This is a genomic window from Methanococcoides alaskense (genome assembly GCF_027594145.1).
Lineage (GTDB): Archaea > Halobacteriota > Methanosarcinia > Methanosarcinales > Methanosarcinaceae > Methanococcoides > Methanococcoides alaskense.
The window spans coordinates 57,672-115,342 of sequence record NZ_JAQFFK010000005.1; the positions used below are offsets into that span (position 1 = coordinate 57,672).

Genomic DNA, 57,671 nt, shown 5'->3' on the forward strand with positions numbered 1-57,671 from the left:
CCATTATGCAACAGAGAACCCTGCAATGGAAACTCTCTGTGAACGTTTGAAGGACTTATTAAAGATCGATGTTGAATTCATTGCGAACGATCCTTTCATCAAGGTGAGATGATGGCAGAAAAGGAACATGAAGAACTTTCGGATGAAGAACTGGACGAACTGATGATGGAGCAGTCAAAAGCACCTGGCTGCAAAAAACACCGTGGGTATGGGAAGTTCGATAAACCACCGGTCAATAGGGGGGTTGCGGTCGCTTCTTCTGAAAAAGATGATGATGAGTGCAATGAAAAAGTAAAGTAAAGTAAGGTTAAAATGGAAGGCTGAATACAAAATATTGAATGAATGCCAGCAGCCCTTTTGAACTAGAAATATCAAAAAGAGTGGACCAAATTGGTCTCACTCTTCTTTCACATTGTTAATAACTCGTTTTCCGCGTTCCATTGGAACGATGGTGAGTTCCGCATTTCCAAATTCACGTTTGAGCGGCTCTTCCTGTGCTATCCTGTCCATTGTGAGGGCGACAGCGGCAACTTCGGAATGTGGCTGATTCCCAATGGCAACATTCCAGTCGGCTAGGTTATATATCTCCGTGGGTACCTTTTCAGCACCGACCACTATCATGAGCTTATCGCACAACTTGATCTCTCCGGCAGCATCAGGAAGATTGATCCCGTACATGGAAAGGTGGCATACTTTCCCGCCTTCCTCTTTCCATTTTTCGATCTCGCTCTTCCAGTTGACATCATTTTCAACATAAAAATCGCCACCCCAGCGCTCGGCTACATCTTCGATAACATTCTTAATTCCTTTATCATTGGATGCCAGGAGCATGCCTTCAGCACCGAGGGCTCGGGCTGTAAGGCCTACGTGGGTGGTTATTCTCTTATCCCTCTCTGGACGATGTCCGAGTCGGAGGATCACTATTTTTTGCATTGTAATTATATCTCCTTGAAACTCTGGATGCGCTCCAGCATCATTCCCTCTACAATGAATGGAGTTCGTTCCTTTGCGCTCTTGGCCGCGGTTTCAAGTTTTGATTTCTTCTCTGCATAAATGGTCATCATAGTTTCTCCTTCTTTCAAAGGCTCTCCATGTTTCTTATGCAAAAGCAGTCCTGCACCTTTATCGTTAGGTGCTCCTGCAAGCCTGGCGATCTGAACAAGGCGCTTGTTGTCCATCTCAAGTATATATCCGTTATTAGGGGCAATGATATCTTCAGTGAACTCTCCTACAGAAATGTCCTTGTGGGTCACATCCGGATTTCCGCCCTGTATCTTGATGATCTCTTTGAACTTCGCCAGTGCCTTTCCGTTCTTGAGGGTCTCAATGGCAAGGTCATATCCCTTGTCTTTGCCAGCCACATTTCCCATCTCAAGAAGCATTCCTGCAAGTGACGCGCTCTTCTCTATCAGACTGTTCGGCCCCTCAAAGCTCTCAAGGACCTTCAATGCCTCGATCACTTCAAGTGCAGGTCCGATAGTGCGTCCCACGGGGGATGCACCATAGGTCAGAGCACAATCCACATCCATACCAAGCCTGTCTCCGAGATTGATCAGGTCCCTTGCAAGCTTTCTTCCTTCCTGTACGTTTTTTATCTTAGTACCGGGGCCTGTGGGTATGTCCATTACGACATGGTCTGCACCAATGGCACCTTTCTTTGCCATGATGGATGCGAGCATCTGGCAATGCGGGTCAATTGAAAGCGGGTACTCGACCTTTATGAGCTTATCATCCGCAGGTGCAATATTGGTAGCACCGCCCCAGACAAGTACGCCACCAACCTCTTCGGTCATCCTCTTAATTTCAGCAGCATCGAACTCAACAGGTGCAAGTATCTCCATCAGGTCTGCAGTCCCTCCTGCACCAGTGATTGCCCTTGAGCTGGTCTTTGGGATGAGTAATCCGTTTGCAGCTACTATGGGGACGATGAGCAATGAGATCTTATTTCCGGGAACTCCTCCGATGGAATGCTTGTCCATTATTGGATGGGTCTCGAAATCCAGTGTGTCACCAGAAGCGATCATGGCACGTGTAAGCCATTCGGTTTCATCATCGGTCATGTCGTTTATATATGTGGCAGTAAGGAATGCAGCAATTTCTATCTCGGCAAGGTTTTCTTCGACAATATCCTTCACAAGTATGTCAATCTCTTCCTTTGTGAGCTTCTGTCCATCCATAGTCTTTCTTATAATATAGGTTGACTTTGGTTTTTCAGCAGGGAATACCTCGACCGTCTCGGTCCATTCCTTATTCAGTGCCTCTTTTACTTCATGGTATAACCCTATCATGCCGGGTGATATCATATCTTCTGTGAAATCCACGATGGCTGTTAGGGTCTCGTGGTCCCTTATACGTACCCTATCTCCTTCATTGACACCTAGCTCCTTAGCATCAATTGTGTTCAGGATCACTTTATATTTGCCTACTTTGACATCAATGGGTTGTACTTTTAGTTGCATTGTCTCACCTCTATCTCTTTAGTACTTTCATTTTTCTGGATATATAGGTTTACATTGGCTGACCTTTCTGAGTCGTGTTGATGCTAGTTTTACCTATTGTATAACCAATAATCTTTTATAAAACGGTACTATAATAATTATAATGATGATAATGCTATGCAACTTGCAGTAAGCGAATGTACTCGATCTGCACAATAATGAAGGCATATCATGGGGGAGTCCCTCTATTTTGGTCCATATAGCATATCGATCACAAAAGGTTTGGTAGAATGATAGAAAGTTCTGATAATGAGTTCGATGCAAAAAAGACGAAAATATGTCTGCGGAGAATATTACAATGAATACAATAGATGTGGTAGAGGATGACTTGTCATCAAGTTCATCTTTAGGGGAAGTGGGTACGAGTAAATCCTCGGAAGATCAATTGTCAAATATTGTAGAGGTCGTTGAAGATGATTCTCAGACCGAGCTCCTTTCTAAAGAAGAGCTGGAGAGCGATATTGAGGTGTTGCTTGATCTTGCCGATGAAAATGTTGACGATTCCTCAAAGTTACCGGATGAGATCAATTCAGCATGGGAAAAGACCCTGAGAGGACTTGGTGCAGAGAAAAGAATTCCAGAGGTTATTCCACTTGAGATCAAACCGGATTCGTTTTTCAAGAAGTTCTTGAATATGATTAACCCAAAAGCTTTTGAGCTGGAAGATTATGATCTCGCAAAACACGGTCCTCTTGTAGAAATAACCCTTCCGGCAAATTCTGCCTATAAAGAAATGGAATTCTATAATGTGAATCCACCATATTCTTACATTAGAGTAGCTTATAATCCTGAAATTCATGAATACCTATACCAGGTACTTGAACCTGAACTTTCCAAAGAGGAAACAAGGCTTTTCAAGATGATAAAAGAACGTCTTGGTGAAGTTATGGATGCTCATCTGAAAAGTATGAACAGGCTTGATTCCGAAGAATATCTGAGGTCAAATGTTAATTCATTCCTGATCGATTACAGGATCAGGATCACCACCATAACTCGCGAGAAGATCAATTATTACATTATTCGTGATTATCTTGGCTATGGTGAAGTAGATGCCATTATGCGTGATCTGGAGATCGAGGATATTTCAGGTGATGGTCCGAACACTCCTGTCTATGTTTATCATAAAAAGTATGAATCCATACCTTCCAATATAATTTTTGATGATGAAGACGTATTAAATGCTTTGATCATAAGGCTAGCTCAAATTTGTGGCAAACATATTTCCATTGCGAATCCGATCTTGGATGCAACATTGCCTGATGGTTCCCGTATACAGATGACTCTTGGAAGGGAGATCACCACAAGGGGAAGTACTTTTACTATTCGTAGATTCAATGAGAATCCAATTATGCCTGGTGATCTTGTAGGCTATCATACATTTTCTACTGCAATGCTGGCATATCTCTGGCTTGCTGTTGATTCAAGTAGGAGTCTTATTTTCGCAGGCGGCACTGCTTCAGGCAAGACCACTGCGATGAATGCTATTTCCACTTTTATTCAGCCTGAAATGAAAATTGTTTCCATTGAAGATACAAGGGAATTGAACCTTGCTCACCCAAATTGGATACCTGGTGTTACGCGTGAAGCTTTTGGAGGTGAAAATAGAGGTTCCATTGAGATGTATGAACTTTTGAAGGCTGCACTTCGTCAGCGTCCGGAATTTATCCTTGTGGGTGAAGTTAGGGGTGCCGAAGCATATGTGCTTTTCCAGGCAATGTCCACAGGGCACACAACATTTTCCACTATGCATGCAGATTCCGTATCATCGATCGTACACAGGCTTGAGAATCCTCCCATCAATGTGCCCAGGATCATGATCCAAGCCCTTGATATTGTAGCAATTCAGGCACAGGTGAAAATTGGGGATGAGAGGGTAAGGAGATGTAAATCACTTACCGAGATCATAGGGGTTGATCCAAGGTCTGGTGAACTTCTGACTAACGAGGTATTTGTATGGAATGCAGCAAAAGACCTGTTCCAATATTCCGGTCGTTCCTACGTCCTTGATGATCTAATGGAATCAAGAGGCTGGGATGATGCTAAGGTCAAGGAAGAATTGCAGGAGCGTCAAGACGTTCTCGAATGGTCACGCTTGAAGAATATCACATACTTCAGGGATTTCTCCAAGATAGTGGTTGCGCACAGGCGTGAGCCTGAAACATTAATGAAAGTTGTAAGGCAGGATCTGAATGGATAAATATCTCAATATAGCTTTTGCTCTTTTTGGTAAATACTATATGGACAAACGTTCAAAGTATTTTTCCTTAAGACAAAATCTCCTCAGGTCCAGGATGAATCTGGGGTATGATCGATATCTTTCTGGTGCCCTCCTGATATCGATTCTCACCACATTAGGTATACTTCTCCTATTCTTTTTTGTTATAGCACTTATTGGTGTGCCAGTGATAGAGGCAAATAGGTTTGGTTTTCCAGCATGGACTGCTGCTTATCGTCCTTACCAGCCTATACTGATAGCGGTATTTGGAGGACTTACTTTTGCAGCTTTATGTTTTGGCAGTATTTATTCATTACTGAAATATTATCCCGCTATGATCGCAGGTGATAGAAAACGCAGGATCGAACAGATGTTGCCTTATGCTATCAACTATATGTCTGCAATGTCTGGTGCAGGAGTTCTTCCAGTCGATCTCTTCCGTGCTCTTTCAAACAATGAGATCTATGGTGAAATGTGCGTTGAAGCAAAATATCTCGTACGTGATCTGGAAGTTCTTGGCAGTAACCTTGTGTCTGCAATGAAGAACCTTGCATCTGCAACACCATCTCCGATGTTACAGGAATTCCTTCAGGGTGCTATCACCGTTGTAACTTCTGGTGGTGAGCTTGAGCCATATTTCAAGATAAAGGCTGAACAGTATATCATTGATAACAGGCAGAGACAGAAAGAGTTTCTGGAAACTCTCGGTCTTCTTGGTGAGACATATGTTACTGCATTTGTCGCTGGTCCTTTGTTCCTTATTATCACAATAGCTATCGTATCACTCATGGGTGGTGCAGATGATATGTTCCTATACATTCTTGTTTATGGCCTGATCCCAGTTGGAAGTGCGATGTTTCTTGTGATAATAAGTTTATTAACTCCGGAGGAATGATCATGAAGTTCAATAAAAAAACCGGAAAAAATATTGTTGAAATTGATGAACTTGATGAGGATCAGCTCAGTGCCTATGAAGAACAGGTCATCCTAATGAAGCTTGATGATGTCAAGAAAGATGATCGTTTAAGAGATTTCATGAAGGATCCCAAAGGTTCCTTTTCAACATATCCTTATTATGCCATGATCTTCAGTGTACCTGCAGCAATTCTATTCATGATCGCTGGTTTGTACTTGACCTGGGGTACACCCGGCATTGATAATGTTCTAATTATTTCAAGCTGGATATTTATGCTCCCTCCTGCATTGACATACTATCGTAAAGCAAGTTACATCAACAAGGTAGAGGAATATCTTCCGAATTTTCTTCGTGATATTGCAGAGATGAGCAGAGCAGGTCTCACCCTTCCGTCTGCTGTAGGAACTGTTGCAAAAGGTGAATACGGTGAAATGACCGCGGAGATCCGTAAGATGGATGCTTCTCTTTCATGGGGTATCTCTTTTGAGGACACGCTTGAAACTTTCGGAAAAAGGATGAACACCAGTCTTATTACTCGGTCAGTAGCACTTATCACACAGGCAAATCGTGCAGGAGGTCGTGTTTCTTTTGTCCTCGAGGCTGCTGCAAGGGATGCAAGTGAGATCAAGACCCTTGAACGGGAGCGCCGTGGTAACATGGCTGTTTATGTTGTGATCAGTTACATGTCATTCTTTGTATTCATTTTTGTTATATTGATGCTGGCTACAAAGTTCGTTCCTACTATGCACATGGCAAGTGTAGCTTCATCTTCTGCACCTGCCGGTGGTTCTTTCATAGGTAGTTTCGATGCTGATAATTTTGTACGTGTACTTTTCCATGCCACCATCATCCAGGGTTACATGAGTGGCCTTGTTGCAGGGCAGATGGGGGAAGGGAAGTTGAGTGCCGGGCTGAAACACTCTTTCGCCCTGACGTTAATTGCATGGCTTTCATTCATAGTGCTTTAAACTATGCTGGACTATGAATGTTGGCTTCTCGAATAGTTGAACTATCGGTTGAACGAATGGTCAGTCAAATAAATGAATTAAAAAAAGAATATCAGAAGCTCAAAGTTTTAAAAATGAGCTTCTTGCCTTTTCTTTTATCGATGTGAAAAGGTCTTCTCCTTTTGTGTCTATTCCCACTATAAGAGGTCCGAATTCATTAACTTCAAGTTCCCACACGGCTTCCGGCATTCCAAGGTCGGGCCAGTGGACTGCAGGTACGTTCTTTATGGATCCTGATGCAAGGGCGGCACATCCGCCGGTATAGGCAAGATATACGCATTTTTCTTTCATGGCATCAGCCACATTGTTCATTCCGCCTTTTCCAATAAGGACGCGAACATTGAAGTTCTCAAGAAGTGCAGGCGTCATCTTTGACATTCTGTCACTTGTTGTAGGGCCTGCAGCAACAACTCTCCATTTTCCATCTGTCTGTTGCATAAGTGGGCCACAATGGTAAATGGCTGCACCTTCAAGGCTGAATGGAAGTTCTTTACCTTCTTCTTTTAGTTCGAGGATCCTCGCATGCGCTTCATCACGGGCTGTCAGTACTGTTCCGGAGATATAGACAATGTCGCCTGCACTGAGTTCTTTGATATCTTCTTTTTTCAGGGGTGTGCTAAGGTGATATTCCATCATTCGTCACCTCCGAGAACAACGGATGCGTGTCTGTTTGCCCAGCACTGGATATTAATGGCTACCGGAAGCGAGGCAGTGTGGCAGTAGGAAGTAGCAAGATGCACAGCAAGGGCTGTGTTATCCCCTCCTAGTCCCATGGGCCCGATGCCAAGGGAATTTATGTCTTTGAGGATGCCCTTTTCCTCATCGTTCATGTCCGTTACTTTGCGCAGGAGGGCAGCTTTTGCAAGACGAGCGGCTTTATCAAAGGACCCGCCGATACCAACTCCTACGATTATTGGAGGGCAGGGTCTTCCGCCAGCGTTGAGAACGGTCTCAAGGATGAATTTTCTTATATCTTTCAGTTCTGTGGGATTCATCATCTTAAGGGCACTCATGTTCTCCGAGCCTGCACCTTTTGGTGCGACCATTATCTTTAGCTGATCGCCTTCGACAAAGTCGTATTTGATATCAGGGAGGCCGTCTCCTGTGTTATCACTACTATTGCTTCTTGTTATGGGGTGTACTGCATTTGGCCTGAGGGGAACTTCCTGTGTGGCTATCCTGGAGGCTTCAAGGATAGCTCCTTTAAGGTCAATATCAAGCTTCAGTTCCCTTCCTATCTCTACATAAAATATAAGAATACCTGTGTCCTGGCAGAGGGGTATATTGTTGTTGCTTGCGATTTCAATGTTCTTCAGTATAGCATCGATCTGTGATTTAGCAACGTCACTTGATTCATTTTGTCTTGCGCTTTTAAGTGCGTCTATAACATCATCAGGGAGTTGTGTCTCTGCCTCTCTGATTATATCTACAGTGGCCTCAACTACATTTTTGTATGTCACCATGCTTGTTACCATGCTTGTCACCATGACCATCGTCATGCCTGTCAAAAAAGATCAATTTAATAATTAAAATGGTGCGGGAGAAGGGACTCGAACCCCCGAACGTCTACACGAGCAGATCTTGAGTCTGCCACCGTTGGCCACTTGGTTACTCCCGCATTTGAGAAATACGTTGCTATTAATAGCAGTATTTGTTATAAACATATCCATTCAAATTATTTGCATCTGTTGTTATAAGATGCGTTTATTGAGGTTCTTTAATGTGTCTTTGATATGTTCTTATCATGAATTCATTAATTTTTGATCGAATGCTGATCATGTCCTTATAAACATTCTGTTATTTTTGGAATTATATTTATTAGTGAGTAAGTAATTATATTATTCTGATGACAACCGTTCGATCTGAGAGTAATCTATCTTCTGGTCCATGCAGTGACAATGAGAGCAACAAAGAGCTTGTTCTGAGTGTAGCCAGTCGCGGCTGGCATCCGGAAATGCTGACCAAGAAGTGCAGCCATGGTTATCAGATGCATTTCGGGGGTTCTACCCTTGACCTTGAAGGATTGATCGAGTTCATGGGAGCTATCCATTATGCCCTTCCAAACCTTGTGTTCGAGATATATGATGTCATTGCAGAAGGCGACAAGGTAGTTACACGCTGGAATGCAAGTGGCACCCATCTTGGTAAGTTTCAGGGAGTTATACCCACAAAAAAACCTGTGCATTTCACGGGAATAACGATCAGTCGCATTGAAAATGGGGAAATAGTTGAAGACTGGGAAGAGGTGGATCAGCTTAATTTTGCACAGCAGTTCGGTTCCTTCTCTGATATGTTCTGATACTGTCCTTTCTTATCCTTATGAAATATCTTTTATAGAAACAGATGACTCTACAAATGACAATAATATATAAATTAAAAACGTGATCTTAATTTCAGTACCACTAACAAAGGAGAGTTCATTTGGTCAGCACTACCACCTTGTTTGCCCTTTTCCTTGTATATTGGGCAATCATATCGATACTTGACAAGAAAGGAATACTTGAGCGATACAACATATCTACCTATGGTCCTGTCCTTATGATAAGGACGGTCAAAGGTCAAGCCCTGTTGGATACCCTTGCACGCCCGAAGAGAAGTTGGAGGACCTTTGCGAACATTGGCATTGTCCTTATGTTCGTTGGCATGTTCGCCATGTTCTTCATAATCATACTTTCAGATGTTGCAATGCTGGCCTCTATAGGCCAAAGCACATTGCCGGAGCCCGGGAAGTTCAATGAGGCAAGGAATATTTTTCTGATACCAGGTGTCAATGAATTCATACCTCTGACGTGGGGTGTTATAGCCTTGCTTGTTACTCTTGTAGTCCATGAGTTCTCACATGCTATCCTCTGTAGGGTCGAGGGCATAAGGGTAAAATCCATGGGAATTCTCCTTGCCATCGTTCCAATAGGTGGTTTTGCCGAGCCTGACGAGGAGGAGCTATTCGGTGTTATAAAGGAAAATGCAGAAGACCTAAGTGCTGATACTACTGATGGACTCATCGAAAGACGTATTCTGGGCACCGTTAAAAAAGTGGTGCCTAAAAAAGTTGCTTCAAGGGAGCAGAGGGCAAGGATACTTGCTGCAGGTGTAATGTCTAATTTCGTTGTTGCTTTAATTGCATTCCTCCTTTTCTTCGGTCCTGTTCTTGGTGCTATAGCTCCAATGAGCGATACCATGATCATCAATGTGACCTCTGATTCGCCAGCCGATATTGCAGGGCTTCAGGACGGCATGGTCATAACACGGATAGATGATACTTCTATACAGAAGGCCAATGACATCATTCTTTACATGAACAATATAGAAGCAGGGACAGTTGTTCAGGTGCATGCTTCAAAGGATCAGAACTTGTTGGTCTATGATGTTGAGGTAGTAAATGATACGGATGATGGCATAAAGGGTATCTATGTCAATAATATCGTTACGGATTCTCCGGCTGAAGCAATGGGTCTTGAAAGCGGTATGCTGATAATAAAGATCGATGATACTCCAATAGGTTCATCGGAAGATTTTGTTACCTTTATGAATTCCACCAAGGTTGGTCAGGTCTTATCCGTGGAAACTGTGATCGCTGACAAAGCTACAGAAGGGAATGTCTCATCTGAGATATTTGAGATCGAATTGGCTTCCCACCCGGACGGCGGGTCTGAAAAAGGGTTCCTTGGTATCTATTATGGATCAAATGGAATTGAAATTGTGCCTCTTGGTATGTCCATAGGCGAATTCCCTGCAAAGGACTACCTTGCGGCTCTGAAAGCTATTCCTTCGATGCTTGGCGGATTCACTGGCTGGATAATTATTCTGGGCCTTCCTATATTTGGATTTGCAGGGGAGGGCTTCCCCGGATTTAGTGGTCAGCTTGCACAGTTCTATTCTCCGATAGGATGGGGTGAGCCATTAGGAATAGGTTTATTCTGGATCGCGAACACATTGTTGTGGGTAGGTTGGCTCAATTTTTATGTTGGCCTTTTCAATTGTCTGCCGGCAGTACCACTTGATGGTGGTCATGTGTTCAGGGACTATCTGCACGCTTTGATCAGCAGGTTCATTTCTGATGAAACCAAAGCAAAAGAGGTATCTTCCGCCATTGCAGCATCCTTTACAATGCTAATCCTGGCTTCGTTCCTCTTTATGATATTCGGTCCTTATATTGTACACGGATTCTAAGTGTACAATACATTTACATAGATCTGATCTTAGTAGTAAAATATAGATATAAGAGGTAAATTTGATGAAGTACCCAAATTTCTTACGCACGCATATGGCAGGGTATATTGGCATGTCCATAGCTGTCGTTGTTATCTATATTTTTATTTTTATTAAGATCATGCAGTTTGAGCAGCAGCTCGAACACATCAACTTTCACGATGCCTTCTACTGGGTGGTCTCAACTATCACAACGGTTGGTTATGGTGATATCGTATTCGGTTCTGTCATAGGAAAGTTATTCTCCATAGTTGTGCAGGTTTCTGGCATTTCCATGTTCTTTGGTATTCTGATAACACTTGTTGTAACTCCCTGGTTCGAGAAGACAATGAAACTTCCTTTACCTGCAAGGGTTCCTAAGAACATGTCCGACCATATCATAATCTGTGGGTATAACCAGCTCGTAGAGACCTTGATAGAAGAGTTTCAGGAGCAGAAGCTGGACTTTGTCATTCTTTCGGATGATGAGGAAGTCCTTCGTTCCATAAATAAAAAACATATTCCTTGCTTGTATGGTATAGCCAGTGAAGAGTCTTCTCTTGAGAATGCGAATATCCATTCTGCAAGGTTTCTCATTGCCAATATGTCGGACAGGGAGAATGCGAATATCACTCTGACCGCACGCAAGCTCAGTGATGTCCGGGTAATAGCGGTGGCTGAGGATGCTTCTAATGTGAAGTACCTGAAATATGCAGGTGCTGACAGGGTAATTTCACCAAAGCTCGTGCTTGGCAGGTTCATTGCAAAAAAGGCGGTCGATCCTATCCTTGGAATGGTTTCCGGTGCAACCGAGTTCTTTGATGGTTTTCGAATTGTAGAACTTCCGATACAGTCAAAAAGCAGTCTTGTTGGAATGACACTTTTTCAGGCATCGATAGAAGATAGGACGGGTGCCAAGGTCATAGCTCTGCGTAAAAGCGGGAATTTAACATTCGATGTTGATCAAAGTGATCGAATTAAACATAATACTGTAATCCTTGCAGCTGGTACAGTGGAACAACTTGCAAAACTTGAAAATTTAGCTGGGTGAAGCATTGCTATGAGAACAGATGAACATTTGATAGTACTTGGTTATGGTGATGTGGGTAAACGCATTGTAGAGGTGCTTCAGGACCATCAGCTCAATTTTATGGTAGTTGATACAAATGAGCAGAATTTTTCAAATGCTGATTTCCCTTATGTTGTGGGCGATGGTATGGATGAAGATGTCCTTAAAAAAGCCGGTATCGATAAAGCATCAACTTTGATAATCACTTTGAACGATGACAATGATGTTATTTTTGCAACCCTTATTTCACGTGGCATGAAACCAGATTCCCTCATATTCTCGCGTGCAAATTCTGTAAGGTCCATCGATAAGATATACAAGGCAGGTGCTGATTATGTGGGTTCACTTTCCATTGTTGCAGGGCAGATGCTTGCCAAGATAACTTCCACATGTACAAAATATGAATGTGACCATCTTTTCGAAGATATTGTTCTCTATGAGGGAATAGGGATCGAGAAGTTCCAGTTACATGAAAGTTCTTCGATGGTCAATGTTGCTATAGCCGATCTGAACCTTATCAAAAAGTTCGGTTGCAGGATACTGGGCGTTGAACGCAATAAGGAAGTTACTATCGATCCGCATGATCTGTTCGTCCTTGAACTTGGGGATGTGGTTGCAGTGGTAGGTGGCAGGGAACAGATGGAACTGTTCCACAATGCACATGTGACAAAGAATTGATATATTCCTGGGAAAACGATATTATGGATCCTCTCATTCTGGTTGCATTGGTGCTATTGCTTTCTATCCTCTTCTCATTTCTCGGAATGGGTGGTGCTGTTATCTATGTGCCACTGTTCTATTGGCTAGGGATCGACCTGATTACTGCCATTGCAATGGCTCTCATGCTCAATGTGGTCACAACTGCTTCTGCATCCATTACTTATCTAAGGAAAAAGGCAGTTGATCTCCCCACAGCAGCACCATTCATCTTATCCTCTGCAATAGCTGCACCCTTGGGTGCTTATGTCTCCACATCTGTTCCGGAAGAGTTCGTCCTTCATACTTTCAGTGTGGTCGTAGCTGCTGCCGGTGTATTTATGATACTCTCAAAAGATATCGGGGGGAATGATACTGCTTCTAACCTGAATGTAAAGGAACGTTTTGCTATCGGGATAATATCCGGTTTGTTCATAGGTTCCATTGCAGGACTGCTGGGCATAGGTGGCGGTATTTTCCTTGTACCAATACTCCTGTTCCTGGGATTTGGTGTCAGACGTGCTCCTGCAACATCTGCTTTGGTGGTGCTGTTCTCTTCCCTTTCCGGTTTCCTTTCCCACATCAGCAATGCCCAAATAGAACTTCGTACACTGGCAATCCTTGGGATCGTGGCTTTTATCGGAGGTCAGCTAGGTTCTCATCTAATGTACTTTAGAGTTTCATCCCTTCGTGGTTTCTTTGAGAAATATTTTAAAAAGATATTCGGTCTGCTATTGATATTGATATCCATGATGCTACAGTTATCCCTTCTTTAATGATGGCATAATGCGCTGTATGATTCTGCTTTCATGATGGAAAGCTTTAATAGTAAACATTAGGTTAGATTTGCATATTTCACATTTCTTCCAAAATATTTATATCTATTAAATTAATATTTAATACTAAAGATATAATAATGGTGATTTTATGAAGAGAGAATTCAAGATTAGTGAAAATTTAAAAACGCTTTATAATGATATGAAAGTAAGACTCTGGCTTCTCAACGTTGCAAAATCTGATGCTACAACTAAAACACACTTAGGTATTATGCACTCTTATGTGCGATTCACTGAGAAGTCACCAACCGAATTAATCATAGAAGCAGGTGATGAAGAAAAATGTGTTCCAATGCGGGATAGGTCGATTAAATTACATTTGCTATTATTTCAGGAATTTTTATCAAAGGGTGGTACATATCCCGATGGTTCTAAACAAAAATCATTAGCACAATCATCTGTGAAACAACAAGTTTCTGTTATCAATGGGTTCTATAAATCACATGATATTACAATTCCAACATCAATCAAGCCAATAACAGCATCTGGAAAGGCTGGAAATATTGGAATTCCTGAAAAGGAAGAATTGGAAATTGCATTGGCAAATGCTAATCTAACACAAAAAACTGTAATATATATTGGAACATCCAGTGGATTAGCTATCAGTGACATTCTTAAATTAAGTGTGGGGCAAGTAACAAAAGATATTGATGAAAATAATATCACTACTTTGACCCTTAACAGAAAGAAAACCGATATACCTTTTGAAACATTCTTATCACCTGAAGCAACAAGGACTATAAGACAATATCTGAATTATCGCAATGGTTACGGAACATCAAGTAAAAAACATATTCAACAGGATTGGCACAATAAACGGAAAGTCAATAGTGATGATGATTTTCTTTTTGTAAATGAACAAATTAGTAGTAAATATTTAGAAACTCTCGATGATAGTATCAGAGCATTGGATGAAAATGCCTTCATGAAGTCCGTGAAAAGCCTTTCAATAAAATGTGGATTCAATCCTGAAAAGAACACATATTGTAAATTCCATAGTCATTCATTTAGAAAATATTTTTCTACTAAATTACTATCGGCAGGCTGTAATGAAATCTTTAAGGACTATATATGTGGCAAAAAAATTGATATGAGTAAGAAAACATACTTTTTTCCTACTACAGCAGCTGCCAAAAAGCTTTACATGACCTATCTTAATGAGTTCACCTTTGAGAATACACAGACCATTACAATCAAAGATGATAATTACACGGCTTTGGAAAAGCAAATTGAAGAAATAGAAAAGGTCAAAGATGATAATGAACTATTGTTAAGACAAGAGATAGACAAAGTAAACTCCATGTATGTGGATATGTCCAACATGAGTAAACTTGTAGTTACATACAAAGGGATTCTAAATGGCTACAAAGGGCGTCTTGATATTTTAGAAGCAGAACGTCAAGTGCAACAAGTTTAATCCGCAAAACAAGCATATTTTCATCTGAATCTATTCTGTTAAAAATTCAGATGATTCTTATGCCTCTTCCCACTTACTCTTTTTTAAATTATACATTATAGTTTGATTTTTCGATTCTCTTATCTTGTTGACAAAAATTGACAAAGGACGTAACCGAGTTCGTCAATATTTTCAAAAATTAAAATGCTTTTTTAATGTTTAAAAATTAACTACGAAAGGGACATATTACTTTTCAAATAATTGGTTTATGTCATAGCATGTGCAATTTTTGCAGATTACAAAATCGTAATTGGGCGACCCAAAATATATATATCTAACTTCAACGGTCTCAATACTTAGAAGTATTAATGTATATTTATACATAAACTTCTATAAATTAAATTTAAAAATGAGGTGAAAAAATGAAAAAGAAAATTGTAATTTCAGTTGACCACGATGTTTTGGTTGACTTTGATAATGCCATTGAAAAAAGAATGATACCACGTAGTAGGTACTTAAACAAATTAATGAAGGAAGAAATAAAAAAATTAGAAAATAAAAACTACTATGTGAGTAGAAATGACAAATGAAATTGAAAAATCAGTGCATGCCAGTGCACTAGATGTTAAAGATACAAGTAATACTGATGAAATCAAACTACTTAAGCTTTGCCAAGATGACGAATTTGCAGTAGATATATCAAAAAAGGACAGTTCATTTGTGACTTCCTTAAAAGAAAATTCAGTATTCTATTCTCAAAAAGTTCAGATGATAGTTAACGAATTTGGTTTAAGTGAAGTTGAAGCAACAAAAGCTCTCCAGACCCTAGAATCGTCTGTTGCATCTAATCATAAAATGGATGAAATAATAAAGGGACTTTGCAGTACATTCAAAATTCCATTGGATGATGCGAAGGAATTATTTGAACTTGTACAGTTGGCTAATTTAGATACAAATGCTAAAAAGCCAAAAAAAGAAGACATGGTATGGGAAATTTCTGATTATATTAGGGAAACTCATCATGTTTTATGTATAGCTGATTCAAGGGAAGTGTTGCTTTATCAGGATGGAATATATACAAGCGCTGGTGCCATCACAAAAATCGAAAATCTAATCGCTGAAGGAGCATATTCTAAATTTAAAACCAAATTTTTAAAGAGCGATATTGCAAATACTCTTCATCGTCTGGAATACACATCCAGCATTGACCGAAACGAAATGGATTCGGATAAAGATTGTATTGTGGTCAATAATGGAATATTAAATGTTATAACAGGTGAATTAAGACCTCATATCCCCGATGAAAAATTCACAACTAAATTGGACATGCACTATGATAAGAACGCAGATTTAGTTAAAGAATTCAAATTTTACCTTGACTCTACTTTCAAAGGAATTGAATGGGAGATAGACATTTTCCAGGAATGGTTTGGTTATTGTCTTTACAACGGCTACCCATTGGCAAAATTTCTTTTCTTGAATGGCGATGGTGGAAACGGAAAAGGTACAGGATTAACTATACTTGAGCGTTTCTTGGGGGAATCGAATTGTAGTTCATTGTCGCTGGAAGAGATTGCATCAAATGACAAATTCACATTATGTACACTTGACAAAAAATGGGTTAACATATGTGGCGATATTGGAAATGGTACAATCAAAGCTACCAAAAATCTAAAAAAACTGACTGGAAGGGATACTATTACAGCACAATGGAAATACGGGCAACCATTCAGTTTTAAAAATCGTGCAAAATTGGTGTTTGCAGGGAATGAATTGCCTGAATCAACTGACCAGACAATGGGTTTTCTTAGAAGGCTTATTGTTTTAGATTTTCCAAACTCGTTTAAAGAAGGCGATAAAAATACGATTGTCGACTTAGAAGGAAAATGCACCACGCCTGAAGCATTAACAGGTATATTAACATGGGCTATTGAAGGACTTCAAAGGTTGTTAAAGAACAAGAAGTTTTCACACAGTATTTCTTGCAATGAAACTGCCAAACTATATGCCAAAAAAACGAATCCTGTTGAAAATTTCATAAAAGATAGGATAATTGGCGTGGAAGGTAATCTCGTTGAGAAAGACTTAGTGTATGATATTTACAAATCGTATGCGAAAGAACATGGGTTACCGAGTAAAGGAAAAACAATATTTAGCAAGGAAATAATTTCTGGCTGTAAAAAAGTTGGGATAAATATAAGCCCAAAACAGGCAACTTATGGCAAAAGACCTTACTGCTATATTGGAATAAAACTTGTATGTGATGATAGAGTGGAAATTAAAGATGGACCTTTTGAGGCTAGTAAAGTTTCATCAAATATTTCAATTCCTGTGAATCCGTAATAGAAGGCTCTTTTAACTGAAATATAAAAGTTGCATTGAGTTGATTCTATTTATTGGAATCAACTTTTTCTTTTTTGTTCCTTCTTATGTGGTTTACTTAAAAATTCGAAAATTACTTAAAATCTAAATAAAACCAACTTGTTTTTGACACTGTTTCTTATGCAATTTAATTAAAAATAAGTTATTTTTGCTTAAAATATTAGTAAATCTAAAATCAATTTCGTGTGTAATTTATCATTCGATTTTCTCTAAAATCTGGAATAAATGAAAATAAGTTTTTTTATATATTTGAATTCAATGCCTTACTCGAACATTGTCAGCTCTTATTAAGGTAATATTTGTTTTACAGACTTTTTTGGATATTTCCATAAATTTCAAGTAAAATGATATCAGTAAGCTATTTATTGGAAAATATTTTTAAGATAAATTTTGAGTAACTAATTTATCCCATATAATTTTTGAAAATGAATATTTGAGTAAATTCCAATCAAATTTTAAGTTTCTTCAAAGTAAGGCTTTGTACAAATCCTCTATAATATATGTACCACATATAAAGGAAATATCGATGTTCACCTGCTTTCATATGTAGTTAATCGATTCATCTACATTGCTCTAAATTCCTTGATATGAAGGATTTCTACAGAGCCGTTTTTAATCAAAAAAGAAGCTTCAAACATAGTTGAATTGATGGGGAGAGAATTAAAATGTATTGTAGATATTGTTCTGCTTTCACTGTATATTCTTCATATTTCAGAGGTTTAAATTCTGAAGCCTACTCCTTACCCTATCCACCACTCCACATCGTCGTACAAAGCATTCTGAGCATTCTGAGCCACTTACATAAAGAAGACTAAACTTGCTTTTTGAATGGATTTTCAAAATTATGCAGGTAAATAGACACCTTCTTATCATAGCATTTTTTGGAAATTAAATAGCAAATTGACACCATCTACTTGTATGAATTTTCAAGACATTATTCCAGCTTTGGTTACCTAGGCATTTTTTGGAAAAGCTAAATACGGAACTTATGCAATTTGCATGTTCAATATTTATATTTTTTAAGAAAGTTTTATATTGTTTTGAAACATTCTAAATTATGTTGTCAGTGATTTAGACGCTGACAAACTTTCAAAATAGATATTTTTCATAAAATTTATCGACCCGTTTAAAGGTGATTATAATCATGACTCAAAATTATCCTCCATTCATTGTAAAAAAATTAATATTGACCACGATACTAAATAACGAAAATTCCTATACTTCTGAAGCAATTTACGAAAAAAGCAACTATAGAGGCACATATAACTCTTTACGAAGCTTGTTGTATGATTATAAAAAGAGAGGCTATCTTGAAGTTATCAATAAAGGTAGACCTGCACTTTATTCTGTTACTTCACTTGGGAAGATGCATGCAGAGAACGAGTTTTTTGCAATCAATCGAAGAAGACGGAAAATTGAAGAAAAAGCTGTACTGATAGCAAATGCAATGCTTGAGGATTCAGATATTGTACAACAAAAAGCCTCAGAAATCGCAAATAGAATAAAAAGTGACAATGTAACTACTATAATTAAGCAGGAAGATTCCAATATCTGTGACATAGGCAATGAAAGTAAACCGAAAGTCATTGAAAATAATAATGAATCTTCAGAACAGAGCTTGCCTGACGGAAAAGATGGGATGATTGCAAAATTACGTGAAGAAATTGAATTCCTGGAAAGCAAGCCACCGGAAATTATCTACAGAAATGTATATGTATCAGCTGAAGATGAAAAACAACAACGAAATGATAAATCTGTAAACCGTGCGCCTTTAGCTCGTAGTTATAATGGAAAATTGTTGGATGATGTTTTTTTTGATGGTTTAGTTCATTATGGTCTTTACAAAAAACCAAAAGGTGCTTTGGAATTTATCCTCGGAAAAGATATTTTTATACTTCCTGTTACACAGGGCAACCCAAGTGTGAAATTAGACCTCTTAGAAAAGATTACCGACAGGAAAGAAGTCCTCAGTTACAAACTCTTTATCAGCAACTACTTCTCGGATGGATTTATAATCAGTAGTAAAAACATTGAAGAGCTAGCGAGAATCCCTTATGGGTCTAAGTCAAAAGCATCTGAGCCAAAGAATTCGCAATCTCCTACTAGAAGACAAAAAGGAAGTCTAAAGTCAGATATAAGTACAGGAAAAAATTCAAAAGTAGTAATTAAACCACCCAAAAAATAATGTTTCTGGAATTTCTTTGAGATATTACACTATATCAGAAATTCCTTCACTGTTATCTTCATCTGTTTCATCCATTTCATATCTTGAATTCATGACTCTAACTTGTAACTAGGCAATATTAGGTCAAGTTACAATATGCTAGTCATAAATTATGATATGTTTTATCTTTCCTATAAATTCCAAAATGTTGAAATTTGCATGGATTCTCCCTTTAAAGAATCCCAATTTACTTTATTCCTAACATACCCTGGAATATATTGTGCAATTTTAAATTTATCTTTAAAGCAGATATTTCTATTATTTGAAATAAATTTATTTTCGAAAATTCCCAAAATAAGAAGTGTCCTTAGTTGAGCTTCTTTATTACCCATATTTTCAGTACTACAGCACAAAATACTATTTACAGCATATAAATTTCCAACACTGCTTAGTATGTAACTAAGTAAACGTTCTCGCTCGGTACAATTTTTTCTTCTCAACCAAGTATTATATGATTTGAATTTCATCTTTTCGTTTTTAAAATTTTCACGTAATAAATCCAATTCATCAGATGTAAATTCATTATCTGCTAGCAATGCATGCATAATTTTAAATTTATTCCTATCTATAATTTGATAATCGCTATCATGAGCGAGCTTACAAAGAACCGATTTATCGAATATAAATTTGAATTGCTCAAGTGAAGTCTCTTCAATAGCCCCATCAAAACTTATTGTAAACACCTTAAGCTTACCTAGTTTCATATATTGATAAAACCAGTCCATATTAATCCGCGCCGTCTTAGCGAGATTAGTTTGCAGATAATCTAAATATGCAGAGTCAAAAAAGAATAAACACTGTTCATACCTTTCGATATTTTGTTTTAATTGCTTTTCTATCATTTGTTCAAAGTACGAATGACTTAATGCATATTTTTCTTTTTTGCGTGCTAGTACAGTACTTTGAATTTCTACGGGTAAATTTTCGCCAAGTACTACAAAGTCAACCTTATTAAATTCAGGTAATATTATAGAGTTAGGATATTCATTTTTCAAAAAATGTAAAATATAAGGCGAAACAACGTCAGCATTGTTCCAAAAAGTGTACTCAGCATCATTAAATGTTAATCTCGTTATACCATTATTTCTTTGCTCCCCTTTCATGTATAATTACCCCCTTAAACCAATTTTGTTCACATGTCGTGTCCATTAACATCTTTTAAAATGGGTTCATTGTAATGTTTCACCTCATTGATATTAAGCTTATCGGAGGGTAAATAGAGCTTCTTTTGTTCTCAATTCCAATTTCTATTCTCAATTTCTAAATTGAGTATCTAAAAAGTCATAAAATTGCGTATTTTTGTTTTAAAAGCATTTTTTCATTCGATAAGTTTCAGCTTTTTAATATTACAAACAAAATATATATATACATTTAGAAATATATAATCTTCTTGAAAATAAAAAAAGAGTTGATTTAAAATGAAAAATAATATTATAAAAAAAGCTGGGCTTTACATTAGAACTTCGACAGACAATCAGCAGGATTCGATACAATTGCAAAGACAAGAACTCCGAAATTATTGTCAATCAAAAGGTTGGGTCGTTCATGAAGATTATGTCGATTTTGGTTTCAGTGGAAAAAACACAGAACGCCCTGCATTTCAAAATATGATGCGAGATGCAAAGGAAGGTAAATTTGACATTTTGCTAGTTACTAAAATTGACCGATTTGCCAGGTCTATAATCGACTGTCTTGTCAATGTTGAGAAATTGGAATCATACAGTGTATCATTTGCAGCTACTGGTCAGCCAATCGATACGTCATCTGCTATGGGTAAACTCACATTGCAGATTATGGCTTCCTTTGCGGAATTTGAACGTTCAATCATTAATGAAAGAATGACAGCTGGGCGAAAGGCTGCGGAGAAAAGGGGTGTAGTGTGCCATCGACCAAGAAAAGATATTCCAAAAAAGAAGCTTGAAGAACTTGTTGGAAAAGGATTGTCAGCAAATGCTTGTGGAAAATTCTTTGAAGTTACAACTTCGACTATAACTCATAGATTGGTAGAGTATGGTTACGTGTATGAAAATGGAAAATGGGTAGAAAAATAATATACAAATTAAATATATTATGTATATTACATTTCGAAAATACTCTTAATAATGCAATTTGAACAAATAATAAAGGACTAAAATGTTTTCTATATATGTTGAAAATATCAGTTACAAGATTTTTAAAATTTATTATTATATTCAATGCCTTAAATTAATCCAAAATAGACCCGTTAATAGATTTCAACGATACTTTTACAGAAACAAATTATTCCTTCATCCCAAGGTGCAAAAATAGTACTTACCCTCAACGAACTAAGCACCCATTTATTAAAGGCAGCAGACATCCTGCGAAGCTCTATTGACAGTTCCGAATAACAAGCAGTACATATTTGGTCTTCTCTTCCTGAAGCGTCTATCTGACCAATTTGATGAGAATGCGAAGAAAAGGATTTGTTGAAAATGAATGAAGCACAGTTTCTATTGTACGTATTATGCAAGGATTATATCGGATATTGAAAAAGATTTGATTGAACAGCATGTGGAGAGTTTGATGGGAGTTTGAAGAAGATAGATTTCCATCCACCTGATTTAATCTTTTATGCTTGTTATCAAATTTAGAATATTCTGATACATGAAACATTTTAATATATTTAAACTGCTAATTATTTATACAACTATTGCCATTATTTAATAAATTTTAGAATTTATGGCAAGAGTTTGATGCATATATGGATTTTATCTTAAATTTATAAAAAAATAAAATGTGGTAGAAGTAAATGAATAGTCTCTCTTTGACATCACAACAACAAGAAGCTATCAAGTATGTAGATAGTCCACTATTAATTATTGCAGGCCCTGGAACTGGAAAAACAAGAGTTCTTACAGAAAAAGTAATTTTTCTCGTTAAAGAAGGATATGACCCTAATAGAATAATTGTCAGTACATTTACCATCAAAGCAGCAGAAGAACTTAAAGACAGATTACGTAAAAGTTTAGGTGATGCTGTAGAAAACATGCAAATTTCCACAATTCATTCGTTCTGTCAAAAAATGCTTCAATCTTTTCCGGAATATCATAATTTTGGTAATATTTTCGAAGTAATGGATGATTTAGACCAGTTTATCTTTGTAAATAAGAATTTTTGGAATTATGGATTAAAAGATTATGCAAAGGACATTAAAGTTGCTGAGCTTATAAACTTTTATAATAAATGTACTGAAAATGATGTTGACCCAGTAAAACTTATAAACTACTGCAAAACAAACAATCTGGATAGTTTTAAAAAAGCAATTGCAAAAAGTTACCAGATATATCTGGGGAATATTCTTGACCCAAATAATACAAGGCTTGATTTTGCACTTCTTCAAAGAGAATTCTATCATTTGCTTCAACAAAGTCCAGACGTTTTGCAGATTGTAAGAGATTCTCACGACTACATACTAATTGATGAGTACCAAGATACAAATCCAATCCAAGATGCTATTTTCAAGCTTATAAGTGAACCAAAATTTAATATTACTGTTGTGGGTGATGAAGACCAGAGTTTGTACAGTTTTCGAGGGGCATCAATCAAGAATTTTAGAACATTCCTCGACAGATATCCCAATGCAAAAAAATTGGTATTGGAAGAGAACTTCAGGTCAAATAAAGAGATAGTGTCTATGTTTGACGACTTTATGAAACCTCACAGAAAATTTAAAAAGAACATATTTACAAATAATCCAACTTTTTCAAAGCCAATATACATAACTGGAGACTCAAAGCAGTCTGAAGCTGAAAATATTGTTCAATTCATAAAAAGTGTGGTCAAGAATAATAACATCAAATATGAAGACATAGCCATACTTTTCAAAAGTGTAAAATTTCATTCATCATCTATTGTCGATGAACTTGAAAAAGAAAAGATTACATATATAGTAAAAGGAGATGGCTCACTCTTAGTACAAGATGAAGTTAAAGATTTGTTAATACTAATGGTATACATCAATTCACATATTCCAAACAAATATCAGAAAGAAAAGTATTTTGACAACAATATTCTTTATTCTAAATTTTTGGATTTGAAAGAAGACACAATTACAAAATTAAATCCAAAAATTGATATTTACAATCTTCTTGAGTCTTTTGACTATGATGAATTACAACGCTTAAATATTGACAACGAAGATTCTGATAAACTAATGGCTTTGAGGAATCTTAAATTTCAACAAACAAGAAATCCTATTAGTCAATTAAAGCTGTTTTATAAAATAATGGACGCAACTGGCTACCATTACAGATTATTCAAGAAATATCTAAAAGATAGAGACGAAACTGCAAATATGGCTATAAAGAATCTGGCCAAATTTTCAACTCTTATCTACAAATTCGAAGAAAATACGCATTCTAAACAGTTCAAATCTCTACTTTATCAAATTGGGACAATACCAGAAAACAAAATTGATGATGCTGCATCCTTTGAAAATATTAATGCAGTAAACCTAATGACTGTGCATCAAGCCAAAGGTCTTGAATTTCCTGTAGTGATTATGGCAGGTGTCACAAATAGGAGATATAATACGATAAATAATCGTGAAACAATTATAATGGATATACCAAAGGAATTAATGCTCGATAAAAATGACTACAATCGAGGGGAAGAAATAAGGAGAATATTTTATGTTGGAGTATCAAGAGCACAAAAACTGTTGGCCATAAGTACGATTGATGGACCTGGGAGTCATCCATCTAAATTCATTGATGAAATTGGGCAGAGTAACTTTATTAAATTAAACGATTTTAATAAAAAATTCACAGATAAAGACCATTATGAGCCTATAAAGGGTAAAACGAAATTAAGTTATTCTTCTGTAAGTGCATATATTGATTGCCCTTTTAGATTTTATTGTAGGGATTTTCTTGGATTCCAGACTCCAACAGATTACTATCAAGCATACGGTGTAATTGTTCATAATTCTCTTAAAAAACTACATGTTCTCATCAAAGAGGGAAAAGAAATTGATATACAAGATATCATCTCAATAGTTGACCTATATTGTAAAGATGATGATTCTCGAACTAAATGGCGTGATGAACTCATCACAGATTTATGGACTTACTATGAAAATACTGATAACTTTTTGACTGAAGTTCTTGATATAGAACTTCCCTTCTCGTACATTAACAAAGACCTTTTAATAAGTGGTCAGGCAGATTTAGTTATCAAGAACGAAAATAATGAAATTGAGTTGATAGATTACAAATCCAGATATAAAGAAGGTCTTGGAAGAATGAATGTGGATATTCAACTGCGACTTTATAATATTGCACTTCAATATAAATATGATGAAGAAATTAAAAACATCAGTGCTTATACATTCAAGGATAATGAACGAACACGATTTATGAATACAGAAGAAGACCTTGAAAAAACCAAGACTTTGGTAACTTCAATTGCTGAATCAATTGATAATAAAGATTTTGGAAGAAACTGGCAAGGAACTTCTTGTAATAATAAAACTGGAAAATGTGAATTTTACCATATTTGTGATGGACTTGAAGGGGGTAACTAAAATGGTGGATGAAAAATTGATTGATACTAGTGCTGATAAGCTTAAATTACTGTTAAAGGATTTGTTCCAATTCGAGAACAATGACCTTGATTTTGGAATATACAGAATCATTAACATCAAGAAAAAAGAAATATCTGAGTTTATTAACAAAGACCTTTTTGAAATTATAAATGAAAAAATCAAAACGGTTGGAGATAATTCAGAATTAAAATCCAATCTAGAAGCATTGAAGACAGTGATTGAATCTGATTTTGGATGCGAAATTCTAGAAGCAAAACAGAAGTATGCAGAACTTCCAAAAGTGCAATCTTATCTTGAAAAAGAAAAAGAAATGAATCAGGTTGACAAAGAAAATGATATCGAAGAAGAAATCTATGATGATATAATTAGTTTCTTTTCAAGATATTATGACAAGGGCGATTTCATCTCCAAAAGAAGATATTCTAAAGATGCAAAGTATGCAATTCCTTACAATGGTGAAGAAGTCTATCTGCATTGGGCAAATAACGACCAGTATTACATCAAAACTGGTGAAAACTTCAATAATTATTCATTTAAGGCTAATGCAATCAAAGTTGATTTTGAAGTAACTAGTGAAGAAGTTGATATTGAAAAAAACAATATTAAAGATTCTGAGAATAAATTTTTCATATTCAATGAGGCAGAGTATGATAGCAGAACTAAACATCTCAACGTAACGTTTGGATATCGTGGTTTAACGGGTGAAGAGGAAAACATAATCAAAGACATCACTAGCAAAAAAAGAATAGGAAAGGATGAAGTAAATCAGCACAATTTGATACAAATTAATGAAAGAATTGCTATTTATGGTTTATCTGATTTACAGAAAAAACACATGAAAATGGATGGGGAGAAGTCTGAAAAATCAGAACTTGAATGGCATCTTAATAAATACTCCACTAAGAACACAAGTGATTATTTTATTCATAAAGACCTGAAAAAATTCCTAAATCAAGAATTAGATTTCTATATCAAAAATGAAATCCTTCACATTGATGATATTGATTCAAAAGATGATTTTGATGTCAATTTGCGAAAAATAAAAGTTTTCAAAGAAATATCTCTTAAAATTATTGAGTTCCTTGCTCAGGTTGAAGAATTCCAAAAAAAGCTCTGGGAAAAAAGAAGTTTGTCCTTTCAACTGATTATTGTGTAACACTGGATTATATCGATGAGAAATATTATCCTGAGATACTTAAAAATGAGAAACAGCTTGAAGAATGGAATTATCTCTACTCTTTTGATATCAAAACAGAAGTCAAGAAGCTCAACGAAAAAATCACAGTAGTAGGAAAAGGGGATGAAGAACAGAAGATAGAGCTTCTCAAACAAAACCCAACACTTGTAATTGATACAAGATTCTATAATATTGATTTTAAATATCAAATTTTGAGTGAAATAGATAATCTCGATGAAAAAACAACTGGAATTCTCATTAACTCTGAGAATTTCCAAGCATTAAACTTGTTACTCAACAAATACAAAAATAAAATCAAATGTTGTTACATAGACCCACCTTATAATACGGGAGGGGATGGCTTCATTTATAAGGATGGTTTTTCACATAGTAGTTGGCTTTGTCTTCTGGAAAATCGCTTGTTATTTATGCGAGATATGCTTAAAAAAGATGGATTGTTTTTTACAAGCATTGATGATAATGAGAAAAACAACTTGAAATTACTATGTGATGCAGTTCTTGGTCGAAATAATGAAATAGCTACAATCATTTGGCAGAAAGTATACAGCCCAAAGAATCAATCAAGATATTTATCAATTGACCATGAGTATATATTAGCATACTCTAAAGATATTGCTTATGCAAATATTAAGCTATTACCAAGAACGGAAGAGATGAATAATAGATATAAAAATCCTGATAATGACCCCAGAGGCCTTTGGAAAGCTGGTGATTTAGTAGCGAATGAAGAAAGAACGAATGGTCATTACATAATTAAAGGTCCAAAAGGAGATGAATTTGATGCACCACCAGGCAAACATTGGGCATTTGCAAAAGAAAAAATGATGGAGTTATTGAAAGATAATAGATTATACTTTGGTAAAAATGACAAATCTATACCGAGTATTAAACAGTTTTTAAGTGAGGTTCAGCAAGGTAGAAAGGGTTCAACACTGTTCTTGCATAAAGAGGTTGGACACACTGATGAAGCAAAAAAAGAACTTAAACGAATATTTCCACAATCCACTGATTTATTTCCTACAGTAAAGCCTACAAGACTAATAAGTCAACTTATAAGATTGGTAGAAGGAGATGACATATATATATTAGACTTCTTTGCAGGTTCAGGAACAACAGGCATTTCAACTCTCAAAATAAATAAAACAGATAAATCTAATCGTAAATTCATTTTAGTTGATATGGAACCCTCATTTTCTTCTGTTCTTAAACCCAGAATATTAAGATTCGTTTATTCACATAATTGGAAAGATAGCAAACCACAAGATAACAATGGTTCCAAGAAACAAATTATCAAATATCAGACACTTGAGCAATATGAAGATTCTTTGAACAACATTGATTTCAAAGAACCTACCACTTTGGCCAAAGAATCTAAAGATTACAATATTAAATACATGCTTGAATTTGAAAGCAAAGGAAGCAATGTTTTCCTTAATCTGGATGCATTAGATAATCCTTTTGAGTATAAACTCAAAACATATGATAATAATGAATTCAGGGAACATAATGTTGATTTGATTGAAACCTTCAACTATATTGCTGGGATTGACGTTAAATCAATTCAAAGAAAACTAGATGATAATGAAGTATACCTAATCGTCAAAGGTTACAGAAAAGACAAAGCTGTTATTATAATCTGGAGAAATAGGGCCGATGGTTTTGAACCTGTAAGAGACAAAGAATTCATTGAAAACAATATTCTGAATGAAGAATATGATGAAATTCTTATCAATGGCAACTCATTGATAGAGAATGCTAAATCAATAGATGAAATCTTTAAAACAAATATGTTCAGGGGATAAACAATGGCCAAAGTTCAGAGAAAACTTCAGAATTATCTAATTCTGAATAAATACATGTCCTCAATGTTTGGATTTAGAGATATGAAAGAATTCAGTGCATTGTTAAAACCTATTCCAGATGGACTAAATTATCACAAGAAATTGCATTTTACTGAAGTATTACAAAATTTAAAAATTACTGATGAATTCAGACAGAAACTCAATCTATATGATGAAAACATCCAGGAATATTTGAACCACATAAACCAAAAAAGAGACCCACCAATTGTATTGAAATATTTCCAATACATGGCAATTCTGTTTACAGAAATATACCTTGATAAATACTACAATGAGTTCAATTCATTGTATTCAGAGTTTCTTACATTTGTAATGGCTCTAAATAAAAAAGAGAACAGCAAATATCCATATCCTAATAAAAAAGCCATGCAAAAATTGGCATTCTGGTCTGCAACTGGTAGTGGGAAAACACTTTTGATGCATATTAACTTTTTACAGGTTCAAAGGTATAATAATAAAAAGTATGATAATTTTTTGCTTATTACTCCTAGTGAAGGGCTTTCCACACAACACATGGATGAACTTTTATTAAGTGATATAGAGCACAAAAAGTTTGAAACACAAAAGACGCTTGAAGATTGGTCTTTAAAGAATCCACTAAAGGTCATAGAAATCACCAAGATTAAAAGTGAAGTCAGTTCTCAAGATGGGAAAACAATTCCAGTTGAAGCTTTTGAAGATGATAATATTATTTTCGTAGATGAAGGGCATAAAGGCCATTCCACTGATGCTCAGACTTGGAAGAACATGAGAAAAGAGCTTGTTGGTAAGAATGGATTCACTTTTGAATATAGTGCCACATTTGGTGAAATTATCGACAAGGATGAGACTTTCAACGAATATGCTTCTTCGATAATATTTGATTACCGCTACAAATACTTCTATGAAGATGGGTTTGGAAAAGATTACAGTATACTTAATTTGCATAATAAAGAAGATTACGGCGATGAATATTTTACGGGTTCATTACTCTCATTATATGAACAAAAAGTTTATTTCAAGAACTATGGCCGACAAATCAAGCCATTCAATCTTGAAAATCCTCTGATGATTTTTGTAGGCTCGAGTGTTAGTGGAAAAGCAAAAGAATCAGACGTTCTTCAAGTGGTTAAATTTTTAGCAAGGTTCGTAAATGAGAAAAAGAACTTCAAAGAATTAATTCAAAATATACTTACTGATAAATCAAGCCTTGTTGACACAAATGACCAGCCAGTATTTGCAACAAAATTTCCATACCTGAGACGTTTGAACAAAATCGACAAAATAGAGATTCATGAAATATATGAAGATATTCTTAAGGTCTTATTTCATGTCAAGACATCTAAAACATTGCAATTTGTTGAGATTAAAAATGCAGATGGAGAAATTGGGTTAAAATTTGACTCGGAGTATTTTGGAGTCATAAATATTGGAGATACGAGTTCTTTCATGAAACTCATTGATAAAGAGGAAGAAGATTACTTCTTTATTGCTCAAAAATCTAATTTTGAACAATCTTTATTTAAGAAAATTGAAAAGAAAAACTCACCAGTCAATTTCTTAATTGGTTCTAAAAAATTTATTGAAGGATGGAATTCTTACAGAGTTTCAGCAATGGGTCTTTTGAATATTGGGAAAAAAGAAGGTTCTCAGATAATTCAATTATTTGGACGAGGTGTCCGGCTTAAAGGATATGAAAATTACTTGAAAAGAAGCTCTGCACCTGAATTCAAAAATGGTATGTTAGCAGATGTTAAAATTCCCGATTATTTGGAACTTCTTGAAACGTTGAATATTTTTGGATTAAATGCAAATTACATGGAAACATTCAAAAAATCATTGAAAGAAGAAGGAATTGGAGAGTATGAGAGACTAACTCTTAAAATTAAACCAACAATGCCTGTTAGTGCTCTTTATGTTCCAAGAAGTACAAAGGATGAAAGTGATTTTACTAAATCTATACAGATAACAAATTTCGATAAATCTATTGCAAAAATTAAAATAGATTTAAGTTCAAAGATTGATGTTCTTGAATCAAGAGAAGATATCAAGCAAGTAGATTCGAGTTCTCCTATTAAAGAAAATACATTTAGTTCAGAACTGGTTGATTTGTTTGATATGGATTATATTTATCTTGAATTGCTTAAATATAAGGATTTAAAAAAATATACAAATTTATATTTTATCAAAGATGATTTGAGCAGTGTTCTTTATTCTCCAGATAAATATTCTGTTTTGTGCAAAAAAGAAATAATACAACTAAATGAAACTGATGAATTACAGAAAATTCAAAAGCTTCAAGACTATGCGATACAGTTGCTTAAATCTTATTTGGATAAGCTCTATAATCATGAAAAATATCATTGGTATCAAGAAAATTTACAATATGAAACTGTTAGTCAGGAAGATGAGTCTTTAATTCCAAAAGAGTACGTATTCACAATTAATTCAGATGCTGACACTTTGATTAAAGATATAGACAAATTTACTAGTGATTTAACAAGTTTCATAAGAGTAAACTCTGAAGATGGAAATATAATGTATGAAGAAGATATTTCCTTCAAACATGGTATGTCTAATATCATGGATTTTTTCGCAATGAATGTTCACTTATTTAAGCCATTGATATACAAGAATGTTAAAGCAAAGGACCTTGAATTTATAAAAATATCTCCAGTTAATTTAGTTGAAAGTGAAAGAGATTTTATAAAGCAATTGAATCTGTATTTAGAAAATGATTCGAAAGCATTAGGGTTCGATGAAATATATTTATTAAGGAATCCTTCAAGGAAAGGTATTGGCTTTTTCGAAACTAAAAATTTCTATCCCGATTTCATACTATGGACCATAAAAGGGGATGAACAAACAATCAATTTCATAGACCCTAAAGGACTTGTGAGGGTGGACCATCATGATGAGAAAATTGGCCTTTACAAAGAAATAAAACATATTGAAACAGATTTAAAAAAGAAATCAAAACTGAACATTAATCTTAATTCATTTATTTTGTCTCGTACAAATTATTCAGACCTTAATTGGTCCGAAAGTAAGGATGAATTGATGGATAAGAATATCCTGTTCTTGGAAGATGGGGCTGATTTCTTAAAGCAGATGTTTGAAAAGATAAGCTCTTGAGGGGGCTATTTTTTCATCATAATGTTTATTTTTTAAAATAACGTTATTACGTAGTGATTCATGAGCTGTGTCACCTGAATCATAAGAACCATTCAAAAGAGTATTGGGATTCCATAAAGACCATCTTGCCTGATTACGAGCAGAGGAAAGAATGGTTGCGGGTTAATGGTAAGCTGTTGAATGTTTGATGGATGTGGCCTTGGAATTTTTATATCAAGTTTGTTTATCTTTAAAACATACATATATTTAATTAAATGTATTGAGGATTTCAATTTGGTGATGTAATGGGTTCAGATGAGGAGGAAATAAATGAAATTTTTGGAAAGATGGCATGGCTTGATAAAAATAGATGGTTATCTGAACCGGATGATAACAATCCAAATCTCATTAATTTCTCATCAAGCGATTTGAAGAATTCTGAAAAAATTCTGACTCATTTTTTATGCTACATTAGTGACAGACAAATGCCTTTTTCTCAAATATGGGATAAAGGTGGATTCGTATATTCAGATATTGTTCATTCCTATTCTCAAAAGGATTGTGTGACTACAAATTTGTTAAATCCATTTAATGAAAATAGTTTTATCCATCGAAGGAAGGATGACGGTACAAAATTTGAACTTATTTCAAATGACGGTTCTGTAACATTTACTCCCAGATATTATCCATCTGATATCAAATCAATTCTTCAAACTTTAATGATACTTGAAGAAAAAGAATACAACAAAGACATAATTCAGTTCATTGCAAGAATTATTAGTGAATTTGATGGTGATTTTTTAGTTAAAAGAATAGGTTTTGCATTACATCTTTTGGCATACTACAATATCGGGCAACCCAAAGCTTCTGAGTATGAAAAATATGAAGAAATGCTAAAAAAGATTGAAAAAAATAAATCTGAAGTTTTGGGAATTCTTAGAAACAAGGATAAGTTTGAAGAGAAGTTCGAAGATTTTAAGAAAAATAAGAACGGTATTCTTTTCAATCAAAAAAGAATGTGGTGTAGTTTGCGTGATTACATAAAATATGATGAAACCTGCAATTATATGATTAACGGTTTAAAGGACATCAAAGAAGATAGTTTAGTTGAAACGTGGAATAATTTAGATAGAACCGAATTGGAATTGCCAGGTGATGTTTGGAACAATAACTCTAAATTTAGAAAATGCTTGTTTAAAAACATCTCCATGTTATCTAGTTTGAATAAATACGAATCCCCTCGTTTCATACGAGAAATCTATACTAAATTGAAATCTGAGATTGATGAAGGTTATCCTGAATCATTTGATGTTACTTTTGATTTTGTTCCGAGAATGTGTGAAAAAGGAATGTGTGATTTTTGTATCTTCAATGAAAATAACAAAATTGATGAATTATGCACAAAAGACAAATCAAAATATTGTCCTATACTGCTGGTTTCTTGCGGTTATAAAAATAAATGTAATCCAAAAGAATGTGTTGCTATCTTGGCTGATGATTAATCATAAACTTTTCAAGTTTTTTAATACAACATCACCATTCAATAGTAGCTGAACCACCAGAGTTCTTGCCACCTTTACAATATCCAGTAGATTTGCCGCAATTTGTGCATTTTCTTCCGTTTCTGTGAAGCATACCACTAACAATGAAAGTATTGCCACATAATAAACATTTAAAGGCGGCATTATTTCCTATCCAATCTTCTTCAGGGCTAAGATTATTTGGGTCTATATTTTTTGTTGCCATGTTATTTACTCTATTTAATTATCAAATAACTAAGCATCTTCTGCACAACACGGGTAGCATACCCTTCCTTATAATATTTCAACAAGCAGTAATCAATGATAGCTCAATGATATAAAGTATCGGCATAAGCTATATGGTGTGTATTCATTTTCTTCTTAGATGGACTCGATGTACAATAAGACGATAAAAAGCAATAAATGAGCCCTTATTTTATTGCTGTGATGGGCTTATTTCGCTTGTTGAGTGGTGAAATTTAGTCAATAGCTTCATCTATTATTATGTTATATGATATGTTGTTAGCAAATTATAAATAGAAATAGCCAGTTTAGAAAATAAATTATTGGTTGTAATTGTGAAGATGTAACCTTAGCTTTAATAGTAACAATTACAATGATAGCATCGTAATTTTGAAAGAGGGCCCGTAGGGTAGCCAGGACATCCTCGTGGGCTTCGATGTAGTATTTTACTGCGAAGACACCCACTGACCCGCGTTCGAATCGCGGCGGGCCCGTATCTTTTTCATCGAAATTCTAAGTTTTTACAATATCAATTAAAAAAAGAACTGTTCCCGGATATTTCCGGGAATCTTAATATGTTTAGTCTGTAAGGTCGATCTCAAATCCAACGATGGGTTGTCCAAGGCCGAAGTTTGTAATAACTTCAGGATAGAGCTCTCCCATCATTCCGACCTTTTCGCCGTTGACAAGAATATCTGCGCGTCTGCCTTCGATAAATGCGGGGTCATCTGATACAACTACTTCGTATTCGATATCCCTTTCTCTCATAACTCCATCAAGCACTTCTCTTATCTCTGTAAAGTTAGCCTGAGCGTGTATCGAGGCTGCTGCGAGGTGCAGGCGGTTCTTTGAATTAACGACTACCTCGCCTACTTCAAAGAGGCACTGTGGCAGTTCATGGTGTTGGTTCAGGGAAAATATCTCGATAAGGTTCGGCAATATGGTGGTACGTACCATTGTCTGGTCTTCGCTTATAGGATGAAGTACGAAGGTCACATCATCTGTCTTTTCCCTGTTCATCCATTCAAAATGAACCTTCTGGCTTGTGAGGGTGAAAGGCATGACCTCGGAGTAACCAAGGCTCACCATTATCTCACGCATGACGCCTCTTGTAATTGAGATCGGGTGTGCACATCCAATGGTCGCACTTTTTGGGAATTCACTTTTGATCTTATCAAAGCCGTATCCAATGGCAATATCCTCGACGATGTCATAATTATGAAGGATATCAGCTCTGTAGGTTGGAACGCTTATCTCGAACATCTCTCCATCCTCAAGGATGTTTGCATCGAACCTCATTCTCTTCAGTTCATTTACGATCTCATCAGCTGTAAGTTCTATACCGATCAGTGAATCGATATCTGAGCGAGGTACTTTGAGAGTTCTTGGTGTCATGTCCGGTGTGACCTTCTCGGTCCCGTCAGGATATACTACCTTTACTGACTCTATCTTTCCGCCTCTCTCGGCAAGTGCGCTCACAACGATACTAAGTGCGGTATATACTGCATCTCCAAGACCTGTGACATCAACGAAAAGGTCTGTGGTGCTCTCCTCGACCCTTGTAAGGGTTCCGTTGATTATTGGCGGGAATGAAAGGACGTTCCCTTCAGAATCACTTATCAAAGGATATTTCTCCATTCCTTCGAGGATTTTTGCAAAGCGAACGCCTTTAGGATGCTTTTCGAGTATCTCATCCATTGTCATTGGCTCAGTAAAATCAAGAGGCACGAACTCGAAGTCCGGGCTGACTGCCTGATATTTGAAAGGTGGTTTGAGATCTGTCATATCGTGAACCCCGATAGACACTTTCTTCCTGTTCCTTCCAAGGCCCCAATGCAGGTCTTCCTGCAGGTCCATCAATGACTTGATGGAGCTGGATGTGAAATTGATGCCCCTTACAATAGCACATCCTATGACCGGTCTTACATCCTTGATTCCTTCTTCGAGCTCTATATGAACATCAGATGGCGTTACGTCATATTGACAAAGGCCGGTCTCGATGTTCATAAAACCTCTCATTGCTCTTGCTACTCCCTCGACACTGTAAAGATCAGGTCGGTCAGGGAAGAACTCGATGTCGATGGATTCCTTTTCAATACGCTCGATATCCGCGCCTATCATTGGCACGCGGTCTATGATCGTATCCTTGTCTGCTTTTGTGAGTGATTCCAGATCCTCGTATTGTAAGGTAATTATTGGCATGGGGGATATCTCCATGGTCATCTATTCATGACCAGATTGCAATTTGAACCGATAATAGAACGAACATGTATAGCTTTAGATTTAATATTTTTCATTACTTTTCATTATAATGGGTTAATCAACATCAATAAGTATAATAATAAGTAATTATAATTATAATAATGTGAATATTACTTGCCATATCTCTGGTATTGGCTCCATATGAATCATTGCGGTGTAATGATGGTCGAAAAGACAGAAAAAAGAACAGAAGGATCTAGGTTTGATGATGGAATCGATGCCGTTCTGAGGCTGGCTGTTAAAAATGATCATGATCTTATAAATGATACGGAAGAGAGTTTGTCAGGACTTCAGATCTTGAGCACAAAAGAAATAGCTCAGGAAAATGGAAACGAGACTTTTCCACACCCCTCTTCCAACCATGAAGAGCCAGAGGTCTTTAAACCCGAAACCGCGTCTCCTTCATCAACTCTTGATCGGTTTGCTTTTGAAGAGCCAAAAATATTCAAACCTATATCAGGTATGGATATTGAAAAAAAAGACCTTGATGCTGTTATACTGAAACCACGCGGTAGGAATAACTCGTATCCTGTGAATATTCCGGAAACTTCCGACGATAAAGAGATGGAAGAGGAATTCGGAATACTTCTGCCAAGGTCCGATAAATTTGCTAATTCTAATCATTCTGCCCATGATCCTACAGAAGAATGGGTGTCTGGTGTGGTTGAATATGATAATATTGACCCGATCGTATCACCTCCAGAAGAGATAATTTCACTCACAACGGTGAATTCGGAGGCAAATGCTTCTGATGTCGAAGATGAGGGCTTTGATATGGATGAAAACGCTGAAAAACAGTCCAACGAAATATGTGATGAACAACTTGCTGAAGGGACTGATGAAGCACTTGTTGAGCAGTCTGCAGATACCAACTCAGAACGTGTTTCTGCTGAAAATCTCGGATTTATTCAGAAGATCAAAAATCTTTTCTCTCGTGAAAATGAAGTGATCGAGGCATATGACCCCGAAATACATGGGATGCTTTCCTATTTTGATGGCATTGAGAACTATGAAGAAGTTAATCGTTACTGGGTCAATGAACCTTATGTTTTCATTGTTATCCTTTACAACGAAGATAGTAATAACCATCTTTATTATGCTGTTGAGCCTCCAATGTCTGATTTTGAGACCGTGTTCCTGGCCGAGGTGCAGGATAGGCTGCGGAATAAACTTCTTATAGAAAAGATCGATGAGGATGATGACAAAGAAGAGGTAATTGAGAGGGAAATAAGGGATATAATCAAGGATTATGCTATAGGTATAACTCCTGATATGCTCGAAAAGATCTTCTATTACACCAGACGTGATTTCATAAATTTTGGTAAGATCGATCCTTTGATGAACGATGATTCCCTTGAGGATATTTCGGGCAATGGTCACAGTAAACCTATATTCCTGTATCATAAAAATTATCAGAATATTGCTACAAACATTGTTTTTGATGAAGAGGAATTGAACTCTTTTATAATACAGCTTGCACAGAGGAGCGGCAAACACATCTCTGTTGCTGATCCGATGGTGGATGCTACCATGCCGGATGGTTCAAGGATACAAATGACACTGGGTAAGAGTGTTACTACCCACGGCAGCACTTTCACTATAAGAAAGTTCAATGAAGTTCCAATAACCCCTGTGGACCTTCTTAAATGGGGCACTTTTTCACCGGAATCTATGGCATATCTCTGGCTATGTATAGAGAACAATAAGAGCCTTATCTATGCAGGTGGTACCGCCTCAGGAAAGACATCCTCACTGAATGCGGTCTCTCTTTTCATTCCTGAAAAAGCGAAGATAATCTCCCTTGAAGATACTAGGGAATTGAAGTTACCACACCCAAATTGGATACCAGGCGTAACAAGGGATTCGTTCACATCGGATGAAAGAGGGGCAGTAGACATGTACGATCTTTTGAAGGCTGCGCTCCGTCAGCGTCCTGAATATCTTCTTGTGGGTGAAGTTCGAGGTAAGGAAGCACTTACGCTTTTCCAGGCCATGTCCACAGGCCATACCACATTTTCGACAATGCATGCGGATTCAGTTCCATCTGCAATTCATAGACTGGAAAATCCGCCTATCAGTGTTCCGCGTAATATGATACAGGCACTCGATATAATGTGCATTCAGGCACAGACATACTCTAATGGCAAACGTGTAAGAAGAAATCTGAAACTTGTGGAGATCGTCGATATCGATCCTAACACGCATAATATCAGGACGAATGATGTGTTTGTATGGGATTCGAATACCGATAGTTTCCACAGGACCGGTGAATCAAAAGCCCTCCTGGATATACGTATTCACAGGGGTTGGAATGCTATGGATGTCAATAATGAGCTAAGGAACCGCCAGCGTATCCTTGAATATATGGTGGATAAAGGTCTCAATGATTTCAAACAGATATCGACCATAATCAATACATATCAATCCAATCCGGCAAAGATCCTGAAGAAATTAGATCTGCTCTGAGCCTTAGGGGTGTTAAAGTGACAGAAAACAACTCTTTGGAAAAAAAGAATGAGCATGTTGAAGCCCTGGATCCTTCCACCGTTGAGAAGACGTCGTTATTTGCAAAGCTAAAAAGCAAGTTCTCTGTCAGTGCTGACGATACAAGCTATTCCAAAGAGAAGGCCAGTGCATATTTAAATATCCTCAAAAAAATACCTTTTGCATTGCTTGGTGATTATGTCCAGGAGAGGAAAGAGAAATATGAGAACCTTCAGTTACGCCTTTTCCAGGCCAGAATTCCAGTCTCTTACGAGGTGTATGTCTCGAACGCAATATTCTATTCGTTACTAAGTTGCGTTTTCGGCTTGATACTAGGTATTTTGATTGCGTATATCTCTATCTATGTGGTTGGATTGCCTGAATCTCTGACAAAACTGGAGTTCTCTGCGTCAAGTGAATGGATATTGCAATTCAGGGGTATATTCGTAGGTCTTCTGATGACGGTCTTCTTTGCTGCTTCACTTGGTGGTGGGATATATGGTCTGTTCATGCTTTATCCCAGGTTTCAGGCTGGTGAAAGGAAAGGCAATATTGACAGGCAGCTTCCGTATGCAGTCACTTTCATGTATGCACTTAGCAAAGGTGGCATGAACATAATCGAGGTGTTCAGGTTGCTTTCCCTCTCAGGCAGCACCTATGGGGAAGTTTCGAACGAGGTCAATGCCATTATCCGCGAAATGGACTATTTTGGACATGATATGAAGACCGCGATCTCGAACATAAGTGAGAGGACCCCTTCTGATAGATTCAAGGAACTAATGGATAATCTTACTACAGTTATCGATAGTGGTGGCAGCATTCCACGCTATTTCCAAGATAAAGCCGAACAGTATCTTCAAAAAACAGTTATCGACGAGAAAGGGTTTTTGGAGACCCTTGGACTACTTGCGGAGTCGTATGTGACCGCATTCGTTGCTGGTCCTTTGTTCATTATAATCATGGGCGTCATGATGGCGGTCATGGGTTCCGGTTCGGAGGTCATGGTCTATGCTATCATATATGCTGTTTTACCTATAGGCTCCTTCATGTTCGTGGTCATGATCAGTATCATAACTCCGAGTGAAATAGGTGAACCTGAACTCTTGCCTACCCGAACCATACTTGACCACGGGATTCCTGATCTTCCTTCATATCTGGAACCGGTTTATGATGAAGCAGGAGAACTCATCAATGAACCTGAAGAAATTGTGCGTAATAGAGAATACTATCTGAACTTTGCGAAAACCAAAAAATCGCTTTCTGTCAGGAAATTCCTGAAAAACCCTTTCGATATGGTAATGAATAATCCGTTATATTCTCTTGCTGTTACAATTCCTGTTGCAATTCTTGTTCTTGTCATACCATATTGGTCTAATCTTGATAGTCTCGGGACAACAGCACAAAAGATTGGATTCATTGATGACTATATCGTGCTCACACTGTTCATTGTTATGATACCAATGGCCCTTTTCCATGAGATAAGGTCTCATAAGAAAAAGCATCTTGAAAGGAATTTCCCCGATTTTTTGAAGAAGCTCGCAAGTACCAATGAAACCGGGATGACACTTAGAGATTCTATCAAGCTGATGGCAAATTCCAAATCCGGCCATCTTGGAAATGAGATCCGGATGATCTGGGCAGATATCTCATGGGGACTGAATGTCAATGATTCTCTTATAAGATTTGCCAACAGGCTTCGGACACAGGTAATTGCACGGTCATTAACGCTTATCACAAAAGCCAATGAATCAAGTGGTGATGTTAGCGAAGTGCTTCTGGTAGCGGCTCACGATGCGGCTTCCGAACAGTCAATGAAACGTGAACGTGCCATGGGCATGATGATCTATATTGTGATCATCTATATTTCCTTCATGGTATTCGTAGGTGTTATCTATGTTATTTCTACTACATTTCTGGCAGAGATGGCGGCGGCTGGGGAAAAGATGGCAGAATCCGGTGGTGCCGGAGGTTTTTTAAGTAGTTTCAATCTTGATGCATACATAAGTCTGTTTATGCATGCTTCTCTTATTCAGGGTCTAAGCTCAGGACTTATGGCAGGTACTATGGGGGAAGGCAGTGTAATGTCCGGTCTTAAGCATTCAATTATCATGATGGGAATCGGCTACCTTATATTTACTGTGTTCGTATGAGTGGTATACTCTAAGATAATGGTGATCATATCAGGGAAGATCTCAATGAAGATACTGGGAATTGATGAAGCAGGAAAAGGTCCGGTCATCGGGCCGATGTGCATAGGCGGTGTGAGGATCGATGAGGACAGAAGCAATGCTCTGAAGAATCTGGGAGTTGCAGACTCCAAGAAGCTTTCCCCGAAAAGAAGGGTGCAGCTTGCCGCCCAGATAAAGAAATATGCGGATGGGTGGTTCGTTTATGAGGTATCTCCAAATCAGATCGATGAGCTTCGAAAACTGATGAGCATGAACGATATAATGGTACTTGCTTTTGGTTCGGTCATCGAGGAGCTTCCTTCTGACAAGATATATGTGGATGCAGCAGATGTGAAGGAGGAACGTTTTGGAAAGCGTCTTCTTGACAATTATATGGAAAAGCATCCGGATATATCAGCTCCTGAAGTTATCTCAAAACATAGGGCAGACGATCTATATCCAGTTGTTTCAGCGGCATCTATATTGGCAAAGGTAAGGCGTGATGAACTTATCGAGCAGATAAAGGTAGATCTGGGTGTGGACATCGGTAGTGGTTATCCATCAGATCCCAAGACCAAGAAGTTCCTTGAGGAATGGTATCGTGAGAATGGCTCTTTTCCCGACATTGTCAGGCATTCATGGAAAACGGCACAGAAGTTCATTCAATGATAAGATTAATAGAAGATGGATAGTGTCGAAGTAAATTAATAAAAAAATAAAAAGAGAATGGGAGTATAACAGGTGTTCACCTGCTTGAAATATACTCTACCATTGACTTGAACATCCTTATCCCATCATTGGAACCGAGGACTTCTTCAGATGCCCTTTCAGGGTGGGGCATAAGGCCCATTACATTTCTGTTACCGCTGAGTATTCCTGCAATGTTCTCCTTTGAACCATTGGGGTTTACTTCTTCGGTCACATGACCTTCGCTGTCAACATATCTGAACGCTACGAGATCATCGTCTTCCATTTTCGAAAGGGTTGCTTCATCTGCGTAGAAATTACCTTCCATGTGGGCTATGGGTATGCGGATGACCTCGCCTTTCTTGAATGCGGATGTGAAAGGGGAATCGTTCGTCTCGACCCTCAAGTTCGTCCATTCACATCTGAACTTTGGGTATTCGTTGGTGGTAAGTGCTCCACCCAGGAGACCTGATTCTGTGAGTATCTGGAAACCGTTGCAAATTCCCATTATAGGCTTTCCTTCGTCTGCCATCTTCTTGATGGAGTCCATAATAGGTGTCCTTGATGCGATAGCACCTGCGCGCAGGTAGTCGCCGTAGGAGAATCCTCCGGGGATAATTGCAGCTTCGTACTTATCAAGGTCGTGTTCCTTGTACCAGACAAGTTCTGCATCTGTTCCGACAACATCTTCCAGTACATGCAGAACATCAAGATCGCAATTGCTTCCACCAAATTGAATGATGGCGATAGTCATTTAAACTTCCCTCAAGTCGATCGTATAATTATGGATCATCGGGTTTGCAATAAGTTTCTGGCACATTTCATCAACTTTAGTCTCTGCCAGCTCTGAGGACTCTTCTTCGAGATCGATGATATATCTCTTTGAGGTCTTGATATCGTTTGTGTGGTAGCCAAGGTGTTCAAGTGCCCTCTTGATAGTAGTGCCTTCAGGGTCCAGCATTCCTGACTTACGTTCTATGGTTACTTCTGCACGGTATTGCATTTTTTTCCTCTGTGTTTAATTATGATGTGATTATGGCTATTAATGGACACCAAGCAATTAAAAATATCGCTTTGACAATGATATCTTTCTTAATGTGGTCATTATCTGATCGATATCTTGTACCTTAAATTATTATCTTATATATAGGTTTATAAGGTCTGTTTGGCTTTCCATATCCTTTGTAAAAGCGTTACGTGTGTAAGGATTGCGATAAGTGCCACTGCGACCATTATCTGAGAACTGAATGCTCCCAGTACCAGTATGATCATACGCTCTGACCTCTCTGCGATACCAACGTTCATTGATGAAGAGCCTGCGGCTTCGGCACGGGCACGCGTGTAGCTGACCATGTAAGAACCGATCAGCGCGATTATACATAATAGCCACAACGGTACCTGTAATAATGTGGGCTGATGTATAACGCCTGTTATTGAACCGTAGATGATCCCAGCAAAGATAATTGCGTCAGCATATCTGTCACATACCGAATCAAGTACTCCTCCAAAAGGTGTTATCATCCCTGATGCCTTTGCAACGGCTCCGTCAAGAACATCAAATATGCCACTTAGCATTATATAAACAGCTCCCATTATCAGATCCCCTGTGGCGAATTCGATGGCAGCCAAAAAACTGATGCCAAGGCCTATCACAGTAAGCACATTTGGTGAGATCGGAATATTCTTTGCAATTGGCAATGCAAGTGTTCTAATATTGTTCTTCAGTTCATTGAAAATAGTTTATCCCTCATGAGATCAAGGATCATCTGTCTGACTGTACAACTTAAGGCTGGATCTGATTATTATGCTTCATCGCGTTTTAGTTTTGCCATTGCTGCGGCCATATTGATCTTTGCATCTTTATAATCGGGATCTGCATTCAAGACTTTTGCAAAGCAAGTGATGGCTTCTTCATATTTTTGCATGTGGTAGTAAGCGACACCTTTTTTGTTCCATTTAATAGTGTATTTTGAATTAAGTTCCATGCTAGTATGGACATTCTCATAACATTCGATCGCATCTTCATATCTGCCAAGCATGTCAAATATAATTCCCTTATTTATCCACGCATTATCATATTTTGGGTCGATATCAAGAGCCTTTGAATAAGATCTTATCGATTCTTCATGTTCACCAACATAAGAATGAGCGATACCCTTGTTGTACCATATATCAGGATTATCGGTGTCGAGCTCAAGACCCTTTTCAAAACTGTGGATGGCTTTATCATAAATGCCAAGGTCGCAATATGCAATGCCGGTGTTGGTCCAGACCAATGCGATAGCTTCTTCATTCCATATCAGGGTGTCCTTTGATTCGAATTCAAGTACTGCAGAATAGTACTCTATCTTCTCATCCGGGTATTCTGCATAGAATCCCATATGAAATAGTTGCTCTACTGTCTTGCCTTTCCCTTCCACTAAAGTCTAACTCCGTTTTTATTTTTGAAACAAAAGATAAAAGCATACCGATCATCAAATATACAATGTTTTGATGGCTTTTTATTCCAAAGGACTTTCATTATTAGTGCATAATTAGAATATATAATCAGTGGTTCATTATTAAATATCCAGTAATTATCCTGTCTTATTTTATCACTGTATATATTCCATGTGTCAATTTCCGATAAATAAATATATGGTAGACAAGTGTTCCAACTACATGGGTAGAATCGCAGGTTTCTTCAAATTGGCTCCTTCCTCCATCCGGCCGATTAAGATCTTTAATGAAATGGAAGCTCGTGGTGAATACAAAGCGTTCATCTATACAGATGATACTATTCACAATGTGTGTTCTGCCTCTGAAATACAGTCCATGTCACTCAATGAAACCATGATAGGTTTTGATAGTCTGGCAGCTTCATCCCCATTGAGTTCATCATCAGACCAGTTCGAACTAATAGGGGACACTGACATCTACAATTTAGATGAGCTTGCATGTGAACTTCATTGTGATGCTGTGGAGAACATGCCAATTCTGACACGACTTTTGCAGGATACTTTTAGCCTTGATAACTGCAGTGATCATGAGATGTTCCAACGTTTTGATAGTTCATTGAGGACTATTCGCGGGGTTTATGCAATTGCCTTTCATATAGGTGATAAAGTGTTTCTCGCAAGGGACCGGATCGGTATAAAACCTCTCTGGTATGACGTATCTTCAGGCTTTGCATTCGCTTCGGAAAAGAAGTTCTTAGAGATGTCCGGGCTTCATGAAATGGTGGAACTTGATCCTCGGCAGATCCTATGCTACGATCTTAAAAACGATACTATAAAGTCATACGACAGGGAATTTTTGCAGGGACTTGCAGAACATCAGGGATCATTCGTGGAGGTCCGGGACGGTCTTCTTTCTTTGCTTAAGGAAGCGGTCTCTATACGTGTGCCGGATGAGGATTTTGGTGTAATGTTCTCAGCAGGAATTGATTCCACTATCCTCGCTCTGCTTTGTAAAGGGTTTGCTGAAGCTAAAGGTGTAAAATGTAATTGTTATACGGTGGGACTTTCAGGACAGGTCCCGTCACCGGATATCGCCTGTGCAAGAAAGCTGGCAGATGAGCTTGAGCTTGAATTAAATGTGCATGAGATCGAACTAGATACTGTGGAAGAGTATCTTAGTACAGTTGTCCCTTTGATAGAGGATGCGACCGTTCCGAAGACAGGTGTCGCATTGACGATGTATGCAGCTTGTAAGGCAGCAAAAGAGGATGGCATAAATATATTGTTCGCAGGTGCCGGAGCCGATGAACTTTTTGCCGGATATAACAGATTCAAAAGTTCAGTATCTGTAAATAAGGATTGCATCAGGGATATCATGGAAATGCATGAAGTGAACACGTATCGCGATGATACGGTCGCGGCGTTCACGGGAGTGAAAGTGCGTCTTCCTTATCTTGATGAGAAGTTTGTGGAATATGCCCTTGCCATTCCAAAAGAGTATAAGATATCCGATGAGATGAACAAGATCATCCTGCGAAAGGCAGGTGAGGAACTTGGCTTACCAAAGTATGTGGCCGAGCGGGGAAAAAAGGCCGCTCAGTATGGTAGCAGGTTCGATCAAGGTTTAAAGAAGCTTGCAAAAAGAGCAGGTTTTGCGAATAAGACAGATTATATCAATAGTTTTCAGGAGAGTAGATAAAGTGAAACTTGGCGTTCTTTTCAGTTCAGGCAAGGATTCCTGTTATGCATTGCAGATCATGCAGGAAAAAGGGAATTCAATTGAGTGTTTGATCACTATAAAAAGCAAAAATCCTGATTCTTATATGTTCCACACCCCGAACATCGACCTTTCAAGGTTGCAGGCAGAAGCCATGGGATTCCCTTTTCTGGAGACCTTTACAGAGGGGGAGAAGGAGCTTGAGCTTGATGATCTGAAAAATGCCATCCTGGAAGCACAGAAGGAATACGGTCTAGAAGGGATCGTGACAGGAGCACTGTATTCCAATTATCAGAAGGACAGGATCGAAAAGATATGCAATGAGCTTGGTCTCGATGTGTTCTCACCCTTGTGGCATATGGACCAGGAGCAGGAAATGCGGGATCTGCTTGACAAAGGGTTCAGGTTCATTTTCAGCAGCATAGCTGCCTATGGTCTTGACAGTGGATGGGTAGGAAAGGAAATTACTGCTTCTGAAGTGGATAAGCTCGTAAAGCTCAATGGGAAGATAGGCTTGAACATTGCAGGGGAAGGCGGTGAGTTCGAAAGTTTTGTCATCGATGCACCAATGTTCAAAAAGAGGATTCAGATAAACAAGTATGATCTTGTGGAGAGGGATGAATATACGGCGAAGGTCATTATCGAGGATGCTGTGCTTGTGGATAAGGCAGTTGAATGACCCGGGTCTAATAAACGAATGATGGTGGCACAATGTCACATTGTGCTTTTCCATCTTATCGCAAGATCGAATTGAGGTATTTTCTATTACTTTCCTTTTCTTGACATGATCATGACTACGGTCAGGGTGGATGCTACCAACACCAAAGCTTCAAATCCGGGAGTTGTCTTTGCATCATTTTCGCTTCTTTCAGAACTTACATCGATACCAAGACTTGCTTCTATATCTGCGTTAAGCCTGATCTGTTCAGCCATTTCCACAATTTCAGCTTTGTCTTTTAGAAGTTCGTAGAATCCGTGCCATTGTACGTAATCCGGTCCCATCATGAATGCGCCCATTCTTGCACGTCTACCTTCGTGGTGCCAGAACTCATATATCTTGAACTCAACAGGTTCATCAAAGTCCTGCTCTGTAAGCAAGCCATCTTCCCTCAGGCCGTCGACTATAGAACTTGAATCTGCATATTTCTTGTTGTAGAGCTCTACAGTGGCATCTGCATTTTCGTAATAGTTGTCCACCCATGTCTCTGAGTGGCATTGTTCGCAAACGGAGGTCATCCTCTCACGCTTTTCCTGCCAGGTGGTCCCGTCGCTGATCGGAGTTCCCAGTATGTTAGCCGTGTTGTCGGTATGTTTGGAAACGGGCGGTTCAAGCTCCCATGAAAGCCGTGAACTTACATCATGGGTGGCCTTTAGCTCATCTGTTCCTGACATGTGGCAGACGGCACAGGTAGGTGCACGATAATCCTCTCCGGCTTTCCAGTCCTCCTCGGTCCAGTCCCAGTCATCACCTTCTGTACTGTATATGCTTCCGTGTTTTGATTCAAAGTATATTTCGGTCTGTGGATGGTCAGGCCCAAGATGGCATTGCTGACAGGCTTCAGGCTTTCGTGCTTCTTCAACTGAAAATACATGGCGTGTGTGGCAGGAAGCACAAGATCCGGAACTACCATCTGGATTTATCCTTCCAATACCATTGTTCGGCCACACGTCAGGGTCATCTGTACTTTTTCCGGTCATATTGGTGCCGTGGCATGCCTGACAGCCGTTGACAGTTGCATTGTGACTAGCGGTCGTATATCCATCAAGTGTTATCTCGCTTTCAAGATATGGTAGTTTTTGACCGTCAAAATCTACCTCATAGTAAAGAGTGCCAAGGGAATGCAGGCTTCTTGTATTCTCTTCAAATGCAGCAACGTGGCAATTTCCACAGTCAGCAGCTGAAACTACCGGGGTCATATAAAGTCCCATATGTGCTATGGCATCCGGATCATCAGCTCCAGCAGTATGGCAGCTCTCACATGTTATGCCCGCTTCAGCATGCTTACTGTTCTCCCAATCATCGATGACGGCTGGAAATTTGTTCATGGAACTGTGACAGTCAAGACAACTGTCAGATACAGCAGCAGATGCTGATACTGGAACAATTATCAATGTCAATATTGCTATAATAGTTAGTTTTAATATGTGCCCATTCTTCATTTTTTACCACTCTGATCGTAATTACAATGCAATGTAAAACGGTAATATTCCCCTTTATAAGTGCATCAAACTCCAATAAAAGGATTTGTAGAACCTCTTGTAAGGATCGAAGAGATCTTGAAAACTCAAATTTGTTAAGGGTGGATAGTGAAAAAAATAAGAATAAGGGTAAAAATAAGGATTTCTGTATATGGGCAATAAAAGAAATTCAACAGGCTTTATTCTGTATCTTTCTTTTCAGTTGCTTTTTTTGTATCAGTTTCGCTTTCTGGACCCTTACACCATTCATCGATCACAAGGTCATCAGCACTTTTGCTATCGGAATTTTCAGTGGATATTTCACACCAGCTTTCGATTTCATCATCCAATGAAGGTAATTCGATATCTTCTTCCTTTTTGTCTTTTTTATCTTTCATTGATAGCCCCCATTTACTATATCTAAAGGAAGTTGAAATATTTACTGGTTTTTGATGGTGTAGTTACCAATATCTCAAATGCACCTATCTCAAAACAGTAGTCATTTAAGCCAAAAGACCAATCTTTTGATCGGGGTGGTAGATTTAAGCATTGATATAGCAAAGGTCCTAGTTCTATTAGGCTTATTATGGCTTCTGTCTAAAATTTATGTGTTACTTAAAGAAATATCTCTATTTCAATTATGAAAAGGTATCTGGAATGCAAGAATCTCATTTCCACAATAACCTTTATCAGTTCAGTAGCCATTAAATCACACTACAATTACGATATCTATCGTTCATAATTTCTTAAGAGGTATTCTATATGGAAAATGACCCATTCAAGCAGATCCAGAAGCAGATAGATGAGCTTAAGCGCCAGCTGGATGAGAAGGATAATAGGATAGCTGATCTGGATGGACAGATCGTTGAACTGACCAGTTATATCAATATGCTTAATGAGAGATCTATAGGGCATTCTGATGAGATGAAAGAGCTTTTCGATGCAAATCCTTCACAAAAGCGGGGTATTTACGCCCGCGATTCAATTGTCTATTCTGCTGATACTGAAGAGTTGAAATAATTTCATTTGTTTTTCCCTTCTTTTTTTATAGTCCTTCTAAAAAAGGTAATGTTTTAAGTCAGCCGGTTAATAATTAAGCAGTGAGATAAATGAATCTGCCGGACCACAAGACCAAGATCGTATGTACTATAGGACCTGCTTCTTCTTCGGAAGAAATGCTGCGTGAGCTTATCTTTGCAGGAATGAACGTGGCGAGGATCAACTTCTCGCATGGTAGTTTCGAGGACCATAGCAAAGTTATAAGGCTGATAAAAAAGCTGTGTGATGAGCTCAACGTTGTTGTTTCGGTGATGGCAGACCTTCCGGGACCAAAGATACGTGTAGGCGAGATCAAAGATTCCCCTATATATTTACAGAAGGGGGATAAGGTGAAACTGACAACTGACAGGATCGTAGGGTCAAAGGACCTTATTCCGGTGGACTTTGATAAGCTTCCTTACTGTATCGCCAAAAAGTCTGATGTTTATTTCAATGATGGTTTCATTCAGATGAGGTGCAGTGGCATTTGTAGCAATGAGGCTGAATGTGAAGTGATCGTAGGTGGTCCGCTCTCATCCCACAAGGGCGTGAATCTTCCCGGGATCGATCTTTTGCTTGATCCTGTCACTGAAAAGGACCTTGAGATCCTGGATTTTGCATTGGAAGAGGGAGTGAACTGCTTCAGTATCTCGTTCATCGAGCAGGGTTCCGACATACAGAAGATAAGGGATCATGCTGCTAAAAAAGGAAGGTCAGTATTCCTTGTGGCAAAGATAGAAAGAGGTCCCTCGGTCGAAAATATCGATGACATCATGGACGCTACCGATGCTTTGATGATAGCACGTGGTGATCTCGGTGTGGAAATTCCAATAGAGGAAGTTCCCATCGTACAGAAAGAACTGATACATAAGGCCAATATACGTGGAATTCCGGTGATAACCGCTACTCATATGCTCGAATCCATGACCGATAACGTGCGACCAACACGTGCCGAAGCTACGGATGTTGCAAATGCTATTCTTGATGGAACCGATGCTATCATGCTTTCTGGAGAAACAGCAGTTGGTAAGTATCCGTTGGAGGCCGTTCATACGATGGTCAGGATCGCAAAAAAGACTGAAGCATGGCGTGATAGTACTGGTAGTGGAATGGGGAACATCAGGGATGCCATTGGTGAGACTGAGATGGGTATAAGTGATGTCATTTCATTGCAGGTCTATGATGCAATTCGTAAATTATCCATCGAATTTGTAGTTACACCCACTTACTCCGGGGCCACTCCAAGGCGTATCTCACGCTTTAAGCCGGAGAACTGGATAATCGCCATGAGCCATCTTGACCTTACATGTGAACAATTGGCATATTCCTACGGTGTCTATCCGCTTTCTGTATCCGATGGCAGTGACGATCTTGAAAAGAAAGTGCTTGGTGCCCTCCTGTCCAGAGGGATAGGCAAGTCCGGTGACACGATCGTTCTGACACAAGGCTATTCTGGCGGCACCAACCTGTTGAAAATAATCGAGATCGAGCATTTGCTCGAATGATCATTCGATCATTTAATTATTTGTTCTGCATGGGGGAGATGCGTTCTTAAAGAACGCTCTCCAAAAGCAGTTCAGTAATGTCCTTTATATTGAACTCCTTTTCTTCTTGTTGGCATACGTCCTCAAGATGATGATAACAGAACGGACAGTAAGCGACAACACCGTCAGGATAATCCTTTGTTTTTTCTATTGTTATCATACCGACCTTTGATGATATCTCCGGGAAGTTCGGTTTCACACCTGCAGGTCCTCCACAGCATCCGTGTTTACCGCCAAACATCTCCGTGACCTCGACCTGCATGGACCTTAGTATATCTCTTGGAATATCTGACATTTCCAGAATTGCACAGGCATCTCGTACACCCATCTTTCTGTCCAATGCCTTGGGGACGAGCTTGCCTTCCTGTATCAGATCCCTGAACAATTCAAGAGAATAGACCACTTCGAATTTAGGTTCCCTGAAAAGCCTGGCATATTCTTCCTTCAGGACAATATAGCAGCCCGGGCATGAAACTATTATCTTTTTGATCCCGAGAGATTCAATATATTCGACATACTCTTTGGCGTATTCCTTTGCTTCTTCCATATGACCGTTGTCAATGAGGAAAAGACCACAGCATTTCTCTTCGGGTATAGCTCTTGGGGTGATACCTGCCTTGTTGAGCAGCTTGATGGTGGAGCGGGCGATATCCTGATGTGCAAATGCTATCCAACAGCCAGCCATATAAGCAACATCGGATGTTTCGGAAAGCTCGATCTCATCGTTTATCCACGAGTTCCTCAGTGTGGTATCCTTTCTTCCGGGGCTTCCGGCTTCGATGATGTTCTTGCATATCTGTGATGTTCTTACAGGTTCCTTTCCCTGTTCTGCCAGTATCGTCCTTTCCCTCTGAATGATATCGGTGATCGGAATGCTCATGGGGCATATATCGTCACAGGCGCCACATCTGGTGGAAAGATAAACATCGTCCACCTCGTCCTGATCAAGCTCATCACCCTCGATAAGTTTCTGTAAAAGCATTATCTTCGATCGGGGTGTATATTTGTTGTCCGTGACCTTTGCGATATGACAGACATCATTACATTTTCCACAGTCTATACAATAACTAACGGCAAGCAGATCTTCATCCATATTATTGCTCCGATGCTATCATATATGTCCTGATACATCAAATCTCGTATGGAATCCTTGCTTTTATTTGTTCTCACGATCATCTTCATCAGTGTCCTTACCATTCGGTATCATATCACTCCGTTCTTGACCCTTATAGCAGCAGCTTTCCTTTTTGGGACTTTCAGCGGAATGGACTGGCTCATACAGTATGTGACAGGTGGAGCAGGACGTATCTTTTCACTTCTGGGTATCCCCATCTATTGTGGTGCGGTCATTGCACAGTTATTAAGGCATGGTCATTTTATAGAAAAGATAGTCGAGGATGTAAAACGCACCATTAAGGCTCCTGACCTGGCAGCCGGAGTTGTCGGTTATCTTCTTTCCATTCCTTTGATGTGCTGTCTTACTAGTTATGTCGTAATGCTCCCGCTTATTGAACAGATGGAAAAGGAACAGTCTTCAGGTGGAAGACTGTTCTACATGGCAGCATTTGGAAGTGTGCTTTCCTTTGTGCTTATATTGCCATTACCGGTCGTTTATAGCATGACAACGGCATTCGGAGTTTCCAATTCGGATACTTTCAGTATCAATTTCATCACTGTGCCCCTTTCCCTGTTCCTCCTGGGTACAGGCTATGTGGTCACAAAAAGACTTTCAGGGTTTTCTCAACATCCTCTTCCGGAACTTTCGGGTCTGGTGGAGCCTGCTATGCTCGCATTACCACGGTGGAAGGTCTGGTTGCCTATAGCATTACCAATAATCCTGATATCTATTGGTTATCTGTTCTCCCCGCTTTCAATTATCAGCGATGTCAATATCGCTCTTGTGATATCCGTGTTCGTTTCCCTGATGCTTGTTGATGAAAAGCCTCGCAAGATCGCACTTGAGAAAGGAACGAAGAATGCAGGGATCATTCTCTTTGATCTGTGCGGTGCAGGAGCACTTGGTTTTGTGATAGCTGCCAGTAGTTTTCCGGATGATGTTTTTACTCTTATCAATGGTGTGTTCCCTGTTGTTGTAGTTCCCTTCGTTCTGGCGGTCCTGATCCAAACGGCACAGGGTTCACGTATAGTTACAGCGGTCATAACGTCCACCATCGTTGCAGGAACTGATATCGTCACATCTGTTCCGACAGTTCCGCTTATCCTTATGATAAGTGCTGGCACTTTGATAGTTTCCTATGTCAGTGACCCATATTTCTGGCTGATACAGCGTTCCACAGGTGACCGCATACCAACCGTTGTACGCAGGTTCACGCTTCCTCTTGCAGGTGCAGGCTTCCTTATATTTTGCTGTGCTATGATATTGTTCATGTTCGCATGAGTTTAAGGATAACTATAAATTCCTATGAATTCCAACAATGATACATGCTTTCGGAAAGAATAGTGGTCACTAAAGATGATATTGTAAAACTGAACGTTGATGCCATTGTGAACGCTGCCAATAATTCTCTTCTTGGCGGCGGTGGGGTTGATGGTGCTATACATAAGGCTGCAGGACCACAACTTCTTGAGGAATGCAGATTTCTCGATGGATGTCTGACAGGTGAGGCTAAAATAACCTCAGGCTATCGTCTTCCTGAAAAATATGTCATCCACACGGTAGGTCCGATATGGAAAGAAGGCGCTTCAGGTGAGGACAACAAGTTGGCTAAATGTTACCGTAACTCTCTGAAGGTCGCTGTAAATAACGGTGTAAGAACGATAGCTTTTCCCTCTATAAGTACAGGTGCGTATGGTTTTCCTGTGGAGAAGGCGGCGAAAATAGCCATGCGTGAGATAACTGGCTTTCTTGAGAAGAATGGGACCATTGAGAAGGTATTTGTTGTTTGTTTTAATGAGGATGCTTTCAGGAGCTATTCGGATGCTCTTGAGGAAGTTTTGGGGAGTTGATTTATCTCACATTTAATTACAAAGGGATATTTACCATGTGGTTTTCATCCCTCTCCCATTTGTTTTTGAATATTTTTATTGTTCTAAGAAAACAGTTGAATTTGACATGCTTACAACAGTGGCATTATATCATTAATTCGATAAAAAATGAAATAAAAGATGTGAGCGATCTCATATCAAATATAAGATTCTATGCTGCAAGATAAGCTAAGATCAAACTCTTAAAAATGGTGGATCAAAGGATCACTCCAACATTTCCTCGTTCTCTTCTGCCCAAGAAGGCTGGTTTATAGCCAAGAACTCAAGGTCAACAGTCCCGGTGTTCTCCGTATGCTGCTTTGAATTCGCAGGTATGTGAACAAGCTTCTCTTTGCTCAGCTCAAATGGCACATCCTCTATGTAGAGCAAACCTTCACCTTCAAGAACATAATAGACCTCCGGGTTCTTCACCATGTGAGGTTCAATGGACTTGCCGGGCTTGATTATTACGTGTGCAATGCTGTAATTAACGTCCAGATCATCTGTAATTCATGTGATCAGAGCATCATCGGATTGGTAATTAATTTGCTGTTATACGATAATGAACTCTGCAAAAAACCTATCAAAATCAACAGATATAGGCTGTTATTTGGATTATATTTCAACATCATGTGACACATCCCATAATCTTTTCAAATTGAATTCTTATCCGAATATTGAGAATTTCTACAGAGCTCAACTTTGAAACATTAATTAAGGGATTTATGCAAAAAATTCTGGAAATAATGTCATTGGGGGATAGTACAATCCCCTCAATTAGTTGTTGTAGGCATCATATATTTGCCATAACCAGATTATAGGGGCAAGTACAAAGCCTATTACAATAAATGTCAATAGTCCGCTGATACCCAGTGCTACCCATATACCTATAGCCTTGAATATTTCTCCCTTTATGATCTGCCCTAAGCCTGGTACAAAAAATGATAGTAATGCTGGAACTCCGTGTTTTCCATTTTCGCTTATATTAATCACCTTTATTATATTTAAAAAGTTGTGCAACAATATCATTCATTGTTATAAATATCTGTTGTTTGTTATGATAGCTTTTTATTACCATTTCTGAGTTGTAGGATAATGGGCTCTGTAGAAATCCTCGATATTCGGACACTAATCCGATTTGAAAATATTATGGAATGTGTGACATGATGTTGGAATATAATCCCAATTCCAGGCTATATCTGTTGATTTGGATAGGTTTTCTACAGAGCCGGATAATGATCAACTATTTAGCCGATATTAAGTTTTATCAGCTTTTCTAAAAATAAAAAAAGAAAAGTGGGGATTATTTCTTCTCTTTGGCATATGCCACAAGTGCATCTTTGATTCCCCACTTGAAAGCTACTACAACAGCTAATCCCCATGCCAGTGGTCCTATCAGCAGATAGAAGATACTTGTATCGATCAGCATTGTATCAAGTGCAAGTAATACTAGTACCAGTGCAAGGAATCCCTTGAGTAATGGAATCCAAACATTACTTCCCTCTACATCCATTCCTTCCATTATACCTTTTAGGTAATCTGTAAGGAGGTCAAGTACCAATAGTCCAACTATCAGTATGAGAACACCTGCAAATAAACTGGGTATGTAATTGAGTATAGATGCCAGGAAATTAGATACAACATCCAATCCAAGAATATTAGAAGCTGCCAGAATGAAGATCAAGTACCCAAAGGCTTTTATAATACCTGCAATTATTCCCGAAATTTTCAAATTTGCTGCTTCAAGACCTTTTCCGATGCCGCTGCTTCCGATCTTTTCATCAATACCTGATGCTATCAAGATCGTTTTTACCAGTCCTGCCAGGAAATCAACGATAAGCAATCCAATTATAAGAATTACCGCTGCCGATATTACAAGAGGCAAGAATAATATGATCTGGGCGAGGAAATCTGCCACTATCTGTATCTTCAGTATGTCTATAATAATTACTGCAAATATGATGTAGATGAACCATTTGATTATGCTGTCAAACATTGCCACGGTGGTCGATCCAGTTCTTTTGATCATACTACCTAAGAATGTTTTATCAATGAGGTCCTCCAGACCTATCTTATCAAGGACCTTTGCTCCGACCTTTCCAAGTATTTTCCCGACAATCAATGCTACTATCATCAATATTATGACAGCGACAAGTGTCGGAATAAATGCAATGAATTGATCTACCATTCCAAATATACTTCCCAGTATAGGTGATTCTACCATTATATATTCCCCCATATAATTATTTATTTATTTTATTTATTTTGTAGAAGAAATGTTCTAAAACCAAATATCTCTCCTACACCACTCCTCATTTAAATTTAGTATGTTTGTATTTAAGGCTTCTGCCTAAAATATTTCGTATAGTGATTTAAAACAAAATATATTAAAAATAGGCTAAATCTCTTGAGTTAAAAGCTGGTCTTTCTATTTCTGTAGAATTTCTTATCAGATCAAAAGGTGAAGTTTGCATAACTTGTACTTTAACAAAGAAATGGTGTCATAATTAGAATATAAGTTTTTTACAGGATCATTTTCTTCCATTTCTTTTTGTGATCTATATGTAATGCGAGGCTGCTCGTTCTAAATCATCGATGTACTTTTATTTCCATTGATGTCTTTTTTTAGTCATTCAATTATATCATTTTACAAGAAAAAATTCGAAACATTAATGTATGGTACTTGTTAACAGATATCAACATCAGTGTGTGTTATATGGTAGCATATATCAGGCAAAAAATGGCAAGTGATAATTATGTTAGGAATTGATGATCCTCAAATCTGGTTGGCATACATACTGTGCATTGTTAGTGCATTGGGTTGTATGGTGTATGGTCTTTTAAGGTGGAACGAAGAAGAAAGTGAGGAGTGGTGATAAGTGGCGGTAAATACTTCAACGCTTGGTATCTTCATTCTTGTATATCTTCTTGCAGTCTTCTATTGTGGCTGGTTGGCTTACAAAAGGACGAAGGATGTAGATGACTACATGCTTGCCGGACGGAACGTAAATCCTTATATTCTTGCTCTTTCTTATGGTGCTGCTTTCATCAGTACAGCAGCTATCATCGGTTTTGGAGGAGTGACGGGAACACTTGGTCTTGGAACTCTCTGGCTTGTGTTCATGAATATCTTTGTGGGTATCTTTATAGCGTTCGTGGTATTTGGTGCAAGGACCAGAAGGATAGGTTTGAACCTTGGCGCTGTAACTTTCCCTGAACTTCTCGGAAGGCGTTTCCAGTCTCGTTTCATTCAAGGTTATTCCGGTGCTCTCATTGCCCTTTTTATGCCTCTCTATGCAGGTATCGTCCTTATTGGCGGTGCAAGGTTCATGGAAACCGCACTTTCAATAGATTACAATATTGCAGTACTTATCCTGATAGTCATCGTAGCAGCTTATGTTATTACAGGTGGTCTGCTTGCTGTCATGTACACAGATGCACTTCAGGGAACTTTGATGCTTGTTGGAATGGCAATTCTTCTGGTACTGACCTATTCTAAGCTCGGTGGTGTCGTAGAAGCTCATCAGGCACTTACGAACCTTGCTCCAATGGTTCCTGAATCTCTTGCAGCAGGTGGTCATCAGGGCTGGACCGCAATGCCGGTATTTGGTTCTCCTATCTGGTGGACAATGGTCTCAACCATCATTCTTGGTGTTGGCATTGGTGTATTGGCACAGCCACAACTTGCTGTCAGGTTCATGACAGTCGATAGTAAGAAATCTCTTAATAGAGCAGTTTTCGCAGGCGGTCCGTTCATTCTTATGATGGCAGGCGTAGCATACATTGTAGGTGGTCTTTCAAACGTCCATTTCTTCAATAAGGTGGAAATGATCTCCATCGATGTTGCAAAAGGGAATCTGGACGTTATCATGCCTGAATACATTAACAGCGCAATGCCTGAATTGTTCGTTATCTTTTTCATGATAACTTTACTTGCAGCGGCGATGTCCACATTAAGCTCACAATTTCACACAATGGGAACAGCTATAGGACATGATTTTTACCGTGAGTTCCTCATGAAAGGGAATGCAGGTAATACTATTACTGTTACCAAATTAGGTATCATTGTGACCATTATATTCAGTGTCATACTTGCATACATTCTACCTATCAGCATAATTGCAAGGGCAACCGCTATCTTCTTCGGACTTTGTGCAGCAGCTTTCCTGCCTATGTATATGGGTGCATTGTTCTGGAAAAGAATGACAAAAGAAGGCGCAATCGCGAGTTTGATCATAGGCACTTTCAGCAGCCTGTTCTGGCTGACATTCGTGCATGTAAAGGAAGCAGCACCTCTTGGCATCTGCAAGGCTCTTTTTGGAACCGATACTTTACTTACAGGTACCTGGACAGTCGTTGACCCAATTCTTATTGCCGTTCCTCTTGCAATGGTAGCTGCAGTGAGTGTAAGTCTTTTGACAAAACAGCCATCAAAGGAACACCTTGATGCGTGTTATGGAAAGAAGTTCTGATCTAAGTCCATTTAAATATACGATCTTGGGCAGCATTTGGCTGCCTCTTTCTTTGTACCTTTTTCAAATGATAGGCACCCTTATTCATCCTAAAATGATATATATACCATTAGTTCATATGTCCCAGTAGTCACTGGTTATGAGAACCAAGCAATCAATGGAAATATATGTCTACCTACAGGCGAATTAGGTCGTGGATAAAGTGTCGCTATTGCTCGAAACATGTAAAGCCGAATCGAGATAGGAACGAAGACATAGTAGGGCAGGGACTGCCCCATTTCAAGCTCGTGGTGATTCCAGTAGGTAATCAATGAAACAAGAAGTCACTCATTTTAATGGGTGGCAGTTCACATATTTCCGATGATCAACATTATCCAGCTATTGTATGAGGAATAACAGATGCCTGTAATGAGTCTTATTGGATGCCGGATGTTCGAAGATGAGATCGTCCATCTGGTGGAGAACGATCCGTTTATAGATGAGCTTATTGTGGTGGAGAACAAGGATTGTTCCCGTCTGGTGGAAAAGCTTGATGGTGTCGGAATGTCCTACAAACTTGTTCCTGCAACATCCCTGAACTCTGCTTACAAGGGCAATTGTGCGGACAAATACTGCTTTATCATCAATATCCTTGAGTTCGCTCTGCATGCTATACCTCAAAACCTTAAATCTGAGGTATATAAAGCAGTTGAGGACATGGCCGACTTTTCGGATGGTGTCCTGTTGTTCTACGGGCTTTGTGGAAATGTTCTTGGCAAGATCGAGGAAGATCTTGGTGATCTGGATTGC

The 57,671-nt window shown here is 38.3% G+C and carries 51 protein-coding genes and 2 tRNA genes (2 of these 53 cut by a window edge); 35 read left to right on the plus strand and 18 right to left on the minus strand.

All coding sequences use genetic code 11. From position 1 onward, the window contains the following. Positions 1-112, plus strand: the 3' end of a protein-coding gene (locus PBV53_RS08670; protein WP_270096788.1) for a Nif3-like dinuclear metal center hexameric protein. 629 nt of this gene lie to the left of the window's left edge; the window shows 112 of its 741 coding nt (coding positions 630-741); its start codon lies off the left edge, out of view; its stop codon occupies positions 110-112. After that, positions 112-300, plus strand: coding sequence for a hypothetical protein (locus PBV53_RS08675; RefSeq protein WP_270096789.1), 189 nt, complete (start codon positions 112-114; stop codon positions 298-300). The genes PBV53_RS08670 and PBV53_RS08675 overlap by 1 nt, the downstream gene beginning before the upstream one ends. A 96-nt stretch (positions 301-396) precedes the next feature. Here PBV53_RS08675 and PBV53_RS08680 read toward each other — a convergent pair whose 3' ends face one another. Both PBV53_RS08680 and PBV53_RS08685 read right to left on the minus strand, forming a co-directional pair. Then, the gene (locus PBV53_RS08680; RefSeq protein ID WP_270096790.1) at positions 397-933 is read right to left on the minus strand and encodes a tRNA (cytidine(56)-2'-O)-methyltransferase; all 537 of its coding nucleotides are present in this window, start codon (positions 931-933) and stop codon (positions 397-399) included. A gap of 5 nt (positions 934-938) precedes the next feature. Continuing rightward, complete coding sequence (locus tag PBV53_RS08685) at positions 939-2,459, minus strand: AMP phosphorylase (RefSeq protein ID WP_270096791.1); 1,521 nt, start codon at positions 2,457-2,459, stop codon at positions 939-941. 337 nt (positions 2,460-2,796) lie between these two features. On the opposite strand from PBV53_RS08685, the gene PBV53_RS08690 reads away from it, so the two are divergent. Genes PBV53_RS08690 through PBV53_RS08700 form a run of 3 tightly spaced genes read left to right on the plus strand, consistent with a single transcriptional unit; the run spans position 2,797 to position 6,597 of the window. Continuing rightward, entirely contained in the window at positions 2,797-4,695 is a 1,899-nt protein-coding gene (locus PBV53_RS08690) for a type II/IV secretion system ATPase subunit (RefSeq protein WP_270096792.1), read from the plus strand. Then, complete coding sequence (locus tag PBV53_RS08695; RefSeq protein WP_270096793.1) at positions 4,688-5,608, plus strand: type II secretion system F family protein; 921 nt, start codon at positions 4,688-4,690, stop codon at positions 5,606-5,608. The genes PBV53_RS08690 and PBV53_RS08695 overlap by 8 nt, the downstream gene beginning before the upstream one ends. A gap of 2 nt (positions 5,609-5,610) precedes the next feature. Then, positions 5,611-6,597, plus strand: coding sequence for a type II secretion system F family protein (locus PBV53_RS08700; RefSeq protein WP_270096794.1), 987 nt, complete (start codon positions 5,611-5,613; stop codon positions 6,595-6,597). 99 nt (positions 6,598-6,696) lie between these two features. On the opposite strand, the gene PBV53_RS08705 is transcribed toward PBV53_RS08700, so the two are convergent. The 3 genes from PBV53_RS08705 to PBV53_RS08715 all read right to left on the minus strand — a co-directional run bounded on the left by PBV53_RS08705 (position 6,697) and on the right by PBV53_RS08715 (position 8,254). Then, complete coding sequence (locus PBV53_RS08705) at positions 6,697-7,269, minus strand: FumA C-terminus/TtdB family hydratase beta subunit (protein ID WP_270096895.1); 573 nt, start codon at positions 7,267-7,269, stop codon at positions 6,697-6,699. Further along, positions 7,269-8,111 carry a fumarate hydratase gene (locus PBV53_RS08710; protein WP_270096795.1) on the minus strand — a complete coding sequence of 281 codons (843 nt, stop codon included), beginning with the start codon at positions 8,109-8,111 and terminating at the stop codon, positions 7,269-7,271. Before PBV53_RS08710 ends, PBV53_RS08705 begins: the two co-directional genes overlap by 1 nt. A gap of 57 nt (positions 8,112-8,168) precedes the next feature. Then, a tRNA-Leu gene (locus tag PBV53_RS08715) sits at positions 8,169-8,254 on the minus strand. 228 nt (positions 8,255-8,482) lie between these two features. On the opposite strand from PBV53_RS08715, the gene PBV53_RS08720 reads away from it, so the two are divergent. From PBV53_RS08720 to PBV53_RS08760, 9 genes are all read left to right on the plus strand, one after another. Continuing rightward, positions 8,483-8,935, plus strand: a complete 453-nt coding sequence (locus PBV53_RS08720) for an ester cyclase (RefSeq protein ID WP_270096796.1) — start codon at positions 8,483-8,485, stop codon at positions 8,933-8,935. A gap of 122 nt (positions 8,936-9,057) precedes the next feature. Further along, on the plus strand, positions 9,058-10,806 hold the full coding sequence (locus tag PBV53_RS08725; protein ID WP_270096797.1) for a site-2 protease family protein: 1,749 nt from the start codon (positions 9,058-9,060) through the stop codon (positions 10,804-10,806). Between the two features lie 64 nt (positions 10,807-10,870). Further along, entirely contained in the window at positions 10,871-11,875 is a 1,005-nt protein-coding gene (locus tag PBV53_RS08730; RefSeq protein WP_270096798.1) for a potassium channel family protein, read from the plus strand. 9 nt (positions 11,876-11,884) lie between these two features. After that, positions 11,885-12,571 (plus strand): potassium channel family protein, encoded by a 687-nt coding sequence (locus PBV53_RS08735; RefSeq protein WP_270096799.1) that lies wholly within the window; start codon positions 11,885-11,887, stop codon positions 12,569-12,571. Positions 12,572-12,594: 23 nt separating this feature from the next. Then, entirely contained in the window at positions 12,595-13,365 is a 771-nt protein-coding gene (locus PBV53_RS08740; RefSeq protein WP_270096800.1) for a sulfite exporter TauE/SafE family protein, read from the plus strand. Between the two features lie 151 nt (positions 13,366-13,516). Continuing rightward, positions 13,517-14,842, plus strand: coding sequence for a tyrosine-type recombinase/integrase (locus tag PBV53_RS08745; RefSeq protein WP_270096801.1), 1,326 nt, complete (start codon positions 13,517-13,519; stop codon positions 14,840-14,842). 401 nt (positions 14,843-15,243) lie between these two features. Beyond that, a complete protein-coding gene (locus PBV53_RS08750; protein WP_270096802.1) occupies positions 15,244-15,411 on the plus strand; it encodes a hypothetical protein in 168 nt (55 codons plus the stop codon). Beyond that, on the plus strand, positions 15,401-17,164 hold the full coding sequence (locus PBV53_RS08755; RefSeq protein ID WP_270096803.1) for a DNA primase family protein: 1,764 nt from the start codon (positions 15,401-15,403) through the stop codon (positions 17,162-17,164). Before PBV53_RS08750 ends, PBV53_RS08755 begins: the two co-directional genes overlap by 11 nt. A 1,183-nt stretch (positions 17,165-18,347) precedes the next feature. Continuing rightward, positions 18,348-19,388 (plus strand): hypothetical protein, encoded by a 1,041-nt coding sequence (locus PBV53_RS08760; RefSeq protein ID WP_270096804.1) that lies wholly within the window; start codon positions 18,348-18,350, stop codon positions 19,386-19,388. 170 nt (positions 19,389-19,558) lie between these two features. Here the strand turns inward: PBV53_RS08760 and PBV53_RS08765 are convergent, their stop codons facing one another. After that, positions 19,559-20,530: a hypothetical protein gene (locus PBV53_RS08765; protein ID WP_270096805.1), complete on the minus strand. Its 972-nt coding sequence runs from the start codon at positions 20,528-20,530 to the stop codon at positions 19,559-19,561. 315 nt (positions 20,531-20,845) lie between these two features. On the opposite strand from PBV53_RS08765, the gene PBV53_RS08770 reads away from it, so the two are divergent. From PBV53_RS08770 to PBV53_RS08800, 8 genes are all read left to right on the plus strand, one after another. Further along, positions 20,846-21,478, plus strand: a complete 633-nt coding sequence (locus PBV53_RS08770) for a recombinase family protein (RefSeq protein WP_270096806.1) — start codon at positions 20,846-20,848, stop codon at positions 21,476-21,478. A 301-nt stretch (positions 21,479-21,779) separates the two neighbouring features. Continuing rightward, positions 21,780-21,878: a type I restriction-modification system subunit M N-terminal domain-containing protein gene (locus PBV53_RS08775; protein ID WP_270096807.1), complete on the plus strand. Its 99-nt coding sequence runs from the start codon at positions 21,780-21,782 to the stop codon at positions 21,876-21,878. A gap of 334 nt (positions 21,879-22,212) precedes the next feature. Then, complete coding sequence (locus PBV53_RS08780) at positions 22,213-24,972, plus strand: ATP-dependent helicase (RefSeq protein WP_270096808.1); 2,760 nt, start codon at positions 22,213-22,215, stop codon at positions 24,970-24,972. 1 nt (position 24,973) lies between these two features. Next, on the plus strand, positions 24,974-26,149 hold the full coding sequence (locus PBV53_RS08785) for a hypothetical protein (RefSeq protein ID WP_270096809.1): 1,176 nt from the start codon (positions 24,974-24,976) through the stop codon (positions 26,147-26,149). A 233-nt stretch (positions 26,150-26,382) separates the two neighbouring features. Next, complete coding sequence (locus tag PBV53_RS08790; RefSeq protein WP_270096810.1) at positions 26,383-27,993, plus strand: site-specific DNA-methyltransferase; 1,611 nt, start codon at positions 26,383-26,385, stop codon at positions 27,991-27,993. Positions 27,994-27,996: 3 nt separating this feature from the next. Beyond that, on the plus strand, positions 27,997-31,167 hold the full coding sequence (locus PBV53_RS08795) for a DEAD/DEAH box helicase family protein (RefSeq protein WP_270096811.1): 3,171 nt from the start codon (positions 27,997-27,999) through the stop codon (positions 31,165-31,167). A 53-nt stretch (positions 31,168-31,220) separates the two neighbouring features. Beyond that, a complete protein-coding gene (locus PBV53_RS09675) occupies positions 31,221-31,355 on the plus strand; it encodes a YgjP-like metallopeptidase domain-containing protein (RefSeq protein WP_369123351.1) in 135 nt (44 codons plus the stop codon). 96 nt (positions 31,356-31,451) lie between these two features. Further along, positions 31,452-32,648: a hypothetical protein gene (locus PBV53_RS08800; protein ID WP_270096812.1), complete on the plus strand. Its 1,197-nt coding sequence runs from the start codon at positions 31,452-31,454 to the stop codon at positions 32,646-32,648. A gap of 31 nt (positions 32,649-32,679) precedes the next feature. On the opposite strand, the gene PBV53_RS08805 is transcribed toward PBV53_RS08800, so the two are convergent. Beyond that, entirely contained in the window at positions 32,680-32,892 is a 213-nt protein-coding gene (locus PBV53_RS08805) for a hypothetical protein (RefSeq protein ID WP_270096813.1), read from the minus strand. 415 nt (positions 32,893-33,307) lie between these two features. On the opposite strand from PBV53_RS08805, the gene PBV53_RS08810 reads away from it, so the two are divergent. Beyond that, positions 33,308-33,403, plus strand: a tRNA-Arg gene (locus tag PBV53_RS08810). Positions 33,404-33,488: 85 nt separating this feature from the next. Here the strand turns inward: PBV53_RS08810 and pheT are convergent. Next, a complete protein-coding gene (gene pheT, locus PBV53_RS08815; RefSeq protein WP_270096814.1) occupies positions 33,489-35,111 on the minus strand; it encodes a phenylalanine--tRNA ligase subunit beta in 1,623 nt (540 codons plus the stop codon). 222 nt (positions 35,112-35,333) lie between these two features. Between pheT and PBV53_RS08820 the strand changes: the two genes are divergently transcribed. From PBV53_RS08820 to rnhB, 3 genes are read left to right on the plus strand one after another with little or no spacing between them, the layout of a single operon-like run. After that, positions 35,334-37,637 carry a type II/IV secretion system ATPase subunit gene (locus PBV53_RS08820; RefSeq protein WP_270096815.1) on the plus strand — a complete coding sequence of 768 codons (2,304 nt, stop codon included), beginning with the start codon at positions 35,334-35,336 and terminating at the stop codon, positions 37,635-37,637. A gap of 17 nt (positions 37,638-37,654) precedes the next feature. Then, entirely contained in the window at positions 37,655-39,805 is a 2,151-nt protein-coding gene (locus PBV53_RS08825) for a type II secretion system F family protein (protein ID WP_270096816.1), read from the plus strand. A 45-nt stretch (positions 39,806-39,850) separates the two neighbouring features. Continuing rightward, on the plus strand, positions 39,851-40,492 hold the full coding sequence (gene rnhB / locus PBV53_RS08830; RefSeq protein ID WP_270096896.1) for a ribonuclease HII: 642 nt from the start codon (positions 39,851-39,853) through the stop codon (positions 40,490-40,492). Positions 40,493-40,568: 76 nt separating this feature from the next. Here rnhB and purQ read toward each other — a convergent pair whose 3' ends face one another. The 4 genes from purQ to PBV53_RS08850 form a co-directional block, all read right to left on the minus strand. Then, positions 40,569-41,264 carry a phosphoribosylformylglycinamidine synthase subunit PurQ gene (gene purQ / locus PBV53_RS08835; RefSeq protein WP_270096817.1) on the minus strand — a complete coding sequence of 232 codons (696 nt, stop codon included), beginning with the start codon at positions 41,262-41,264 and terminating at the stop codon, positions 40,569-40,571. Next, positions 41,265-41,513, minus strand: a complete 249-nt coding sequence (purS, locus tag PBV53_RS08840) for a phosphoribosylformylglycinamidine synthase subunit PurS (protein WP_270096818.1) — start codon at positions 41,511-41,513, stop codon at positions 41,265-41,267. It abuts the gene before it with no gap. A 149-nt stretch (positions 41,514-41,662) separates the two neighbouring features. Beyond that, entirely contained in the window at positions 41,663-42,208 is a 546-nt protein-coding gene (locus PBV53_RS08845; protein ID WP_270096819.1) for a CDP-alcohol phosphatidyltransferase family protein, read from the minus strand. Between the two features lie 104 nt (positions 42,209-42,312). Beyond that, positions 42,313-42,930 (minus strand): tetratricopeptide repeat protein, encoded by a 618-nt coding sequence (locus tag PBV53_RS08850; RefSeq protein ID WP_270096820.1) that lies wholly within the window; start codon positions 42,928-42,930, stop codon positions 42,313-42,315. A 241-nt stretch (positions 42,931-43,171) separates the two neighbouring features. On the opposite strand from PBV53_RS08850, the gene PBV53_RS08855 reads away from it, so the two are divergent. Together PBV53_RS08855 and PBV53_RS08860 are read left to right on the plus strand one after the other, a co-directional pair. Continuing rightward, entirely contained in the window at positions 43,172-44,647 is a 1,476-nt protein-coding gene (locus PBV53_RS08855; protein ID WP_270096821.1) for an asparagine synthase-related protein, read from the plus strand. 1 nt (position 44,648) lies between these two features. After that, complete coding sequence (locus PBV53_RS08860) at positions 44,649-45,344, plus strand: diphthine--ammonia ligase (protein WP_270096822.1); 696 nt, start codon at positions 44,649-44,651, stop codon at positions 45,342-45,344. 86 nt (positions 45,345-45,430) lie between these two features. On the opposite strand, the gene PBV53_RS08865 is transcribed toward PBV53_RS08860, so the two are convergent. Together PBV53_RS08865 and PBV53_RS08870 are read right to left on the minus strand one after the other, a co-directional pair. Continuing rightward, positions 45,431-46,783, minus strand: coding sequence for a multiheme c-type cytochrome (locus PBV53_RS08865; protein ID WP_270096823.1), 1,353 nt, complete (start codon positions 46,781-46,783; stop codon positions 45,431-45,433). Between the two features lie 260 nt (positions 46,784-47,043). After that, on the minus strand, positions 47,044-47,241 hold the full coding sequence (locus PBV53_RS08870) for a hypothetical protein (RefSeq protein ID WP_270096824.1): 198 nt from the start codon (positions 47,239-47,241) through the stop codon (positions 47,044-47,046). A 364-nt stretch (positions 47,242-47,605) separates the two neighbouring features. Here PBV53_RS08870 and PBV53_RS08875 point away from each other — a divergent pair, with 364 nt between their 5' ends. Further along, positions 47,606-47,863 carry a hypothetical protein gene (locus PBV53_RS08875; protein WP_270096825.1) on the plus strand — a complete coding sequence of 86 codons (258 nt, stop codon included), beginning with the start codon at positions 47,606-47,608 and terminating at the stop codon, positions 47,861-47,863. An 89-nt stretch (positions 47,864-47,952) separates the two neighbouring features. Continuing rightward, on the plus strand, positions 47,953-49,386 hold the full coding sequence (pyk, locus tag PBV53_RS08880) for a pyruvate kinase (RefSeq protein ID WP_270096826.1): 1,434 nt from the start codon (positions 47,953-47,955) through the stop codon (positions 49,384-49,386). A gap of 46 nt (positions 49,387-49,432) precedes the next feature. On the opposite strand, the gene PBV53_RS08885 is transcribed toward pyk, so the two are convergent. Then, complete coding sequence (locus tag PBV53_RS08885) at positions 49,433-50,518, minus strand: (Fe-S)-binding protein (protein WP_270096827.1); 1,086 nt, start codon at positions 50,516-50,518, stop codon at positions 49,433-49,435. 48 nt (positions 50,519-50,566) lie between these two features. On the opposite strand from PBV53_RS08885, the gene PBV53_RS08890 reads away from it, so the two are divergent. Together PBV53_RS08890 and PBV53_RS08895 are read left to right on the plus strand one after the other, a co-directional pair. Then, positions 50,567-51,823 carry a GntP family permease gene (locus PBV53_RS08890; RefSeq protein ID WP_270096828.1) on the plus strand — a complete coding sequence of 419 codons (1,257 nt, stop codon included), beginning with the start codon at positions 50,567-50,569 and terminating at the stop codon, positions 51,821-51,823. 44 nt (positions 51,824-51,867) lie between these two features. Further along, complete coding sequence (locus PBV53_RS08895; RefSeq protein WP_270096829.1) at positions 51,868-52,392, plus strand: O-acetyl-ADP-ribose deacetylase; 525 nt, start codon at positions 51,868-51,870, stop codon at positions 52,390-52,392. Positions 52,393-52,635: 243 nt separating this feature from the next. Here the strand turns inward: PBV53_RS08895 and PBV53_RS08900 are convergent, their stop codons facing one another. The 3 genes from PBV53_RS08900 to PBV53_RS08910 all read right to left on the minus strand — a co-directional run bounded on the left by PBV53_RS08900 (position 52,636) and on the right by PBV53_RS08910 (position 54,634). Next, on the minus strand, positions 52,636-52,920 hold the full coding sequence (locus PBV53_RS08900; RefSeq protein WP_309740246.1) for a cupin domain-containing protein: 285 nt from the start codon (positions 52,918-52,920) through the stop codon (positions 52,636-52,638). 267 nt (positions 52,921-53,187) lie between these two features. Next, entirely contained in the window at positions 53,188-53,439 is a 252-nt protein-coding gene (locus PBV53_RS08905; RefSeq protein ID WP_270096830.1) for a hypothetical protein, read from the minus strand. A 274-nt stretch (positions 53,440-53,713) separates the two neighbouring features. After that, positions 53,714-54,634: a mechanosensitive ion channel family protein gene (locus PBV53_RS08910; protein WP_270096831.1), complete on the minus strand. Its 921-nt coding sequence runs from the start codon at positions 54,632-54,634 to the stop codon at positions 53,714-53,716. Between the two features lie 532 nt (positions 54,635-55,166). Here PBV53_RS08910 and PBV53_RS09620 point away from each other — a divergent pair. The 3 genes from PBV53_RS09620 to PBV53_RS08920 form a co-directional block, all read left to right on the plus strand. Further along, entirely contained in the window at positions 55,167-55,286 is a 120-nt protein-coding gene (locus PBV53_RS09620; RefSeq protein WP_333482269.1) for a symporter small accessory protein, read from the plus strand. A gap of 3 nt (positions 55,287-55,289) precedes the next feature. Further along, complete coding sequence (locus PBV53_RS08915; protein WP_270096832.1) at positions 55,290-56,882, plus strand: sodium:solute symporter family protein; 1,593 nt, start codon at positions 55,290-55,292, stop codon at positions 56,880-56,882. Positions 56,883-57,281: 399 nt separating this feature from the next. Further along, positions 57,282-57,671, plus strand: partial view of a DUF1638 domain-containing protein gene (locus PBV53_RS08920; RefSeq protein WP_270096833.1) — the 5' end (the start) only. It continues 420 nt past the right edge of the window; the window shows 390 of its 810 coding nt (coding positions 1-390); it begins with the start codon at positions 57,282-57,284; its stop codon lies beyond the right edge, outside the window.

Bases quoted from the DNA above. Each gene is read 5' to 3' on its own strand.
- PBV53_RS08855 (WP_270096821.1), top strand. From the start codon at position 43,172: ATGGGTAGAATCGCAGGTTTCTTCAAATTGGCTCCTTCCTCCATCCGG.
- purS (WP_270096818.1), bottom strand. From the start codon at position 41,513: ATGCAATACCGTGCAGAAGTAACCATAGAACGTAAGTCAGGAATGCTG.
- pyk (WP_270096826.1), top strand. From the start codon at position 47,953: ATGAATCTGCCGGACCACAAGACCAAGATCGTATGTACTATAGGACCT.
- PBV53_RS08735 (WP_270096799.1), top strand. From the start codon at position 11,885: ATGAGAACAGATGAACATTTGATAGTACTTGGTTATGGTGATGTGGGT.
- PBV53_RS08910 (WP_270096831.1), bottom strand. From the start codon at position 54,634: ATGGTAGAATCACCTATACTGGGAAGTATATTTGGAATGGTAGATCAA.
- PBV53_RS08720 (WP_270096796.1), top strand. From the start codon at position 8,483: ATGACAACCGTTCGATCTGAGAGTAATCTATCTTCTGGTCCATGCAGT.
- PBV53_RS08905 (WP_270096830.1), bottom strand. From the start codon at position 53,439: ATGATATTGTTGCACAACTTTTTAAATATAATAAAGGTGATTAATATA.
- PBV53_RS08805 (WP_270096813.1), bottom strand. From the start codon at position 32,892: ATGGCAACAAAAAATATAGACCCAAATAATCTTAGCCCTGAAGAAGAT.
- PBV53_RS08885 (WP_270096827.1), bottom strand. From the start codon at position 50,518: ATGGATGAAGATCTGCTTGCCGTTAGTTATTGTATAGACTGTGGAAAA.
- purQ (WP_270096817.1), bottom strand. From the start codon at position 41,264: ATGACTATCGCCATCATTCAATTTGGTGGAAGCAATTGCGATCTTGAT.
- PBV53_RS08705 (WP_270096895.1), bottom strand. From the start codon at position 7,269: ATGGAATATCACCTTAGCACACCCCTGAAAAAAGAAGATATCAAAGAA.
- rnhB (WP_270096896.1), top strand. From the start codon at position 39,851: ATGAAGATACTGGGAATTGATGAAGCAGGAAAAGGTCCGGTCATCGGG.
- PBV53_RS08755 (WP_270096803.1), top strand. From the start codon at position 15,401: ATGACAAATGAAATTGAAAAATCAGTGCATGCCAGTGCACTAGATGTT.
- PBV53_RS08690 (WP_270096792.1), top strand. From the start codon at position 2,797: ATGAATACAATAGATGTGGTAGAGGATGACTTGTCATCAAGTTCATCT.
- PBV53_RS08700 (WP_270096794.1), top strand. From the start codon at position 5,611: ATGAAGTTCAATAAAAAAACCGGAAAAAATATTGTTGAAATTGATGAA.
- PBV53_RS08770 (WP_270096806.1), top strand. From the start codon at position 20,846: ATGAAAAATAATATTATAAAAAAAGCTGGGCTTTACATTAGAACTTCG.
- PBV53_RS08710 (WP_270096795.1), bottom strand. From the start codon at position 8,111: ATGGTAACAAGCATGGTGACATACAAAAATGTAGTTGAGGCCACTGTA.
- PBV53_RS08820 (WP_270096815.1), top strand. From the start codon at position 35,334: ATGGTCGAAAAGACAGAAAAAAGAACAGAAGGATCTAGGTTTGATGAT.
- PBV53_RS08800 (WP_270096812.1), top strand. From the start codon at position 31,452: ATGGGTTCAGATGAGGAGGAAATAAATGAAATTTTTGGAAAGATGGCA.
- PBV53_RS08675 (WP_270096789.1), top strand. From the start codon at position 112: ATGGCAGAAAAGGAACATGAAGAACTTTCGGATGAAGAACTGGACGAA.
- PBV53_RS08765 (WP_270096805.1), bottom strand. From the start codon at position 20,530: ATGAAAGGGGAGCAAAGAAATAATGGTATAACGAGATTAACATTTAAT.
- PBV53_RS08695 (WP_270096793.1), top strand. From the start codon at position 4,688: ATGGATAAATATCTCAATATAGCTTTTGCTCTTTTTGGTAAATACTAT.
- PBV53_RS08680 (WP_270096790.1), bottom strand. From the start codon at position 933: ATGCAAAAAATAGTGATCCTCCGACTCGGACATCGTCCAGAGAGGGAT.
- PBV53_RS08870 (WP_270096824.1), bottom strand. From the start codon at position 47,241: ATGAAAGATAAAAAAGACAAAAAGGAAGAAGATATCGAATTACCTTCA.
- PBV53_RS08750 (WP_270096802.1), top strand. From the start codon at position 15,244: ATGAAAAAGAAAATTGTAATTTCAGTTGACCACGATGTTTTGGTTGAC.
- PBV53_RS08890 (WP_270096828.1), top strand. From the start codon at position 50,567: ATGGAATCCTTGCTTTTATTTGTTCTCACGATCATCTTCATCAGTGTC.
- pheT (WP_270096814.1), bottom strand. From the start codon at position 35,111: ATGCCAATAATTACCTTACAATACGAGGATCTGGAATCACTCACAAAA.
- PBV53_RS08740 (WP_270096800.1), top strand. From the start codon at position 12,595: ATGGATCCTCTCATTCTGGTTGCATTGGTGCTATTGCTTTCTATCCTC.
- PBV53_RS08730 (WP_270096798.1), top strand. From the start codon at position 10,871: ATGAAGTACCCAAATTTCTTACGCACGCATATGGCAGGGTATATTGGC.
- PBV53_RS08875 (WP_270096825.1), top strand. From the start codon at position 47,606: ATGGAAAATGACCCATTCAAGCAGATCCAGAAGCAGATAGATGAGCTT.
- PBV53_RS08795 (WP_270096811.1), top strand. From the start codon at position 27,997: ATGGCCAAAGTTCAGAGAAAACTTCAGAATTATCTAATTCTGAATAAA.
- PBV53_RS08895 (WP_270096829.1), top strand. From the start codon at position 51,868: ATGCTTTCGGAAAGAATAGTGGTCACTAAAGATGATATTGTAAAACTG.
- PBV53_RS09620 (WP_333482269.1), top strand. From the start codon at position 55,167: ATGTTAGGAATTGATGATCCTCAAATCTGGTTGGCATACATACTGTGC.
- PBV53_RS08760 (WP_270096804.1), top strand. From the start codon at position 18,348: ATGACTCAAAATTATCCTCCATTCATTGTAAAAAAATTAATATTGACC.
- PBV53_RS08745 (WP_270096801.1), top strand. From the start codon at position 13,517: ATGAAGAGAGAATTCAAGATTAGTGAAAATTTAAAAACGCTTTATAAT.
- PBV53_RS08785 (WP_270096809.1), top strand. From the start codon at position 24,974: ATGGTGGATGAAAAATTGATTGATACTAGTGCTGATAAGCTTAAATTA.
- PBV53_RS08685 (WP_270096791.1), bottom strand. From the start codon at position 2,459: ATGCAACTAAAAGTACAACCCATTGATGTCAAAGTAGGCAAATATAAA.